At 34.8% G+C, this 57,671-nt stretch carries 46 protein-coding genes (1 of these 46 running past the window's edge); 22 read left to right on the top strand and 24 right to left on the bottom strand.

Going from position 1 to position 57,671, the window contains the following annotated elements:
- From ABID42_RS19040 to ABID42_RS19025, 4 genes are all read left to right on the top strand, one after another.
- A protein-coding gene (locus tag ABID42_RS19040; RefSeq protein ID WP_367285019.1) for a fatty acid desaturase crosses the window boundary here: on the top strand, nucleotides 1-274 show its end. The gene continues 734 nt to the left of window position 1, outside the view; 274 of the gene's 1,008 nt are visible here — the last part of the coding sequence; its start codon lies beyond the left edge, outside the window; the stop codon is at nucleotides 272-274.
- Nucleotides 275-524: 250 nt separating this feature from the next.
- Entirely contained in the window at nucleotides 525-1,310 is a 786-nt protein-coding gene (locus ABID42_RS19035; RefSeq protein WP_367285018.1) for a coiled-coil domain-containing protein, read from the top strand.
- Between the two features lie 82 nt (nucleotides 1,311-1,392).
- Nucleotides 1,393-2,565 (top strand): PQQ-dependent sugar dehydrogenase, encoded by a 1,173-nt coding sequence (locus tag ABID42_RS19030; RefSeq protein ID WP_367285017.1) that lies wholly within the window; start codon nucleotides 1,393-1,395, stop codon nucleotides 2,563-2,565.
- A gap of 195 nt (nucleotides 2,566-2,760) precedes the next feature.
- Nucleotides 2,761-3,159, top strand: a complete 399-nt coding sequence (locus tag ABID42_RS19025) for a c-type cytochrome (RefSeq protein ID WP_367285016.1) — start codon at nucleotides 2,761-2,763, stop codon at nucleotides 3,157-3,159.
- Nucleotides 3,160-3,213: 54 nt separating this feature from the next.
- Here ABID42_RS19025 and ABID42_RS19020 read toward each other — a convergent pair whose 3' ends face one another.
- The 8 genes from ABID42_RS19020 to ABID42_RS18985 all read right to left on the bottom strand — a co-directional run bounded on the left by ABID42_RS19020 (nucleotide 3,214) and on the right by ABID42_RS18985 (nucleotide 17,234).
- On the bottom strand, nucleotides 3,214-4,167 hold the full coding sequence (locus ABID42_RS19020) for an arabinan endo-1,5-alpha-L-arabinosidase (RefSeq protein ID WP_367285015.1): 954 nt from the start codon (nucleotides 4,165-4,167) through the stop codon (nucleotides 3,214-3,216).
- Nucleotides 4,168-4,227: 60 nt separating this feature from the next.
- A complete protein-coding gene (locus ABID42_RS19015) occupies nucleotides 4,228-6,147 on the bottom strand; it encodes a glycoside hydrolase family 97 protein (protein ID WP_367285014.1) in 1,920 nt (639 codons plus the stop codon).
- A gap of 153 nt (nucleotides 6,148-6,300) precedes the next feature.
- Entirely contained in the window at nucleotides 6,301-8,289 is a 1,989-nt protein-coding gene (locus ABID42_RS19010) for an alpha-L-arabinofuranosidase family protein (protein WP_367285013.1), read from the bottom strand.
- Between the two features lie 77 nt (nucleotides 8,290-8,366).
- The gene (locus ABID42_RS19005) at nucleotides 8,367-9,335 is read right to left on the bottom strand and encodes a glycoside hydrolase family 43 protein (protein ID WP_367285012.1); all 969 of its coding nucleotides are present in this window, start codon (nucleotides 9,333-9,335) and stop codon (nucleotides 8,367-8,369) included.
- 27 nt (nucleotides 9,336-9,362) lie between these two features.
- Nucleotides 9,363-10,832 (bottom strand): arabinan endo-1,5-alpha-L-arabinosidase, encoded by a 1,470-nt coding sequence (locus tag ABID42_RS19000; RefSeq protein ID WP_367285011.1) that lies wholly within the window; start codon nucleotides 10,830-10,832, stop codon nucleotides 9,363-9,365.
- Between the two features lie 162 nt (nucleotides 10,833-10,994).
- On the bottom strand, nucleotides 10,995-12,539 hold the full coding sequence (locus tag ABID42_RS18995) for a RagB/SusD family nutrient uptake outer membrane protein (protein ID WP_367285010.1): 1,545 nt from the start codon (nucleotides 12,537-12,539) through the stop codon (nucleotides 10,995-10,997).
- Nucleotides 12,540-12,563: 24 nt separating this feature from the next.
- Nucleotides 12,564-15,920 carry a SusC/RagA family TonB-linked outer membrane protein gene (locus tag ABID42_RS18990; protein ID WP_367285009.1) on the bottom strand — a complete coding sequence of 1,119 codons (3,357 nt, stop codon included), beginning with the start codon at nucleotides 15,918-15,920 and terminating at the stop codon, nucleotides 12,564-12,566.
- Between the two features lie 270 nt (nucleotides 15,921-16,190).
- Nucleotides 16,191-17,234 (bottom strand): FecR family protein, encoded by a 1,044-nt coding sequence (locus tag ABID42_RS18985; protein WP_367285008.1) that lies wholly within the window; start codon nucleotides 17,232-17,234, stop codon nucleotides 16,191-16,193.
- Between the two features lie 294 nt (nucleotides 17,235-17,528).
- On the opposite strand from ABID42_RS18985, the gene ABID42_RS18980 reads away from it, so the two are divergent.
- The 3 genes from ABID42_RS18980 (at nucleotide 17,529) to ABID42_RS18970 (ending at nucleotide 20,890) form a co-directional block, all read left to right on the top strand.
- Complete coding sequence (locus tag ABID42_RS18980; protein ID WP_323689211.1) at nucleotides 17,529-18,119, top strand: RNA polymerase sigma factor; 591 nt, start codon at nucleotides 17,529-17,531, stop codon at nucleotides 18,117-18,119.
- A 317-nt stretch (nucleotides 18,120-18,436) separates the two neighbouring features.
- Nucleotides 18,437-19,894 carry an APC family permease gene (locus tag ABID42_RS18975; RefSeq protein ID WP_367285007.1) on the top strand — a complete coding sequence of 486 codons (1,458 nt, stop codon included), beginning with the start codon at nucleotides 18,437-18,439 and terminating at the stop codon, nucleotides 19,892-19,894.
- A gap of 294 nt (nucleotides 19,895-20,188) precedes the next feature.
- The gene (locus tag ABID42_RS18970) at nucleotides 20,189-20,890 is read left to right on the top strand and encodes an SDR family oxidoreductase (RefSeq protein WP_367285006.1); all 702 of its coding nucleotides are present in this window, start codon (nucleotides 20,189-20,191) and stop codon (nucleotides 20,888-20,890) included.
- 122 nt (nucleotides 20,891-21,012) lie between these two features.
- Here ABID42_RS18970 and ABID42_RS18965 read toward each other — a convergent pair whose 3' ends face one another.
- On the bottom strand, nucleotides 21,013-21,969 hold the full coding sequence (locus ABID42_RS18965) for a hypothetical protein (RefSeq protein WP_367285005.1): 957 nt from the start codon (nucleotides 21,967-21,969) through the stop codon (nucleotides 21,013-21,015).
- A 751-nt stretch (nucleotides 21,970-22,720) separates the two neighbouring features.
- Between ABID42_RS18965 and ABID42_RS18960 the strand changes: the two genes are divergently transcribed.
- Complete coding sequence (locus ABID42_RS18960) at nucleotides 22,721-23,719, top strand: hypothetical protein (RefSeq protein ID WP_367285004.1); 999 nt, start codon at nucleotides 22,721-22,723, stop codon at nucleotides 23,717-23,719.
- A gap of 107 nt (nucleotides 23,720-23,826) precedes the next feature.
- Here ABID42_RS18960 and ABID42_RS18955 read toward each other — a convergent pair whose 3' ends face one another.
- Both ABID42_RS18955 and ABID42_RS18950 read right to left on the bottom strand, forming a co-directional pair.
- Nucleotides 23,827-24,471 (bottom strand): Uma2 family endonuclease, encoded by a 645-nt coding sequence (locus ABID42_RS18955; RefSeq protein ID WP_367285003.1) that lies wholly within the window; start codon nucleotides 24,469-24,471, stop codon nucleotides 23,827-23,829.
- 77 nt (nucleotides 24,472-24,548) lie between these two features.
- On the bottom strand, nucleotides 24,549-26,975 hold the full coding sequence (locus ABID42_RS18950; protein ID WP_367285002.1) for a zinc-dependent metalloprotease: 2,427 nt from the start codon (nucleotides 26,973-26,975) through the stop codon (nucleotides 24,549-24,551).
- Nucleotides 26,976-27,034: 59 nt separating this feature from the next.
- Here ABID42_RS18950 and ABID42_RS18945 point away from each other — a divergent pair, with 59 nt between their 5' ends.
- Together ABID42_RS18945 and ABID42_RS18940 are read left to right on the top strand one after the other, a co-directional pair.
- Nucleotides 27,035-27,985: an EamA family transporter gene (locus tag ABID42_RS18945; protein ID WP_367285001.1), complete on the top strand. Its 951-nt coding sequence runs from the start codon at nucleotides 27,035-27,037 to the stop codon at nucleotides 27,983-27,985.
- Nucleotides 27,986-28,021: 36 nt separating this feature from the next.
- The gene (locus ABID42_RS18940; RefSeq protein WP_367285000.1) at nucleotides 28,022-28,936 is read left to right on the top strand and encodes an alpha/beta hydrolase; all 915 of its coding nucleotides are present in this window, start codon (nucleotides 28,022-28,024) and stop codon (nucleotides 28,934-28,936) included.
- Between the two features lie 149 nt (nucleotides 28,937-29,085).
- Here the strand turns inward: ABID42_RS18940 and ABID42_RS18935 are convergent, their stop codons facing one another.
- The 4 genes from ABID42_RS18935 to ABID42_RS18920 form a co-directional block, all read right to left on the bottom strand.
- The gene (locus ABID42_RS18935; RefSeq protein WP_367284999.1) at nucleotides 29,086-30,081 is read right to left on the bottom strand and encodes a glycosyltransferase family 2 protein; all 996 of its coding nucleotides are present in this window, start codon (nucleotides 30,079-30,081) and stop codon (nucleotides 29,086-29,088) included.
- Nucleotides 30,082-30,484: 403 nt separating this feature from the next.
- The gene (trmD, locus tag ABID42_RS18930; RefSeq protein ID WP_367284998.1) at nucleotides 30,485-31,171 is read right to left on the bottom strand and encodes a tRNA (guanosine(37)-N1)-methyltransferase TrmD; all 687 of its coding nucleotides are present in this window, start codon (nucleotides 31,169-31,171) and stop codon (nucleotides 30,485-30,487) included.
- A gap of 15 nt (nucleotides 31,172-31,186) precedes the next feature.
- Nucleotides 31,187-31,714, bottom strand: coding sequence for a ribosome maturation factor RimM (rimM, locus tag ABID42_RS18925; RefSeq protein ID WP_367284997.1), 528 nt, complete (start codon nucleotides 31,712-31,714; stop codon nucleotides 31,187-31,189).
- Between the two features lie 130 nt (nucleotides 31,715-31,844).
- Entirely contained in the window at nucleotides 31,845-32,381 is a 537-nt protein-coding gene (locus ABID42_RS18920; RefSeq protein WP_323689222.1) for a 30S ribosomal protein S16, read from the bottom strand.
- 328 nt (nucleotides 32,382-32,709) lie between these two features.
- Between ABID42_RS18920 and ABID42_RS18915 the strand changes: the two genes are divergently transcribed.
- From ABID42_RS18915 to ABID42_RS18905, 3 genes are all read left to right on the top strand, one after another.
- Nucleotides 32,710-33,258, top strand: coding sequence for a gluconate 2-dehydrogenase subunit 3 family protein (locus ABID42_RS18915; RefSeq protein ID WP_367284996.1), 549 nt, complete (start codon nucleotides 32,710-32,712; stop codon nucleotides 33,256-33,258).
- Between the two features lie 54 nt (nucleotides 33,259-33,312).
- Entirely contained in the window at nucleotides 33,313-35,037 is a 1,725-nt protein-coding gene (locus ABID42_RS18910) for a GMC family oxidoreductase (RefSeq protein WP_323689224.1), read from the top strand.
- A 326-nt stretch (nucleotides 35,038-35,363) separates the two neighbouring features.
- A complete protein-coding gene (locus ABID42_RS18905; RefSeq protein ID WP_367284995.1) occupies nucleotides 35,364-36,686 on the top strand; it encodes a DEAD/DEAH box helicase in 1,323 nt (440 codons plus the stop codon).
- A 179-nt stretch (nucleotides 36,687-36,865) separates the two neighbouring features.
- Here ABID42_RS18905 and ABID42_RS18900 read toward each other — a convergent pair whose 3' ends face one another.
- Nucleotides 36,866-37,636, bottom strand: a complete 771-nt coding sequence (locus tag ABID42_RS18900) for a TerC family protein (RefSeq protein ID WP_323689226.1) — start codon at nucleotides 37,634-37,636, stop codon at nucleotides 36,866-36,868.
- 858 nt (nucleotides 37,637-38,494) lie between these two features.
- On the opposite strand from ABID42_RS18900, the gene ABID42_RS18895 reads away from it, so the two are divergent.
- The 6 genes from ABID42_RS18895 (at nucleotide 38,495) to ABID42_RS18870 (ending at nucleotide 44,512) form a co-directional block, all read left to right on the top strand.
- Nucleotides 38,495-40,171, top strand: a complete 1,677-nt coding sequence (locus tag ABID42_RS18895; protein ID WP_367284994.1) for an amidohydrolase — start codon at nucleotides 38,495-38,497, stop codon at nucleotides 40,169-40,171.
- Nucleotides 40,172-40,393: 222 nt separating this feature from the next.
- Nucleotides 40,394-41,158 (top strand): SDR family NAD(P)-dependent oxidoreductase, encoded by a 765-nt coding sequence (locus ABID42_RS18890; RefSeq protein ID WP_367284993.1) that lies wholly within the window; start codon nucleotides 40,394-40,396, stop codon nucleotides 41,156-41,158.
- A gap of 16 nt (nucleotides 41,159-41,174) precedes the next feature.
- Nucleotides 41,175-41,843, top strand: coding sequence for an SGNH/GDSL hydrolase family protein (locus ABID42_RS18885; protein WP_435521485.1), 669 nt, complete (start codon nucleotides 41,175-41,177; stop codon nucleotides 41,841-41,843).
- Nucleotides 41,844-41,849: 6 nt separating this feature from the next.
- Nucleotides 41,850-42,704 carry a fumarylacetoacetate hydrolase family protein gene (locus tag ABID42_RS18880; protein WP_367284992.1) on the top strand — a complete coding sequence of 285 codons (855 nt, stop codon included), beginning with the start codon at nucleotides 41,850-41,852 and terminating at the stop codon, nucleotides 42,702-42,704.
- Between the two features lie 155 nt (nucleotides 42,705-42,859).
- Nucleotides 42,860-43,687, top strand: a complete 828-nt coding sequence (locus ABID42_RS18875; protein ID WP_367284991.1) for an amidohydrolase family protein — start codon at nucleotides 42,860-42,862, stop codon at nucleotides 43,685-43,687.
- Between the two features lie 42 nt (nucleotides 43,688-43,729).
- Nucleotides 43,730-44,512, top strand: a complete 783-nt coding sequence (locus tag ABID42_RS18870; RefSeq protein WP_367284990.1) for an L-fucose dehydrogenase — start codon at nucleotides 43,730-43,732, stop codon at nucleotides 44,510-44,512.
- Between the two features lie 262 nt (nucleotides 44,513-44,774).
- Here the strand turns inward: ABID42_RS18870 and ABID42_RS18865 are convergent, their stop codons facing one another.
- On the bottom strand, nucleotides 44,775-45,065 hold the full coding sequence (locus ABID42_RS18865; protein ID WP_367284989.1) for a putative quinol monooxygenase: 291 nt from the start codon (nucleotides 45,063-45,065) through the stop codon (nucleotides 44,775-44,777).
- Between the two features lie 12 nt (nucleotides 45,066-45,077).
- Nucleotides 45,078-45,674 carry an NAD(P)H-dependent oxidoreductase gene (locus tag ABID42_RS18860; protein WP_367284988.1) on the bottom strand — a complete coding sequence of 199 codons (597 nt, stop codon included), beginning with the start codon at nucleotides 45,672-45,674 and terminating at the stop codon, nucleotides 45,078-45,080.
- Between the two features lie 94 nt (nucleotides 45,675-45,768).
- Here ABID42_RS18860 and ABID42_RS18855 point away from each other — a divergent pair, with 94 nt between their 5' ends.
- Together ABID42_RS18855 and ABID42_RS18850 are read left to right on the top strand one after the other, a co-directional pair.
- Nucleotides 45,769-46,674 carry a LysR family transcriptional regulator gene (locus ABID42_RS18855; protein WP_367284987.1) on the top strand — a complete coding sequence of 302 codons (906 nt, stop codon included), beginning with the start codon at nucleotides 45,769-45,771 and terminating at the stop codon, nucleotides 46,672-46,674.
- A 37-nt stretch (nucleotides 46,675-46,711) separates the two neighbouring features.
- Nucleotides 46,712-47,614 (top strand): histone deacetylase family protein, encoded by a 903-nt coding sequence (locus ABID42_RS18850; RefSeq protein ID WP_367284986.1) that lies wholly within the window; start codon nucleotides 46,712-46,714, stop codon nucleotides 47,612-47,614.
- A gap of 253 nt (nucleotides 47,615-47,867) precedes the next feature.
- Here ABID42_RS18850 and ABID42_RS18845 read toward each other — a convergent pair whose 3' ends face one another.
- A complete protein-coding gene (locus tag ABID42_RS18845; protein ID WP_323325171.1) occupies nucleotides 47,868-48,278 on the bottom strand; it encodes a hypothetical protein in 411 nt (136 codons plus the stop codon).
- A gap of 208 nt (nucleotides 48,279-48,486) precedes the next feature.
- Nucleotides 48,487-49,710 (bottom strand): alpha/beta hydrolase family protein, encoded by a 1,224-nt coding sequence (locus tag ABID42_RS18840; RefSeq protein ID WP_323689236.1) that lies wholly within the window; start codon nucleotides 49,708-49,710, stop codon nucleotides 48,487-48,489.
- Nucleotides 49,711-50,009: 299 nt separating this feature from the next.
- Between ABID42_RS18840 and ABID42_RS18835 the strand changes: the two genes are divergently transcribed.
- On the top strand, nucleotides 50,010-52,811 hold the full coding sequence (locus tag ABID42_RS18835) for an outer membrane beta-barrel protein (RefSeq protein ID WP_367284985.1): 2,802 nt from the start codon (nucleotides 50,010-50,012) through the stop codon (nucleotides 52,809-52,811).
- A 153-nt stretch (nucleotides 52,812-52,964) separates the two neighbouring features.
- Here ABID42_RS18835 and ABID42_RS18830 read toward each other — a convergent pair whose 3' ends face one another.
- The 4 genes from ABID42_RS18830 to ABID42_RS18815 all read right to left on the bottom strand — a co-directional run bounded on the left by ABID42_RS18830 (nucleotide 52,965) and on the right by ABID42_RS18815 (nucleotide 57,476).
- Nucleotides 52,965-53,732 (bottom strand): SDR family NAD(P)-dependent oxidoreductase, encoded by a 768-nt coding sequence (locus tag ABID42_RS18830; RefSeq protein WP_367284984.1) that lies wholly within the window; start codon nucleotides 53,730-53,732, stop codon nucleotides 52,965-52,967.
- A gap of 36 nt (nucleotides 53,733-53,768) precedes the next feature.
- Complete coding sequence (locus ABID42_RS18825) at nucleotides 53,769-54,857, bottom strand: carboxypeptidase-like regulatory domain-containing protein (RefSeq protein WP_367284983.1); 1,089 nt, start codon at nucleotides 54,855-54,857, stop codon at nucleotides 53,769-53,771.
- Nucleotides 54,858-54,981: 124 nt separating this feature from the next.
- Nucleotides 54,982-56,967, bottom strand: coding sequence for a S9 family peptidase (locus ABID42_RS18820; RefSeq protein ID WP_367284982.1), 1,986 nt, complete (start codon nucleotides 56,965-56,967; stop codon nucleotides 54,982-54,984).
- 269 nt (nucleotides 56,968-57,236) lie between these two features.
- Nucleotides 57,237-57,476, bottom strand: a complete 240-nt coding sequence (locus ABID42_RS18815; RefSeq protein WP_367284981.1) for a hypothetical protein — start codon at nucleotides 57,474-57,476, stop codon at nucleotides 57,237-57,239.
- Between the last annotated feature and the right edge of the window lie 195 nt (nucleotides 57,477-57,671).

Genomic DNA, 57,671 nt, shown 5'->3' with positions numbered 1-57,671 from the left:
TGGTTTGAATTTAATCAACATGAATGTAGGTTACCACAACGAACACCACGATATGCCTTCAGTACCTTGGAATAATTTGCCAAAATTGAAAGCTGCTGCTCCTGAATTTTATGATGATTTGAAATATCATACTTCGTTTGTGAAATTATTTTTCACATTTTTATTCAGTCAAGAAGTAGGTTTATATTCAAGAATTGTTAGAAAAGAAAGAGGTCGTGTAGGCTTAGACGACACTTCAATTCCTGATATTCAGATGGCTGAACAAAAAATATAATACTATTTTATAATTTTATATAAAAAGAATCGTTCTTAATAGCTCCAATTTTGGAGCTATTTTTTATTTTAAGGAAAATCGAAGTTACCATACAAGACTTATTGCTTTTTTAAGAATAAAGTGCGAAGTTTGTTAAACAAAAACCCTTTGCTAAACATAATACTGAATGTTTTGAGGCTCCTCAAAACATTTTTTCGTTGTTATCCCTAATACATAAAACTGTATTGAAATTCAGTAAGAAACACTAAAAATGGCAAAGAAAAACAAATTAAGAATCATCAACTACGTCAAGGATGGAGTGGTATTAAGAAGCGAAGTAGCACCAGAACCCCCAAAAAGAATTACATCAAAGTGGACTGAGGAGGAAATTAATTTCTTAAAAGAAAACTTTCAACATTTAACATCTAGAGAAATCTCAGACAAACTTGGTAGAAGCTGGGAATCAGTAAGAGGGCAACTCAAAAGGTTTAAACTTACTGTTGGAGAAGAACTCAGAAAAGTACGTCAAGCAAGTAGAAAAGGTGTTCCATCGGGTAGGGAAGGCGTTACAAAATGGTCGGAAGAAGCCATCAATTATCTCAAAGAGCATCATTATACAAAACCTCTTCCTGAAATTTGCGAACATCTAGGTTTTAGATACGGAGTCGTCTATAAAAAGATGCGTTCTTTAGGATTAAAAGTAAATCCTGAAATTGCTTTAAAAGTAAGAAAAGAAGGTATTGGGCGAATCAATGCCGAAAAGAAGGCTTATTTTAGTTCAGAAGATTTTCTTGAAAAACAACGAAACAAGCAAATCAAAAAACGCACAAACTCAATTAAGCAACGTTTAATGAATAGAGAACTTTCTGAAATTCAGAAGATTCAGAATGAGATAAAAGCTGCTACAAAAAAAATTGAAAAGAATGATGCGTTGATTAACAAACTTGTGACTGAAAAACAGAATTTAAGAGCAGAAGTAAAACGTTCGGAATTAAGAATTAAAGCTATTACAGATAAATTAAACTCGTCTGTTCAATATGCTGAAACCAGTGTTTAAGTAATTAAATACATAGAAATCAGTACAGCCGAAAATGTGTTTTTCATTAACTTTATCACAAACAAAGAAAATAAACTCAACAATGAAAAAACAAATTTTCTCTATTGGAGTCCTTCCCTTATTGGCTGGTCTTTTAATATCTACAGATGCGTTAAGCAATGTACATATCAACAAGGACACTCCTGTTTCTAAAAAAGTAGCCAAATCTAGCACAGAAGGTTTAAAAGTAGAAACGGTTGTTACAGGCTTGAATGTGCCTTGGGGAATTGCCTTTTTGCCAAATGGAGATATGTTAGTTACTGAAAGAACTGGTCAATTAAGATTAATTCATGAAGGAAAACTTGTAGCAGAACCTATTCAAGGGCTTCCTCCGATTGTTTCTAAAGGACAAGGTGGACTTTTAGATATTAAACTTCATCCAAATTATGCTAAAAATGGCTGGATTTACTTTACTTATTCTTCGCCAGCGGCAGAAGGAGAAACAGGTAAAGGCTCGAATACTGCTTTGATGCGTGCTAAATTGGTTGGAAATTCATTAACAGAACAAAAAGTAGTTTTCAAGGCTACTCCAAATGTTACTACAAATCACCATTATGGTGGAAGAATTGCTTTTGATAGAGCTGGATTTTTATACTTAACAGTAGGAGAAAGAGGGCAACAAGATGAAGCACAAAAACTTACAACTTTCCAAGGAAAAGTGGTTCGTTTGCATGATGATGGTACTGTGCCAAAAGATAACCCATTTGTAGGAAAAGACGGTGCGAGACCTGAAATCTATTCTTATGGTCATAGAAATCCACAGGGTTTTGTGATTAACCCAACAACTGGTGACTTGTGGGAACATGAACATGGTCCACAAGGCGGGGATGAAGTAAATATTTTGAAAAAAGGTGCAAATTATGGCTGGCCAGCTATTACTTTCGGAATTGGCTATGATAATTCTGTTATCAGTCCAGATACCGCACGTGCTGGGATGGAACAGCCTGTTACTTATTACAGACCATCTATTGCTCCATGTGGAATGACTTTCGTGACAAGCAAGAAATTCCCAGATTGGAAAGGTAATTTATTGATTGGTTCATTGAAGTTTAATTATATCAAACGTTGTGTAATTAAAAACAATAAAGTCGTAAGTCAAGAAACGATTTTTGAAAATATAGGTAGAGTAAGAGACATCAAAGAAGGACCAGATGGAAACATTTATGTAGCTATTGAAAGCACAGGTTCAATCGTGAAAATTAGTCCAGAGAAATAGATTTTAGCAAATGGCTATCGGTCTTCGGTCATCAGCAGTCGGTTTTATCATTTAAAGCGAACTGTTGATGGCTAAAAGCTTACAAAAAAATCTGATAATATAAAGCTGAATATTGATGACCTACATTCGACTGCTGAAATCCGACGACCGAAATCTGATGACCAATATCTGACAGCCAAAATCCCCTAAAGAAAAATGAAAATTATTTTACTGATTGCTTCGATGTTATTTCTTTCTCCATTTTGGCGTCAGAATGAAGATGAATTAGCAGAGAGTATTGCACGTGGCAAAGAAATTTATCTCAATAATTGCATCGTTTGCCACATGGGAAAAGGAGAGGGTGTCGAAAAATTGAATCCACCTTTGGCTGGTTCAGATTATTTGATAAAAACCCCCGAAAAGGCCATTAAAGCTATCAAATTTGGATTAAAAGATTCGATTGAAGTAAAAGGTGTAAAGTATAATGGCATGATGCCTGAACCGGGATTAGAAAATGAAGAAATCGCAGATGTGATGAATTATATTTCAAATTCTTGGGGAAATAAATCAGCTAAAATTATTGATGTTAAAACAGTAGAGGGAATCAAAAAATGATTCCCTCTTTTAGCTTTGAGAACTTTTCAAAAATTGTCAAAGCTAATTTATTTATTACTTCCTCTTAAAATAAGGCCAGCCTTTTTTAAAGCCCATTTCTACTAAATTGATTTTAGATTTTCCTTGGTCTTCTGCATCATAATAATGAATGGAAACAATATTTTTACCTTTTTCTCTCAGTAAACCTACATGTCCTGGTCCTTGGAATTTACCTTCTGTTCTTAGAATAACCGTTCCTCCACCAGCATTCAAATCTTTACCAGTTTGGTCTAGAAAAGGTCCTAATGGATTTTTAGAACGCCCACAAACGATATAATAAGTACTGTTTAATCCTTTGCAACATAAACCATTATTCACAAAGAGGTAATAATATTCGCCTTCTTGAATCAAGCAAGATGCTTCCCAATCCGATTCTCTGCCTCCAGCGACTTTCTTGATACTTTCTCCTGTTTTGATTTTTCCTGAAATAGAATCTAATTCTACCGCAGCAATTCCTCCAAAAAAAGAACCGTAAGTCATCCAAATTTTACCTTGTTTATCTTTTAAAATACTTGGGTCAATAGCATTAAAATCTTTTCTTTCTTTGGATGCTATCACCATTCCTAAATCCGTCCATTTGTATTTTGGCGAATTTGGGTCAAGTGTTTCGTTTGTGGCTAAACCAATTACAGATTGCGTTACGCCAAAAGATGAACAAGAGTAATACAAATAATATTTTCCGTTCATGAAAATACAGTCAGGAGCCCAAAAATGTCCTTGAAATTTAGGAACATATTCTTTAATCCAAGTTGGGAAAGAATCCTTTTTGTAAACCGTTTGTGGCGATACTTTCCAGTTTTCTAAATCACTTGAATAAGTAGCTTTGATACCGTGACCCGTTGAAAAAATCCAATAATAATTTCCATCTTTTTGTATCGTGGAAGGGTCGTGAGATTCAATTTCTCCCGTTTGTGCTTCGATGCTGTAACTGAAGAGTAAAGAAAATAAAGCAAAAATGATGTGTTTCATATTTTTTGGGAAAAATAAAGCCCATAAAGTCTTGATAAATAAAACTTTATGGGCAAAAAGCTATTCAAAAACTGCTACAAAACCACCGTTGGCTTTTAAGGAGATTTTTGTTTGATTATTTGAAATGTTCATTGGAGATTCTTTCAAGAGTACTTGTTCATCATCTGTAATCAATTGTGCTTTTTTGTTTTTCAAGAAAGATAAATCAAGGCTCAAATCTTTAGCAATACCTTCGCCATTGATGCCAGCTACATACCATTTATTCCCTGACTTTCGAGCAACGACAAATAATTTACCCGGAAAACCATCAATAAAACGAGTTTCATCCCAAGTACTTGGTAAGGTTTGCAAGAATTTTTGAGCGAATTCAGGTACATGTGTCATGCCTTCTGGTGCTTCCGCAAAATGTTGAATACCAGAAATAAACACAACCGATAAAGCTAATTCAAAAGCTGAAGTGGTACGTCTTTTAATATTTGGTACTTTATATAAATTCATCGGCGTAAAATCCATAGGGTCGAAAGCATTACGAGTAAAAGGCAAAGTGGTACAATGGGCAGGCTGTTCGTCGGCAGCAGCTTGGTCGAAAGTAACCATTTCAAAACCTTTTACTGCTTCAGCAGTTATTAAATTCGGATAAGTTCTATGCCAGCCTCTTGGTAAAGTTGCTCCATGAAAATTCACTAAAAGTTTTGCTTTTGCTGCATCTTCCAAAATATCCAAATAATACTTAATCATTGATTGTCCATCGCCACCAAAGAAATCAATTTTTACCCCAGCAATACCCATTTCTTTGATTTTGTTGAATTCTTTAACTCTGCCTTCGTGTGTCAATAACAAACCTTTAGGATGATACTTCACGGTATTCCATTCTCCTGCTGAATTATACCAAAGTAACAACTTTACATTTTTGGTTTTAGCATAATCTGCCAACCATTTTGTTTTATCATAGCCAATTCTAGTATCCCAATCGGCATCAATCAAACAATATTCCCAGTGCATTTTAGCGGCAAAGTCGATATAATCCTTCGTTGTTTCAAAGTTGACCGATTCATCTTTTTTAATAATCCAACTCCAGGAAGCTTTTCCAGTTTGGATAAATGAAGTATCCATTTTAACAGCAGGTTTAGCTAAATCTGTTCCTAAAGTAGATTCTGTGATGGTTTTCAATGAACCCAAAGCAATTACTCTCCACGGCGAAAGCCAAGGTAAAGTAGATTGCGGATTAAGTTCACCGCCTGTAAATACTTCTGGTGTTTGCGGAAAGCCGATTTTATATTCATTATTGGGCGATTCTGCTCTTAAACGTGTAGCACAATAAGTGCCATCTAAACCAGCTTCTGTCAACAAAACCCAAGTGCCATTACTTTGAAAAAGTGCAGGATACACCCAACCTGCTTTGATAGGAGAAATAATGCCAGCTAAAATGTTTTTCTGATAAAACTCTTCATAAGAAGGATGGCAATGTTCCCAACCTGTTTGGGCATCACTCATGGGTTGAAGCCAAGCTTTTGTCGCTGCTGGAAATTTAAAAGAAGTAATTTCTTCACTAATTTTTTTAATATCCGTTGAATTCTCAGGGAAGAAATATCTAAAAGCTACACCATCGTTTGAAACTTGAAAAATAATGTCAAGCTTTTTGCCTTGTGCATTTTTCAATTTAAAAATCTGACGGTTAGCTGTATAGGTAATATTACTTTTTTTGGTTGTACGAATTGTGTATTGGTCTTTTACCAAAGTCGGTTTACTTGATCCCAATAATGCAAGCCCTTTTGTGAAATCTCCGTCTTCACGAATAAGTCCTAAACTGGAAGATGCTAAAACAGTTTTGCCTTGGAAGGTTACTGAATACTTTGCTTGCTGATTTTTGATGGAGAAATCAACAACAATTTGACGATTTGGACTGAATACTTTTTGTGAAAAAGCACCAAAAGAAAGCAATAAAAGAAGGAATACTTGTAATGATAATTTTAGGTTCATTGTAAGGAAAGATGGTTTGATGAGTAATATATAAACTAAATCAATAAAACTCTTTACAGAATTTAATGATTGTAAAGTTCAAAAAAAATCGCCTTATCGGATAGATTTTTGATGGATAATCTACTCGACAAGACGATTTTAATGGCTATTTTATTATAATAATTTAATTCTTAGTACTGTAAATGAATTTGGTGCTAAAGTCAAAGAGATTTTTTTCTTTGGATTTAGGGTGATAGTCTCTTCTACTGGACTGATGTTTGTTGCATTTTCAAAAGTATTTAAGGCTTCTGGATTAGCATTTTTCAAGACAATCAATTTAGCTTTTGCATCGAATTTTTTAATGCCTTCCAAATTTATTTCACGTACTTGTTCTTTGTCTGAAATGTTAGCTACTTTTAAAATTACTTCGTTGGTAGCTTTGTCCAAAATACCTGAAGCATATAAATCACCTTGTCCAATCAATGGTTTTCCAGCTTCGGTAGTAGTCAATACATGGGTACCTTTATTAGTAGAATACAATTTTTGTACATGATAGTTTGGAGTACCATACGAACGAAGGTTATCTACCCAAATCATATCGGGTGTCCATTGCCAGCCTTCAGCATGAGCAAAAAGTGGTGCATACGATGCCATGTTAACTACTTGTGCATTACGTTCTAAACCTGTCATGAAAGCAGCTTCAGACAATGCACATTTCCAGTTGTTTACATTTTTTACACTAACAGTTTTATCACTTTGAGCAGCATATTCACCTGCAAATACTTTGGAAGCATTGCGGTCGTATGAATCATAACGACCAGCATTTTTTAAGAACCAGTCTGGAGTACGGTAATAATGTTCGTCAATAATATCAGCATTCATTGCACGTAATTCTTTGTTCAAATAATCAAATCTATCTCCGTTAGGATCAGTACCTGAACTGTTTACCAATTTGATATTAGGATATTTTGCTTTGATAGCCTTCGTAAACACTTTTAAACGTTCTACATATTGTGGACCCCAGTTTTCATTACCAATTCCTAAGAATTTCAAATCAAAAGGTGCTGGATGACCCATGTCTGCACGTACTTTACCCCATTTAGTATTGGGTTCGGCATTGGCAAATTCAATCAAATCTAGGGCATCTTGCACATACGAATCTAGTTCATTGACAGGCACAACTTCAGCGGTATTGAATTGACAAGCCATTCCGCAATTTAAGATTGGAAGCGGTTCAGCACCAATGTCTTCTGCCAATTGGAAATATTCAAAAAAGCCTAAACCAAAGGTTTGAAAATAGTCTGGTGCTGGGCGATGTGCAAATTCTACGTTCCAACGGTTAATAATTAACTGACGTTCTTCAACTGGACCAAGTGTTTTTTTCCATTGATAACGGTTGGCTAAATCTATACCTTCTACAATACAGCCACCCGGAAAACGAATAAAGCCTGGTTTCATATCTGCCAATAATTGAATCATATCAGCACGCATTCCGCCTGGTCTTTTTTTCCAAGTATCTTCTGGAAATAATGAAACCATATCAAGGTCAATTTCGCCATTTCCTTCAAACCAAATTCTAAATTTTCCTTTTGCTTCAGTTTCTGTTGCACTGAAACTGATGGCTTCTTTTTTCCACTCATGTCCGTTACCAGTAGGAACAAGGGTTGTTCCGCCGATAATATTACCTTTTGAATCAAGTAATTCCAAGTGGAATTTTACTGAACCTTTTTGATGACGATACAGTACTGAAAAATCATATCTTAGACCCTTTTTAATCCCCATTCCTTTGAAGCCTTCGTTGGTAATTCCTAGTTCTCCTTTAGTAATGTTATTCGCTTTTACACTGATAAATCTTGGATTAACAGTATTACCTTGGCGATTCTGAATGATAATATCGCCTTCTTCTGCCTTTTTGCGTTCAATTTTCCAACCCATCCAAGGCTTAGAAAATTCAAAAGAGCGGTTTTTAACTAATTCTGCATAGATACCACCATCAGCACCCATGTTAATATCTTCAAAAAATACTCCCCACATGGTAGGCTGAATTTCAGCAACGGGCTGTGTGGCTTTGATATTAATGACTGGGGTTTGAGCTTTCGTTGATACTGGCAAGGTAATTGCCGAAGCGAGTAATGAAAAGACCGTTAATTGTTTGAAATTCATGAGATATATTTAATTAAAAGAAAAATTTGTCGTTAGCCAATGTATTTAAGTAAATGCAGGGTAAAAGTACTAAAGATTTATTTAACTGCTTTTACTCCTTCAGAAGTCATGACGATTCTTTTAATCGTTCCATCTGAATTATATTTTAAATCATCAATACAAACCGAACGGTGGAAACTTCCAGCATCTGGGACTAAGGCTCCATTGTGATAAACAAAGTAAGATTTTCCTTTGAAATCAATAATAGCATGATGATTGGTATTACAATTTCCCGCAATTTCGTTGATAGTTCCTTTAAATTCCCAAGGACCATTAATGCTTTTACTCATGGCATAAACTGTTTTTTCTGGAAATTCAATCGAGTAAGAAAGATAGTACCAGTTTTTACGTTTGTGCACCCAAGGTGCTTCAGTAAACTTTGTAGGAAGATTCACTTTCATGATTGGTCCATCCAACTCTGTCATATTATCCTTTAATTTGGCATAATAACAAAAAGTATTACCCCAGAAAAGATAAGCCTGTCCATCGTCATCAATAAAAACAGATGGGTCGATATCATCCCAACTGATTTTTGTATCTCTGGTCATGTCATTAGTAATAATTGCTGAACCACGAGCATCTGTAAATGGTCCAGTTGGACTATCAGAAACTGCCACACCAATGGCTTTTCCATGAATTGTTCCATGTTCTACAGCTACGTACCAGTAATATTTATTTCCTTTTTTTATTACTTGCGAAGCCCAAGCATCGCCTTTTGCCCACGTGAAATTTTTAGTATTTAATGGGCTTGGATGTTCTTTCCAATTAACCATATCTGTAGATGAGTAACAAAGCCATTCGTTCATTACATAGCGTTGTTCACGAGTTGGCGCCTCATCATGACCAGCATAAATATAGACAGTTCCATTGTCAACCAAAGCTGCTGGGTCGGCAGTGAACTTGTCTTTAACAATGGGGTTGCCAGATATTTTTACTTGAGCATTTCCTGAAAAGCTGAACAATACTTGTCCCGCAAATAATAGTTTTAAAAGGTTTTTACGATTCATGATTTAATTTTAATTGATATATAAATACTATTTTTTCTTTCCCCAAATACTTGTCCCTTTGTTATTTAATCCTGTAAAAATGATGGTTTCTTTTTTATTTTCCCAGTCACGTCCTCTATCTACATACACTTGGTCTGTAAAACCATTACTCCATTTTAATTCTAACCAAGGGGCAATATACGTCCATTTGTTCGCTGCATCGCCATTAATAGCACCACTGGCATTCAATGTTAAATTGGTAGCATACTGAAAATCTGGCTGACTTTGTTCCTTATCATAACCCGGAACAATTTTGTAACCAAGAATAATTTGCTCCCAATCTCCCACTAAATCATTACTTGTGATAACCGTAGTAAATTCACCTGCATAACGTTCAGGCGAGGCTACAGGCCAGCCGTCTTTTGTCCAATATAGCTTTCTGCTATGAAGAATCATGAAATTTGAATCATTTCCCGGGCGTCCCTGATGACTAATATAAAATTGACCATTATTTTCAAAAACCGCACAGTGCGAAACTCCTTGCCAGCCAGCATGACCATTGAATTGATATGGCGCAATAATCATAGGACCGTGGTCTTGATTGGTATTTACATCTTTTCCATCATAATCATAAAAAGGTCCTTGTGGTGAATCCGATTTTGCTACACGAACATTGTATTTAGTTGCCAACCAATCGTAAGCGATAAACAAATAATATTTCTTTTGTTCTTTATTATAGATGATTTCTGGCCCTTCGATATTACCATTATATACGCCACCTGTAAAACCACGATTGGCAATTCTTTTACCTTTATCACCTGGACTCAAAGCCAAACCTGTGGCTGGGTCGAGTTGTAATATATAAATTCCATCCCAGGCAGAACCGTAGTACATCCAATGTTTACCTTGTTGGTCAATGAGTACAGTTGGGTCTATTGCGTTGGTTTGTATCGTATTGTCGTCTTTAGAAACTACTGTTAGTCCTTGTTCTTTCCAAGGGCCAGTAGGAGAGGAGGAAGTTGCCAAACCAATGGCACTTAAACGAGGTTTAGCTGATGAAAGCGAATAATATAATCTGTATTCGTTCCCAACTTTGATAACATAAGGAGCCCATAGTGAGTTAAAAGGTGTTCCTCCACCTTGTTTAATATAATCAGCTCCTTTTGCTGGAAGTCCTTCGAAAACCCAACCGTAAAATTTCCATTCAATTAAATCTTTAGAAGAACGAATTTGAATACCGGGACGAATATCCGTTCCGTAAGCAACGTCAGTATTGTAACAGTAATAAGTATCACCGTCTTTAATGATTGAAGGGTCGTGAACATTGTAGCAACCCCACTTCAAATAATTTGAAGCTGGTGCAATATCGGCATAATTATCTTTGATAGAATTAATATCAAAAGTTGTGGGTGTAGTTGTGGGCAAAGGTTGGATGACAGTATCAACTTTATCGCTACTACAAGCGGCCAAAAATAAAGTATAAGTAATAAAATATATTGATTTTTTGAATTGTAACATGAGTAGGATAGGTTGGGTTGATGAATAGAAATTCAGTGATTATTTAAATGTTTTTTCATTAGGGGGCGACTTAAGTCGCCCCCTAATGATGAAAAATACTTTAGTTAAAAGTGGTTTAATGAAAAGCAAAATTACCATTCACTAAACCACTTATTCACTCAATTAATAACTCAAATTTTGTTTTACACCCGGGTTATTATCTATTTCATTTTGTGGAATTGGGAAGAATTCACGACCAGCTTTGAAAGTATTAAATTCAGGGTCCCTTGATTTCAACCAAGCTAATTTAGTTGGGTCATTCAACCAACCCCAACGACGAATATCATCGAATCGGTGACCTTCTAAACTAAATTCCAATAAACGTTCATGACCAATTTGTTCACGCATTTGTGCTTGTGTCATATTTGGTTTTACAGTTGCTAAATTTGGTAAACCAACACGGTTTCTCACTTTTTGAATGAATGGATAAGCGGCAGCAGTTTGTCCTGTTTCGTTCAAACATTCAGCATACATCATCAATACATCAGCATAACGCATCAATCTTTCGTTGATACCTGAACGCCAGTCAAATTCATCTGCTTTGGTATCATCATTAGCATATTTACGGCAATACAATGAATTCAGAGCTCCAGCATTTCCAGCATATCTTACCGAGAATTCTTTTCCATAAACCATCAAACCCGGTTTGTTGTAAAACATAGTGGCAACTAAACGTGGGTCATCTTTGCCATCCGTTGTTTTTTCCTCCAAGAAATCATTAAAGATGGCTCTTGTTGGTTGAACGTCCGTCCAGCCCAATCCATTTGCACCATAAGTAATTGCTCTTGCAGAAACTCTACCCCACGAAGCAATTGGCTCGCCACCCCAGTTTAAGTCTGTTCCACCTGCAGTACGTTCGAATTGTACTTCAAACAATGATTCTTTATTGTTTTCGTTCGCTTCAGTAAAATTGTCACGATAGTTTGGTACTAAATCATAAATACCTAAATCAATTACTGCTTTGAATTGAGTCGCCGCTTCTGTGTATTTATGGTTTGTCAAATATGCTTTTCCTAAATAAGCTAACGCTGCACCTTTTGTAGCACGACCTAAATCTGTGCCAGCATAAGTAGTAGGAAGCATATCTGCTGCTTTCTTGAAATCTTCCATTACTTGTGCCCAACCTTCTGCTTCTGTAGATTGTTTTACAAAGAAATCTTTGGTTGATTGTACTGAATTGGTTGGTAACATTACATTTCCAAACATATTCACTAAGTGATAAAAGTATAAACCACGCAAGAAGTAAGCTTCGCCCAAAATACGTTTTTTAAGATTGGCATCCATCGTAATTCCTGGAACGTAATCTAATACTTGATTCGCTTTAGAAATACCTTCATAATATGCTCCAAAAGCCCAGCCATAAATTGCCCAGTTACCAGCATTCATGGCAAATTTACCAGAGTTATACATTTGATCCCAAGGACTATTACTCATTGCATCATCGCCACGGTTATCTAATAACAATGGTGTTGAACGCATATAACTGCCATCAATTGCTAAACTTAAGTAAACTGAATTAATCCCTTTTAAAGCGTCCTCATCATTTTTCCAGAAAGTAGAAGATGTTTGAGAGTTTGGGTTTACTTGATCTAATTTATCTTCGCAAGAAGTAGTTATCAATAAAGTTGCTGATAAGGCAATGATAACTTTTTTGTTAAATATTTTCATTGTAATAAATTCGTTTGAGTGAAATTAAAAACCAACTTGAACGCCCAATAATACTGCTCTTGGGTTAGGATATGAACCATTATAATAACCTCTGCTGAACAATCCATCGCTTTCGCCCATAAAGTCTGGATCGAAGCCTTTGAAGCCAGAAACTAAGAATAGGTTTTGTCCTGAAACATAAAATCTCACTTTGCTTACTTTTAATTTATTTACGATTGAAGTCGGTAAAGTATAACCTAACTGAGCATTCTGTAGTCTTAAATAAGTACCGTTTTCAACAAATCTATCAGAATCTCTACCGTTTGAATTTGGGTCACCAATGATTGGTCTTGGAACGTTGGTATTAGTATTTGATGGAGTCCAGTAGTTCAAAGCATCTGTTGAACCATTACTGTATTGCAAGCCCATCAAATCACGATACATCCCATTGTATATTTTGTTACCACCACTACCTTGAATGAAAGCAGAGAAATCAAAGTTTTTGTAAGAAGCATTGAAGTTAGTTCCGAAGTAAAAAGTTGGAATCGTATTTCCTAAATAAGTACGATCATCAGAAGTAATAACTTTATCGCCATTCAAATCTTTGAATTTTACATCACCAGGGGCTGCATTGGTTTGTGTTGCATGGTTTTTTACATCATCAGCGTTTTGGAAAATACCCTCAGAAACGTATCCGAAAATCTGACCAATTGGTTGACCAACCTCTGTTTTACTTGCCGCTCCATAAATTGGATTATTCGTTCCACCCAAAGCCAATACTTTATTTGAAAGCGTATGGAAGTTTGCTGAAACTGCATATTTGAAATCACCAGTTTGTTGGCGGTAGCTAGCCGTAAATTCAAGTCCTGAGTTACTCAAAGATGCAGCATTCGTTAAGATTGAACCATTTGTTGCTCCCACTGAAGTAGGGATTGGAATATTTGCCAATACATCATAAGAACGGTTATCGTAATATTCAACAGAAAAAGAAACACGGTCTCTGAATAAACCTAATTCCATTGCAGCGTTTGTAGTACGTTTACTTTCCCATCTTATTGAAGGGTCAACAACTTGAGTTCTGATAGCACCCGGCGCTAAAACCCCACCAAATACATAACCTGTGTTGGTATTGATATAAGTATCTGTCAAATAATCACCCACATTTTGGTTACCTAAAGCACCGTAACCTCCTCTTAATTTTAAAGAACTGATTGCTTCTGGAAGTTCAATGTCATTGTGAACATTCCAAGCTACCCCAACAGAAGCAAAGTTTCCATAGCGATTTTCTGCTCTGAATTTAGAAGAACCATCACGCCGATAATTTACAGTCAATAAGTATTTATCTGCATAATTATAGTTCAAACGAGCCAACACTGATGATAAAGTAGCTTTAGAATCCCAACCTGTTACACTTTTACCGTTAGCTGTATTTACAGCAGTATTCATGTTCAATACATAAGGTTCAACTAAGCCTTTTGCACTTGCTTCAGTTCTTGAATAAACACCTTGTTGGAAAGTATAACCCGCCAATGCTTCGATTTTATGTTTACCAAATTCATGCGAATAGTTCAAAGTGTTTTCAGCCAAAGTCGTCAAGTTATTTTCTCTTTTCTCGAATAAATAGGCATTAGGTGTTAAGTAATAAAAACCTAAATCATATTTTGGTTCGAAGAATAAGTATCTTGTATCAATGCGGTCAGCACTTAATTGAAGTTTGTATTTCAAGTTTTTCAATAATTCTAGTTCTCCAAAAACTGAACCTAGAAATCTATTACGAGTATCAGTTCCTTTCAATAAAGAGTTCATCCCGATTACGTTTAAAGTAATGGCTCTTTGTGTGTTTTTATCAGCACCACCAAAACCACCTAAACGATTTTCGTCATACACTGACATTGTTGGAATGGCTGTCAATAAACTAGTGATAGCGCCTCCGAAAACAGCATGTTCACGAGTATTTTCTGCGCCAATTTTCTCTGAATTGGTATAGCCAATTTTTGCTCCGAACGAGAAAATGCCCTTTTTACCAGAAATGTTTCCGTTGAAAGTATAACGCTTGTAGTTCTGTGGACCAGTTACCGTTGAGCTATTGTTGAAGAAGCCTAATGAAGCACTTGCTTTGATGGTTTCTGAACCGCCTGAAAAACTTAAGTTATGGTCTTGAATATAACCTGTTTTCAAACCTTCTTTTTGCCAGTTTGTATTTACTTTACTGATATAAGCTGGATTGGTAGGGTCATTGGCAGGCGCAATTGTTAAGCCAGCATTTAATTCCGCTGCACTAACAACATTTTGATAGCCCACTCTGTCCATTACTGAAATCGTTTTTGCAATATTTTGAACACCAGCATAAGCATTATAATCAACTTTTAAAGGACCCGCTTTGCCTTTTTTAGTCGTGATAATTACTACACCGTTCATCCCTCTCGAACCATAAATAGCACCTGCCGAAGCATCTTTCAATACTGAAATAGATTCAATGTCATTGGTAGAAAAATCAAAAGGACTATCTACTAAAACTCCATCAATCACAAAAAGAGGGTTATTGTTTGTCAATGAACCAATACCACGAATTTTGATATTAACAAAACCGCCCGGCTCTCCTGAACTTTGTACAGTTACACCCGGGACTTGTCCTTGTAAAAGTTTAGCAACATCATAAGAAGCGGTTTTCTTAGCATCATCAACTTTTACAATACCTACTGAACCTGTTAAATCTTTCGCTTTCTGAGTACCGTAACCTACCACAACTACTTCATCTAAAGCTTTAACATCTGATAATAAATTGACATTGATTAATTTACGACCAGCTACAGCAATTTCTTTAGAAACATAACCGATTGAACTGAAAACTAAAACGGTAGCTTCATTATCAACCTCCATCGAAAATTCACCCAATGCGTTGGTAACAGTACCTTTGTTTGTTCCTTTAATTAATACGCTTGCTCCGGGAATGCCGTCACCACTTTCGCCACTTGTTACTTTCCCTTTAACTGGGAATCCCGCCACTTTGATAGATTGAACGGATTCACCGCCTAAAAAACTGGTTTTTCTATCATTAGAAGCAATTACGTGAATATGTTTTTTTACTTGTTTGAACTCCAAATTCACTTCTTTCGATAAAAATGCAAGAATTTCAGTCAACGAACGGTTTTCCATGCTCATCGTTACTCTCATTTTATCATTCAAAAAAGCATCATTGTAAGTAAACTTATAAGCAGTTTTCTTTTCAATTTCTTTAAAAACTTGCAAAATGTTCATTTTATCGACTCTAAGAGTCAATCTCGTTTCATCAAAGCTATTAGCTTGAGCGTGAATAGACCCGATTACGTTCAAAATGAGCAAAAAAATTGCTACAAAAAGATATTTTGAACATCGCATACTTGGTAGTAAATGAATTTTCATAAATTTGTTATTGTATTTTAAATACTTATACTTTTTTAATGCTTATCCTCCAAACGCCAATTTTTAGGATAATTTTATTAAAGGTCTTTTGCTTTGTATATTGGTTGTGTTGCTATTTTCTTGCAGAAAAACAATTGACACAACCATATACAATTCAATAACCCTTAACTAGTGTTGTTTGAATTTCTTAGTTTCATGAAATTTAGAAGGGTTTTTTGTTGTAAAAATTGATTAATTTGAGAATGTATTTTTAGTGGTTTGGTAATCTAATCAATTGTGAATGAGAATTGTTTTGCCAGCTATTTCGTATTGAAAGCCAGAAGTAAAAGCAATTCCTTGCATAATATTTTCAAGCGTTTCTTGCTGAAATTCTCCACTATAATGTCCTTTTAGCTCAACATTAGGAAGGACGATGATGTTTACTCCGTACCAAATCTCCAACTTTGTAAAAACATCAGTGAAGTTATCGCCATCAAATACCAATACTCCTTTTTTCCAGCCCGTTGCTTTTTCAAGATTCACTTTTGTTTTTAGGATATTAGCAGTATTATCTAAAGTCCCCATTTCATTAGGAGTAAGGAATTGAGACTTTCCAGATGCTTTGTCTTCCATTTTTACTTTTCCAGTTGCTACGGCTACTTGTACTATTTTTTCATTAGCGTAAGCTCTAACATTAAATGATGTTCCTAATACTTGCGTTTTTACTTTGCCTGTTTCCACAATAAAAGGTTTTTTCTTATTTTTAACAACTTCGAAAAATCCTTCACCAACAAGCGTAACTACTCGGTTGGTTTTGCTAAAAGCTACTGGATAATTGATACTACTTCCAGCGTTGAGATGTACAATACTGCCATCTGGTAATATTACTTTGGTGCGTTGTCCTTTATAAGTAGTGGCTACTTCTATGGAATTGCTTGAGCGAACAATGCTGAAAGGAGCAGGATTTTCTTTACTTGTCCAATAAACACTTCCAATAAATGCCATAATGACAGAAGCTGCTGCTGAAAGTCCGAACAATGTTTTTCGGAAATTGATTTTGCGAATTAACTTTCTATCAGCTTCATCTTTATTTTGTTTAAATGCTTTGATTTGTTCAAACATTTTATCTTGTTCTACTTCGTCAAGCATAAATTCATTTTTATAATGCAGAGATTTCACGAATCGTTTTGCCAACAACAAATCGCTTCTTCTTTCTGGATGCTTTTCTGACCATTCTTGCCAATGTTCATCCAACTCAGCGTTTGGTTGATTAACCCAATTCACAAAATTTGGGTCTTCGAGTAAATCTTTTATTTGTTCAATGTTAGAGTACATATTTGTAGGTTTTCAATTAATAAAGACAAACAATGCTAGGATGACCATAGTAAAATCAATAAAAAATGAATTTATAGTGAATAAATTGAATAATTCATTGAAAATTAAGGTATTAGCTTCTGTTTTATTTTTAATTATTCTATGATATTCTGTAACTAAAAGTATTTATGCGTAGAAAAGTAAAAGTTTTTATTTTTTTTATACAATTTGTTGGTTTTGTAAATATTTTATTATCTTTGTGTATGATTGTGTCAACTTGACACAAGTTTTCAAAAGCTCAACGAACATAATTAGATGGATAAAGTATCTGACAGCCAGCTTTGGAATGAGTTTCTAAAAGGAAGTGATTCTGCCTTGGAGACGATTTATCGCCAATACGTGAATGTATTGTACAATTATGGTCGTCAATTTTCAAGTGATACGGATTTGGTGAGAGATGCTGTTCAAGAGTTATTTTGTGAATTGATACAAAGTCGTGAACGTTTGGGTGCGACAACCTCAATTAAGTTTTATTTATTGGCAAGTTTGAGAAATAAGTTAGTTCGTAAAGTAAAACATGAAGATAGATTTTCTAGTTTGAATGATTTTGGCGGAGATTTTCAGATTGATTTTGCCGCAGATTCAGATATTTTACGTGAACTTTGTTTAGATCAGTCGGGCGAACTTTTACAAGAAGCATTCAATAAATTACCGATAAAGCAAAGAGAAGCAATTTTATTATATTTTTACGAAGATGTGAGTTATGAAGAGATTGCTCAAATCATGGAAATGACGAAAGTGAAATCTGCAAGAGCCTTAATTTATAGAGCCTTAGATTCTTTGCAAGAGATTTTTAATGTTGGTTCAAAATACTCTTACCCTTGGGAATATCCTTTGGTTGGGTAGATTTACTCTCTGGACAAATATTCATAAAAAATCCCCGTTTGAAATTCAATTCAAACGGGGATTTTTCATTTTAAAACTTATAGTAATTAGTTTTAGTAGTAAAACTCTTTCAAAACTAAGTTTGTTACATTTTTTAATTTGCTTTAAAATGGGACTAAGGTTTTGTAGTAGGTTACATAATAATATTATAATGAAAATGGATGTTGGAGTTAAGGAAGTAATCTCTAATCATTTAACCCTAATAAATCCCCAAATTTTGAAATCAAGCCGTCTTTCGTTAAGTTTGTTAATCAACCAAACTAACCAATAAATCCTTGATGGAAAAAAATACTTCTCCCACTACTTCACAAGAACTAAAAAAAGAACTAAGCCTAACTGATGCCACTATGATTGTGATTGGCTCGATGATTGGCTCTGGTATTTTCATCGTTTCAGCAGATGTTACTCGTAACTTAGGTTCTCCCGGTTATCTATTACTGGCTTGGATTATCACTGGGATAATCACTTTGATTTCAGCACTTTCTTATGGCGAATTGGCGGGTATGATGCCAAATGCTGGCGGTCAATACGTTTATCTCAGAGAAGCTTATAATTCTTTAACGGGTTTCCTTTTTGGCTGGACTACCTTTTTGGTTATCGAAACTGGAACGATTGCTGCCGTTGCCGTCGCTTTTGCCAAATATACTGGTGTTCTGCTTCCTAATTATATCGGTACTGAACATAAATTCCTTCTTTTTGATACACAACAACTTTTAGCGATTGCTCTTATTCTACTCCTGACTTTCGTAAATGTTCAGGGTGTGAAGAATGCTAAATTGGTTCAATTAATCTTTACTGTTACCAAAATTGGAGCTTTATTGGGCTTGGCTGTTATTGGAATAATTGTTGGCTCAGACCCTAAAAAAGGTATGTGGGCAATCAATTCAATTGATTTTTGGAGTCCAGTGAAAATTATATGGGAAAATGGTAAAATCATGGATTACGAGTACTTGTCGGGTGTAGGTTTATGGTCGGCAATGGGTTTAGCCTTAATTGGTCCATTGTTTTCGTCTTCGGCTTGGAACAACGTTACTTATACCGCTGGAGAAATGAAAAACCCTAAACGTGATATTCCATTAAGTTTATTGTACGGAACGCTAACGGTAAGTGCTTTGTATATTTTGGCTAACATTGCGTACTTGATGCTTTTGCCTGTACAAGGTCATCCCAATGCAGAAGACACGCTCTCAAGAGGAATAATGTTTGCAACGAATGATAGAGTAGGGACAGCTGCCGCTGAAATGATTTTCGGAAATCCTGCTACTATCATCATGGCGATTTTTATCATGATTTCTACTTTTGGCTGTAATAATGGTATCATTTTATCGGGAGCGAGAGTCTATTATGCGATGGCAAAAGACGGACTTTTCTTCAAAAAGGCTGGCGAATTAAACAGTAAAGGTGTACCTGCTTTTTCATTATGGATTCAATGCGGATGGGCTTGTTTATTGTGTTTAACAGGTACTTATGGTGATTTATTAGATTATACCGTTTTTGCCATTTTGGTATTTTATATATTGACAATCGTTGGAGTATTCGTTTTGCGTAAAAAACAACCCAATACTCCACGTCCATACAAAGCTTTTGGCTATCCCGTTATTCCTGCGATTTATCTTTTATTTGCTACGGGTCTCTGCGTGAATTTGTTGATTTACAAACCCATTCCATCTTGGGCAGGTGTTGGCATTGTAGCTCTAGGAATTCCTGTTTTCTATTTATGGAAAAAGAAATCATAAAAATAGTACTACGGATTTCCAATCCGTAGAAAACAATAGAACAGGTCAAAAGCAAAACTTATGACCTGTTTTTTTTTATTAATTTAATCGTATCAATGTGGAATTGAAATCTTGAGGCAACACCCGGTCGAATAATTGAACTGGCTCTTCTAATCGTACCAATGTGGAATTGAAATTGTTTATAAGTATCGATAACCCAATACCGAAACTTTTTTGCATTAACAGAAGTTGAACAAGAACAGCATTGACGGATTGAAAATCCGTGATACAAAACTTATTTCAAAATCAATCAACATGACAAAAATTGCTATTATTACTGGAGGTTCAAAAGGAATCGGATACGGCATTGCCGAAGTATTAATCAAAGAAGGAATTAAAGTGGCTATCACAAGTCGTTCGCAAAGTAGTGCAGACGAAGCGGCCACAGAATTGAATAAAATCAAAGAAGGTTTTGCCATTGGGATTGAATCGGATGTAAGAAATTTGGCTTCTCAACAAAATGCTGTTGATACGATTCTTGCTACATGGGGAAGATTAGATTACGTGATTGCTAATGCAGGAGTAGGACATTTTGCACCGATTCAAGACTTAACTGCTGAACAATGGCAAGAAACGATTGATATTAACTTAACTGGTACTTTCAATAGCATTAAGGCTTCTTACTTGGCTTTGAAAGAAACTCAGGGATATTTCATCACGATTTCAAGTTTGGCGGGCACTAACTTTTTCGCTAATGGCGGAGCGTATAATGCGAGTAAATTTGGTGTGGTAGGTTTCTCTCAAGCCATCATGATGGATTTAAGAAAAGATGGAATCAAAGTAACAACGGTTATGCCGGGTTCTGTCGCTACCCATTTCAATGGACATTCTCCATCTGAAAAAGATGCTTGGAAGATTCAGCCAGAAGATATTGGTCAGATAGTAGCAGATTTAATCAAAATGCCTGCAAGAACTTTACCAAGTAAAATAGAAGTTCGCCCAACGATGCCAGCTTAATTAATTGTGATTGAGCGAATTGTGATTCTTCTGAATTTATTACAATTGTAGAATATTTTCCTTTTTTCTTAGCAGGTGAATTTGTTCACCTGCTAAGAAAGTCTTTAGCTCCAGTATGCTACTTAATTATAAACAAACTCAAGTTGAAAAAGAGGCTTCTGCTTTTTCTTAACAGGAGGAATCGAATTGATTTTCAACGTAATAAAATCTGTATCTGTCGAAGAACTATAGTTGGTATCGGTATTACTTTGTTCCGTCCAATTTCTAGTCAATACCTGTAATTGCTTTTTCAATTGTTCGAAATTAGCTTTTACTTCTTCTTCGTTTTCGCTTTCAAATAATATACTTTTATAATTAGCCGTTTGCCCATTATTATCTTTAAAAATAAGAGAAGGCTTACCGCTTACTAATTCAAGATTGGTTTTAAAGCTTTCTAAACCAGCCGTTTTATCTTTCTTTTCTTCTTTTTTGTCTTTCTTAATTTTCTCGCCAGTGATATTTTTAAAGTTCTCCTTTTTCGATTTCTCCAAAGCCTTAAACTGATTCGCAAAAGTTTGATCAAGTCCAGATTCTATTGCCGAAGCCGTAGTAATGGTTTTCGCAATTTTATATTTTCCTAATTGTCCAGCATCCATCGAAGTCGCCAACAAAGTATAAGTACCCGTTACAGGAGCAACATAATGAAATTTATTAATGCTATTTCCTTGAAAAGGCTGAGAATCGTAGCTAAGTTCTTGCTTATCTTTAGCAGGTGTTTTTAAGCTCAACATCACTCTGAAATTAGCAGAAGAATGTTCTAAAAAAAGTTCTTCGCCAGCATGTAATAGCAATTTGTAAGAATCATAATAGCGTTTTTCACCGTTTTGATTAGCCGTTAAATCTTTTTGGGTAAGACTTGCTTCCACAAAATCTTTAGCTTGTTGCAAACCAGCTTTCAGCACATTTTTATTGAGTAATTCAGTCGAATCAATTTTTGAAACTTTAACAGCAGGAGCTTTTTTTGCAGGCTTTTTCTTTTGAGCAAAAGTATTAAAACAGAAAGTAAGAGGAAGTAAAATAAATAACAACTTAGTTTTCATTGTATGGGAAATTTTGGGATTTCACGCAAGAAGGCACAGAAAAATAAAACATGCAAATTTTAAGCAGATTTTGAGAGAAATTAATATTGAATAAATAGGAAGAAAGCTAACCTTGGTGGATAGCATTTCAGTATGTCGATTTACTCCTGCACGATGCAGGAAGAAATTTCAATGTGCCGATTAGCTCCTGCACGTTGCAGGGAGGAATTTCAGCGTGTCGATTGTCTCCTGCACGTTGCAGGGAGGAATTTCAGCGTGTCGATTGTCTCCTGCACGTTGCAGGAAGGAATTTCAACGTGTCAATTGTCTCCTGCACGTTGCAGGAAGGAATTTCAGCGTGTCGATTGTCTCCTGCACGTTGCAGGGAGGAGTCTCAGCGTGTCGATTTGTTGCTCCGAGTTGGAGGAATGAATTTCAGTGTGCCGATTTGTTGCTCCGAGTTGGAGGGAGTAATTTCAGTGTGCCGATTTGTTGCTCCGAGTTGGAGGGAGTAATTTCAGTGTGCCGATTTGTTGCTCCGAGTTGGAGGGAAGAATTTCAGTGTGCCGATTTGTTACTCCGAATTGGAGGGAGTAATTTCAGTATGCCGATTTGTTGCTCCGAATTGGAGGAAAAATTCTACTAATTTTAAATGCTTCTTATTTATGAAGATTTTAAATATAATGTCTATTTTACAGGCAAATTCATAAGTAGTAAATTTATTGACTATGAAGTCTTCTTTATTTTTTTTTATTCAAACCATCTTCACTTTATGCGTAAACTTATCACTAATTATTGGAGCCAAATTATTACATTTTGTGTCGTAATACTCGGACTATATCTATTCACTTTTTATCTATACCCATCTTTAATACATGGCTATTTGATTAAAAATGTAAAAGGATATAATATCTCAAATGACTTATTAGGGAGAGGTACTTATGGGGATATGTATGGTGCTTTAAATACATTTTTCTCTGGACTAGCTTTTATTGGTTTGATTGTAACTATTGGGATTCAAATTTATTTACATGAAGAGGAGAAAAACAGCGATAAGCTTGAAAAAGTACAGAATGATTCAGATAAGCTAACTTATTTGAAGGCTTTGTTTGAAAAAACTATTAAGGACATAAGTATAATACAAAATAGTTTGAAAGAGAAAATTGAAACTTTGAAGTCTGAAAGTCTCAATTCAAAGTCTGTCAATATTGACAGCAAAATGAATTTTTGGGGTATAAATAAAATCATCGCTGAGATTAATCAAGAAGAGTATTTTTTATCATATAAGAGAGTTTTCAAAAAGGATGATATTATTAATGCTTTTAAAAGTTTTGAAGAGATGGATATTAGAATTAAGAATATGTTTCAAGATTCATTGAATAATAATTCTAATTTTAATTCAGATAGGCAAAATTTATTATTAATTGTGAATGAACTATTTAATTCACTTTATCAACTTAAGCAAGATGATGAATATACTGATGCTTTATCAAAGCAAGAGTACATTCTCATTCAGCATATATTAACAATTATTTTAAATCGTGATTTGGATAGTTTAAAAAGAACAGAATTGATTATAAATAAATTAGAAACTATTGATAAAGAATTGTTCGAAGGTAATTGTTTTAGCTTTGATTATGATAATACATTATTGAAATTCAAACGAACCTTGAATCAATATAATTATAGTCAGACAAATGCAATTCAATATTTAGAAGGTGAACTTAAATATCTGAAAGAGCAAATATATACCATAGAACTAATATTTTAATTTCAATAGACTTTCCAAAATGTCAAATTTGACGAAAAGGATAAAGCCCAATCATTCAAAAAAGAACAATTGGGCTTTGAAAATCATTACGCATTACTAACTACGCATTAATCATCAAACTTAATTTTATGATAAATATCTGCTAAAGAAATACTGCTGTTTTCTACGCTAAGTGCATCTTCAAGGCTATAAAAATCTTGATTAATCCAAGTATTTGGGTTTTCAGAACGAATAAAAGTTGAAACACTTACTTTTTCTGGATTAATATAAATCACTTGTTGAAGACTACTCAGTAATTTGTATTCAGACAGTTTTTCTGATAAATCAAAGGCTTTGGTGGCTGGCGAAAGTACTTCTACGATGATATAAGGATTGGTGATGATAGCACGAGACTTTTCTTTGAAAACAGGATTGCCTTTTACCACCATTACATCGGGCATATAATAACCACCTTCAAATTTGGGAATTTGCACACCAGAGTTACTTCCTAAAACAAGAATATCATCGTTGTTGAAAAAAAGCATATTGAATATTCTACCCAGATTCATAACAATGGCTTCATGCCATAATGATGCTAATCCCATAGTAACAATTTCGTTTTCATGATATTCTATTTTAAAAGGCAATTCCTTTGTCACAGAAAAGAAGTCTTCTTCTGAGGCAGGAATGCGTACCAATTGCTGAGTATTCAACTCAGTTAAAATGGTTTCTTTTAAGTTTTTAGCAATAACCATAGCCTTGTTTTTTATCAAATTTAAACAATTTTGTTTTAGATTAGACAAATTTTGAAATTTGTCTAATCTCATCAAAGCTGTTAATATCAGTCAAACTAAAATTCATCTTCGCAACCAATTGGCGCACCTGGAGGCAATTCTTTATGAACTGCTACTTTGGCTGCTGAAGGATTTTTCATTCTTTCTAAAGCATAATCTAAATGTGCTTGGTAGCTGACATCTTTTACGCTTTTCTTGGTTTCTTCAATGTATGCTTTTAAGTCTTTCAAGCTTTTTCCCATCAATGCTTTTACTTGGTAACTCGCTTTTTCGTTAACACTTAATGCTAATAAATGAGTCAGCAAAATTTGTTCAGTTTGTAATTGTACTTCTAAAGCCAAACCAGTTTTGCGTGATGCTTTCCAAGTACTTTCAATTAATTGAGTATTGAGTTCGTCTAAAGTGATGCCTTCGCCACGAGCCGCATATTCTATCATTCTTGATGCACGTTCTGGTTGTAATAAAAATTGTAAAGGAAAATCTGCCGCTGATTCTGCTGCTGCCAAAGCATCAAATGCTAAACCTGTTCTTTTCTTAAACAATTCTCTTGAAGCATTATAACCAGCAGGACGAGGAGGAATTAATTTAATAATATTCTCTGGAAGCGTTAAAACCTCAGGACTCAAACATTGAATCGCCGTTTTTAAAGCTTTTTGTTGTGTTTCTTTTGAAACTAAAATCGTTGGAATTTGTCCGTCGCCACGCACTGCATAGCGATAATCAACGCTACCGACAATTTTGGCAACGGCTTCAATTTGATAACGATGTAAATTATAAATCGGTACTAAAGCATCTTCCAAAAATGCCATTGGTACGCCTTCACGAATGGTTTTTTCACCAAAGTTGGCTAATGCTTTTTCTCTTACTTTTAATAAAGCGTTTAGGTTTTCGATTGGATCTTTTCCTTCATCCCAAAGATGTGCATTTGGACTTGCTGAACCAGCAGGACGAGCATCTTGGTCGGTCAAAAACAATAAACCTTTGTTGCGTGCTTCCTGTAAAATTTTATTCAACCCTGCTTTTTCATCCGTTCCTTTCGGAAAATCTTGGTAACCAAAAGTAATAGAAGCTTTATCCCATTCGCCAATGCCCACAGCATAAGCATCTGATAAATCAATTTCACCTTTTGCATTCAGACTTACTCTTGGATGCGGATAATCCATCACCGAAGCACGGTTATTGGTACTTGCCGAATAGTTGTGCATAATGCCTAAAGTATGTCCAACTTCGTGAGCAGCTAATTGTCTTAGACGTGCCAAAGCCATTTTTAGCATAGGGTCTTTTTCCGGGTCTAATTTCTTGCCATTTTCAAAAGGAGAAAGTAAGCCTTGTGCAATCAGATAATCCTGACGAACACGTAAAGAACCTAAAGTAACATGGCCTTTCAAGATTTCGCCAGTACGAGGGTCAATCACCGAAGCGCCATACGACCAACCACGAGTGGAACGATGCACCCAGTTGATAACATTGTAGCGAACATCCATCGGGTCGGCATCATCGGGCAATAATTTTACTTGGAAAGCATTTTTATAACCAGCAGCCTCAAAAGCCTGATTCCACCAAGAAGTTCCTTCCATCAAAGCAGAACGAATGGGTTCTGGCGTGCCATTATCTAAATAATAAATGATTGGTTTTACGGCTTCCGAAACTTTAGCGTTAGGGTCTTTTTTCTTCAAACGATGTCTAACTGTATAATACTTCTCAACGGGTTCGCTTACTGGTGTTGAATAATCGAAATATGAAATCGCATTGAAACTTGAACGGGGGTCAAATTCTCTTTTTTCATATTGATTATCGGGCAATTGCACAAAACTGTGGTGCATTCTCAATGTAATGGCATCTGCACTTGGCGTAACAGACTTTACAAATCTACCCGCATCGCTTCCGCCTGTAAAAGTTAGGCTTACTTCAAATTCTGAATTTAAAGGAAAGTTTTTGGTGCGTTCAAAATACATTGCCGAACGAGATTTATCCAAAGAGTACGAACCTTCGCCCATGCCTTTGATGCGGTCGGTAACACCCATGGCATCTTGCATTAATAAATCAGTGATTTCTACCAAATACTTGCCATTTTCTTCGGCTTCAATGGTAAAACCTGCTAAAGTAGATTGAGCGAAAGATTGCGTTACGGCACGCTTTTCGTTGGTATCGTTAGTGATGGCACGATACTTTAAATTAGGTTGAATCAATAAAATTTTTCTACCTACTTTGTTGAAAAATACTACTTTTTCATCACCCAATAAGCCACGGTCTAACCCAATATCATTTGAACCCAACCCAGCAGGCAATGAAGTAATGTATAGGAATTCTTTGTTGAGGTTAGATACTTCCAACCATACTTTTCCATTGTCTTCGTCCCACCAATAATTCATAAAACCTTCGTATTTTTTGAAGGAAGCAGTCTTTTCGGAAATACTTGGGAGTTTGTCAGCAAAGGTTTGAAAGCAAAAAAAGAGTAGGATTAATAAAGGTAATTTTTTCATGTTGGATGAATTAATTATTGTTTGTTGAAAATATACAGGCAGAAGCCTTCTTAAATTTCGTGAAAAAATCTCAAATTTGGGGTATGAATCAGCAAAATCATCAATTAAAAATCTGGGCGGGCTTAATTACACTATACTTAGTTTGGGGTTCAACCTATTTAGCTTTACGTTTTGTCGTAGAAACAGTTCCATCCATGATGGCATCTGGCTTTCGGAATTTTATCGCAGGAACTATCCTTTTTATTTTTTCTATCATTAGTAAAAAGTACCAAAAACCTACTCGTAAAATGCTGTTTACTACCATTTTTACGGGATTTTTGATGCTTACTTTTGGCAATGGATTATTTACAATTGCAGCGAAATGGATACCCTCAAGTTTTTCAGCATTGTTCTCAGCCATAGGACCAGTACTGTTAGTTTCTTTACTTTGGTTGATTAATCATGAGAAACCAAATCTTAGAGTAATTGCAGGGGCTTTTCTTGGAATTGTCGGTGTTGGTATTTTAATGACATTGAAGTCATTGGCTTTAAAAGGCTATGAGCAATATTATATGCTTGGTGTATTATTCTTGTTTTTAGCAATTTTGGCTTGGAATTTTGGCGTTGTCATTGTAAAACGAGCCATGATTTTTGATTTCCATGCTTCGCAAATTTCTGGAATGCAAATGATGACAGGCGGAATATTTTCGTTGATGATTAGCTTAGGTTTAGGAGAATTCAATCACTTCGATTTTTCAATAATTCCGCCTAAAGCATATTTATCTTTTATTTATTTAGTAGTTTTTGGCTCTAGTTTGGCTTTTCTAGTTTTTAACTGGCTATCTAAAGTAACTTCGTCAACTTTGGTGGCTACTTATACTTATGTGAATCCATTAGTGGCAATGATTTTAGGTTCGTTGTTTGCTGGTGAACGTCTTCATCCAATAATGCTTTTAGCTGGGGCTATCATTATTACAGCCGTAATTTTAATTACAACTGCAAAAAATAAAACAACCGTAGAAAATACTTAACAAGCATATTAATTTTTACCTTTCAAAACCAATCTTATGAAAAAAATCATTTTAACATTTACTTTTTTATTAAGCATGAAGTACGCACAGGCGCAACAAGAAATGCCATTGTATCCAAATGGCGTTCCGAATGCTAAACAAGTACCAAATACACAAAAGTCTGTTACTGATAAAAATGGTGTAGTTCGAATTTCGGAAGTGACAGTGCCAACATTAACAGTTTATCCAGCCGATGCTGATAAAGCTAACGGAACAGCTGTAATTATTTGTCCGGGTGGAGGTTATGCTATTTTGGCAGCTAGTCACGAAGGTTCGGATGTGGCGAGTGTTTTTAATAAAATGGGTGTTACTGCTTTTGTATTGAAGTACCGTTTACCTAACGACAATGCTCAGATTGATAAATCAATTGCACCTTTGCAAGATGCACAACAAGCATTAAGAACAGTGCGTAAAGAGGCAAGTAAGTACGGAATTAATCCGAATAAAATTGGCATTATGGGCTTTTCAGCGGGAGGACATTTGGCTTCAACGGCAGGAACGCATTTTGATAAACAAGTAGGAGAGGTAACAAGCGAAGTTTCTGTTCGTCCAGATTTTATGATTTTGGGTTATCCAGTAATTACTTTCAAAGACTTTGGTCATGCCGGTTCAAGAATTAATTTAGTGGGTAAAACAGCAGACCAAACTCTAATTGATGAGTATTCAAATGAATTGCATGTTACGAAAGAAACTCCACCAACATTTTTAGTTCATGCTGGCGACGATATGGCTGTGCCTGTAAAAAATTCATTGGTTTTTTATGAAGGATTACAAAAGAATGGAGTGTTGGCTGAATTGGTGATTTATCCAAAAGGCGGACATGGTTTTGGTTTAAATAATAAAACCACGAATGAAAAATGGATGGATAATGTGAAGAATTGGATGGATTCTTTAGGATTATTGAGTAAATAGCTTTGAGTATTGAGCCGTGAGCTTTGAGATTTTTCTCAAACTCACGGCTTTTTGTTTTACGTATTTTTAAATTTCTAAAATATCTATTGCATAAAACTTTATACTAGTCAGGCGACAGCCTTTAATGAATTTATGACCGATAATGGCAACTAACGGAATCTTAAATCAATATTATCATTCACTTCAATTTTGTAAAACCCTTTTATTTTGAAAACCGTTTTCCAGAAGAATTTTAAGAAAACTAATGTTTTTAAGGCAAATATTTTCTGACTTCTTAGTTCAAAGAATGGATTTCGGAGTTTCGAAATATTCACAGAAATTTTCCACAAGTAAAAGAAAGTCGCTAATGAAGTGTAATGAAAAATGAGTAAAAGATAGAATCCCAAACCATATTCTTTACGAATCCAAAGTAAGTTTGATACTTGCATTTGCGTACCAAATCGGTTGATAGGAGAGATATTCGTTCTTCTGAACGGAGAATCTTTTTCTAAGTGGATAAATTTTATTTCTTCAAAACAGCAGATTTTTCCAACCTTTCTGAGTCTGCCAGTCCATTCAAAATCTTCGGCATACATAAAAAAGTCTTCATCCATTTTGCCCGCTTTTTCGATGGTTTTTCGAGCAACCAACATAAAAGCACCACAACATAATTCTGATTGATTGGGGTCTTCAAATTGTGGTTCAGGGAAAATCTTTTCTAAATACTTGTTCAAAGAATTTGGCGCAATGATTAAGAATTTTAGAAACTCATTCCTATTTCTGAAATAAGGCATTTTTACCAAATCAGCCGTTACTTGTATTCCCCCAATTGCCGAAATACCTGAATTTGTTTTAAGTTTTTGCCAAGCTTTAAAAATGGAATTCTCGAAAAGTAATGTATCGGCATTCAACAATAAAAAATAATCTCCTTTGGCAATTGCCATTCCTTGATTATTTCCTCTTGAAAAACCAGAATTATAAGTACTTGCCACCCAAACGATTTCTGGATGAACTGATTTAATGATATTTTCGGAAGTATCTTGTGAATCATTGTCAACCACAATTACTTCATAACTAACATCTTGCGTAAATTTTTTGATAGAACTAATACAATTAACTGTTAACGTTGCTGATTTATAATTGATAATGATAATCGAAACATCCATACCAAACTGATTATTTGAAAATTCTAAGGACTAATTTTCTATAAAATTACAATTAATTCAATTGGTGCTTAGGTTTATTGATAGAGTAATTTATGAATAGCCTGTTATTTCCTTAAAAAACTCTTGATTAATTGTTCTGGAAAAGTAAGCACACAAAAAAGCCCGATGCCACAGACATCAGGCTTTCTAAATATAATCCTTACTTTATTTAATGTTATTGTCTTTGAATCGCTATTAAATTGTATCCCTCTCACATATTCTCTTCGTTACAAAAATAATAAAAAATCCAAATAAATAAACATATAATACAATTATTTGTAAGAATTATTTATTTTTTTTGATTTCGCCTTTACTTTTTATGAAAAATGGCTTAATCAATATCTTAAATCATCCAAAATGATGCTTACAAACCACTTTTTTGGTACAAATCTGGTCTTCTCGCTTTAGTGCGTTCGATTGATTGTTCGAATCTCCATTCATTAATTTTGGCTTCATGCCCAGATAAAAGTACTGGTGGTACACCAATTCCTTCAAATTCGGCTGGGCGAGTATAAACTGGAGGTGCCAAAAGATTATCTTGAAAAGAATCTGTCAATGCCGAAGTTTCATCATTTAATACGCCTGGAATCAATCGAATAATGGCATCTGCACAAACTGCCGCTGCCAATTCTCCTCCAGAAAGTACATAATCACCAATTGAAATTTCTTTGGTGATAAACATATCACGTACTCTTTGATCAACTCCTTTGTAATGTCCACAAAGAAATAAAAGATTTCCTTGCAGTGACAATTGATTGGCTGTTTGTTGATTGAAAGTTTCGCCGTCGGGCGTCATGTAAATGATTTCGTCGTAATGTCTTTCACTTTGTAAATGGCGAATACAACGAGCAATTGGCTCTACACTCAACACCATGCCTGCACCACCACCAAAAGCATAATCATCTACTTGGCGTTGTTTTGAAAGAGAGTAATCTCTTAAATCATGCAGTACTACTTCTACATGACCAGCCTCTTGTCCACGTTTTAAAATTGAATGAGCAAAAAAGCTTTCCATCAATTTTGGCACTACCGAAATAATATCTATTCGCATGGTCGGAATCTGGAATTAGTCTTCTAAATACACTTCTAACAAACCTTCTGGTAAATTTACATGAAGTATTTTTTGTTCTTTTTCTGCTTGAAGTATAATTTCATCAATCACAGGAATCAATACTTCTTTGCCTTTATAATCCATCACCAACAAGTCCTGCGCTTGCATAGAATGCACAGTTTGTACAGTTCCTAAATTACCTAAATTTTTGTCAACTATTTGGAAACCAATAATTTCGTGATAATAGAATTGGTCATTATCAAGTTCTGGAAGTTCATCTAATGGCAAAAAAGCTTGAAGATTAATCATTGCTTCCGCTTTTTCAAAAGTATCAATATCTTCAAAATGTACAATCGCACGATTGCCCGAAAGGCGGTAGCTTTCAATAAAATAAGGAACTAATTCCCCTTTTACTTCCAGAAAAAGGCTTTCTAAATCTTCATAATCTTCAGGAAAATCTACATCTAACCAAAGAATTACTTCGCCTTTTAGTCCATGTGTTTTGGTGATTTTTCCTAGTTCAAAACAATCCTCTTTAGTCATTGCTATATTTTTAGTATCAACGATACTTATTGTCTTTGTTGGAATGAACGAATGTATACAAATAAAAAATGATACAAAACAGCTTATTAAAAGAGTTTTGTATCATTTTAAAGAAATTTCTTTGAGAAAATTACTCAGCAGATTCTGTAGTAGCTTCTTCACCTTCAGCTGCTGGAGCTTCAGTTTCTTCTGCAACAACTTCTTCTTCTACAGTGTTTTTCTTAGCAATTGCAGCAGCACGAGCAGCATTGATTTCTACTTCTCTTGCTAAACGAGCAGCTTTATCAGCAGCTTTGCTTGCATCAAGACCATCAGCTTTACCAGAGATTTTTAAATCTTTGCTAGTTTTCCAGTCATTGAATTTAGAATCAGCAATATCTTGAGAGATAGCACCTTTGTTAACACCCACTTGCAAGTGTTTTTTCAACAATATACCTTTATATGACAAAATTGCACGAGTAGTATCTGTTGGTTGAGCACCGTTTAAAACCCATTTCAAAGCACTTTCTTCATTCAAATTGATTGAAGCAGGGTTTGTGTTTGGATTGTACGTTCCGATTTTCTCAATGAATTTACCGTCACGTGGAGCTCTTGCGTCAGCAATAACGATGTCATACATCGCTAATTTTTTACGTCCACGACGTGCTAATCTAATTTTAACAGCCATTTTTTATTTACGTTTTAGTGAAGGAACCCGTCCTTCGGTTATGGTATTTGTAAATTGGAGTGCAAAGATAGTTAAAATTAAGGATTTAACAATGCTAGAATGATAAAATATTTTACAATAACATAAAAAGAATACAATTTGAGGTTAACTAACATGATTAATATTTACTCAGTTGAAAAACATTCTAGCATTAAACAATTGCTTTGAATTATTCCTGCACTGATTTACATGGTTAACAAAAAGTACTTTAGCGAAAAATAATGCAAATTTTTGCAATATAAATGTAATTTTACGTTCAGATGAATATAAACAAAACTTAAATAAATACATGAAAAGAAGAGACGCAATTGCCAGAATGGCCTTAACGATGGGAGGGATTCTATCTGCTGGTACTTTGGCAACAGTTTTAGAAGGCTGTAAATCAGGCAGTTCATCGGTGGCTACAGGTGTTAGTTTTTCTCCTGAACAAAGTGCAATGATTGCTGAAATTGCTGAAATTATTTTACCTCGCACTCAAACGCCTGGTGCAATTGATGCAAAAGTGCCAGAATTTATCCAGATGATGTTGAAAGATTGCTACAAAGAAGACCAACAAAAGGCTTTCTTTGAAGGCTTAACTAAATTGGATGAAGATGCTAAAAAGGCTAATAATACAGAATTTTCTAAATCGACACCAGCGCAAAAACTGGCTTTGATTAAAGCAGAAGATTCGGCGAAGGAGCGCTCTGAATTCTGGAAAACAATGAAAGATTTGACAATTTTGGGATACTTTACCTCTGAACCTGGAGCTACCAAAGCTTTAGCGTTTTTAGAAGTGCCGGGTAAGTATGAACCAATCAAATTACAAAAAGGACAAAAAGCTTGGGCTATGAGCTAATTGTTTTCGAAAGAAGTCAAATATTTATTCATTCAATTTCAAATCAATACGAAAGTGGAAATTACAGGAACAGGAAATAAAGCAAATACCTACGATGCCATTGTTGTTGGCTCAGGAATATCAGGCGGTTGGGCTGCCAAAGAATTATGTGAAAGAGGTTTAAAAGTAATCATGCTTGAAAGAGGGCGTGATATTAAACATATCCAAGATTACCCGAATGCTACTAAAGCTCCTTGGGAATTTGAACATCGTGGTCGTGTAGATAACAAATCTGCTGAGGAACATTATATCGGTGTCCGTACTGGTTATACCGTAAATGAACCTTGGAGAGATATGTTTGAAAACGATAAGGAAAACCCAATCGTTGAGAAAAAACCAATCGACTGGATTCGTGGATACCATGTTGGTGGTCGCTCTTTGATGTGGGGACGTCAATCATATCGTTTGAACGAAATTGACTTTGAAGCAAATGCCAAAGAAGGTATTGGTACAGACTGGCCAATTCGTTACAAAGATCTAGCTCCTTGGTATGACCACGTTGAGAAATTTGCTGGTATCAGTGGTAATAAAGATGGTATTGATGTTTTACCGCATGGCGACCATTATTTGCCAGCAATGAACATGAATGCTTTGGAAAAAGAATTGAAGAAAAGAATTGAAAAGGAATTTTCTTCACGTCATTTCATCATGGGGCGTACTGCTCATTTAACGGGTGAATCTAAAATTGCTTATGATTTAGGACGTTCGCAATGCCAGTTCCGTAACCGTTGTATGATGGGTTGTCCTTACGGTGGTTATTTCTCTACTCAATCTTCAACTTTACCAGCAGCAGTAAAAACTGGAAATTTAACACTTCGTCCTGATGCTATTGTTCAAGAAGTAATTTATGATGATAAATTGGGTAAAGCTGTTGGTGTAAGAATTGTTGATCAAAATACTTTACAATCAATTGAATATTTTGCAAAAATCATTTTCTTGAATGCTTCTGCTTTTGGAAGTACAGGAATTATGTTGAACTCAAAATCTCAACGTCATCCAAATGGTTTAGGTAATGAATCTGATCAATTAGGTCGTAACATTATGGATCACCATTTAGCGGTTGGTGCAAGAGGTGAATTTGAAGGTTTGGAGGATGACTATTACTATGGTCGTCGTGCAAATGGTATTTATATTCCAAGATATCGTAACTGGGGAACTGACAAACGTGATTATTTACGTGGATTCGGTTATCAAGGTGGTGGTTCTCGTGAAGACTTTGGTCGTGGTGCTGGACAAGAAGGCGTTGGGGCAGACTTTAAAGATGCTTTAAGTTATCCGGGTAAATGGACATTCAATATCGGTGGTTTTGGTGAAGTAATTCCAAATCCTGAAAACAGAATGACACTTGACCCAACTCAAAAAGATAAGTGGGGAATGCCATTATTAGTGTTTGATGCAGCTTATGGCGACAACGAACTAAAAATGCGTGTCGATATGAAAAACGATGCCGCAGAAATGTTAGAAAAAGCAGGTTTGAAAAACATTGTTGCTTATGACGACCAATCTAAACACCTAGGAATTGGTATTCACGAAATGGGAACTGCTCGTATGGGTACTGATGCTAAAAACTCTGTGTTGAACAAAAATAATCAAGTTTGGGGTGCTGACAATGTATTTGTAACAGATGGCGCAGCGATGACATCGGCTTCATGTGTAAACCCTTCACTTACTTATATGGCTTTAACAGCTAGAGCAGCCGCTTATGCAGTTGATGCTTTGAAAAAAGGTGATTTAAAATAGATGTTGGATTTCTGATGTCTAATTTTGGATTTCAGAAAGTACATAACAGTAAACAGAAAGTCCTCAATTTTAATTAATTGGGGACTTTCTGTTTAATAAGTAAGAGTTGTGAGTGATGAGTTGTGAATTGAAAATTTTAATTCACATAGAATACCCTTTGTTTCATGAATGCTTCTTGGAATAATATAAAATTGTTTTATGAATTATTTACTGTAAAAGCATAAAGCCTAATGCCTAAAGCGGGCAACAATCCAACGATAATTGCCTATTAATTTATCTTTCAGAAAGTTTAAGCCTACCTTTGTGATAATAATCAAATTACGGTCATGACTTTCGAAGAATTAAATCTTAATAAACAATTACTTAACGCCCTCAACGATTTGGGCTTTACTTCCCCAACAGCTATCCAAGAAAAAGTTTTTTCGGTAGTGATGTCTGGTAAAGATGTCTGTGGAATTGCACAAACTGGAACAGGAAAAACGTATGCTTATTTATTACCTTGTCTTCGTCAGTTGAAATTTTCAAAAGAAAAAGACCCACAATTAGTTATTATCGTTCCAACTCGTGAATTGGTAGTGCAAATTGTAGAAGAAGCCCAAAAACTTCTTACTTATATGAGCTACAAAGTTCTGGGTGTATATGGTGGCGTAAATACGAAATTACAAGTTGCAGAATTATTGGAAGGTGCTGATATTTTAGTAGCAACACCCGGAAGATTGGTCGATTTAATATCAGTAGGAGCATTTACTGGAAAATCTGTCAAAAAATTAGTTATTGATGAATTTGATGAAATGTTAAACCTTGGTTTCAGAGCGCAATTGAAAGTTGTTTTTGGAAGATTACCTCAAAGAAGACAAAATTTACTTTTCTCTGCTACGCTTAATGAAGAAGTAGAACAACTAATTGAAGATTATTTCAATAGTCCAGTAAGAGTAGAGGCAACTCCCGTTGGCACGCCTTTGGAAAACATCAGTCAGTCTTATTATGAAGTACCCAACTTTTATTCAAAAGTTAATTTCTTGAATTTATTATTAGAGAAAGATGAAACGATGAGTAAAGTATTGGTTTTTGTTTCTACCAAACATTTAGCAGATGTATTGTATGAGCAGATGAATCCAGAACAAAGTGAATCAATAGGCGTGATTCACTCGAATAAAGCACAAAAACATCGTTTTGATAGTGTAATCAAATTCCAATCTGGCGAATGCAGAGTCTTAATTGCTACTGATATTATTGCTAGAGGATTAGATGTAGCAGAAGTAACCCACGTTATCAATTTTGATTTACCAGAAACACCACAAAACTATATTCATAGAATTGGTAGAACAGGTAGAAAAGAAAGAAAAGGAATTGCAATTTCATTTGTGGTAGAAAAAGAGAAAGAATATCTTTCTGAAATTGAGAATTTGATGAATTACCAAATTCCAATGCTTGATTTACCAGAAGATTTAACGCTTTCAACTAAGATTTTACCTGAGGAAATAGAAAGAGTAGCTATGAAAACGATTCAAGTGAAAGCAACCAAACGTGAAGATGTAGGTCCAGCTTTTCATGAGAAATCTGAAAAGAATAAAAAGGTAAATGTAAGAAGAAACCATGCCGAAGAAATGAAAAAGAAGTACGGAAGAGCTTACAAAAAGAGAGAGTAAGTAAGAGTGATGAATTGTGAGCGAAAAATTATAAGCTGTCTATCGGATATAGTTTAACTGATTGAGTATAAAAACAAAAAAGCGGTCGAAATTAGTTTTTCGACCGCTTTTTTTGTTTGACTGTAGTTCCGTTAGGAACGTAATGTCGGTAGTAAAAGCACCTTTTTTTATGAATAAAACTATTTCTTCTTGCTATGATGCGGATAATTAAAGAAATAAGAAGTAAGCAACGGAATAGCAAAAATCCCAACGGTTAGCATAGATACATAAGCATCAGCTTCTTCGCTTTCCATGAATTTAGCAATTGGATTTTCTGGTAGAAAATGCGTGAGTAAAGATAAAGTCAGCTTTAAACCCAATACACCAATTACTAAAAAAGCGGCTGTTTCCAAAAAAGGATACTTTTCCATTAATTTCACAAAAGCTTGTGCTACGAATCGCATCGCTAAAATACCGATAAACACCCCAATGCAAATCAAATAAATATTATCTGTGAAAGCTACTGCCGCAAAAACGTTATCAATCGAAAAAGCCAAATCCATTACTTCCACTAAAAAAACCGTAGCCCAGAATGGTCCTAATGCTCCTAATGTAACACGGTAAAGCCAATTACTTTTCTTGTCTAATAAGTCATCATCTTGTTGTGGTGTTGCTTCTTTTTTGAAGTAATCATAAGTAAGGAATAATAAATATAAACCACCAATTGGTTTCAACCACCAAACTTGTACTAAGTACGAAGCAAATAAAAGACAAAGACCTCTAAAAAAATATGCACCAATAATACCATATTTCAGCGCTTTCTTTCTTTTTTCTGGAGACAAATCCATGACCATTGTTGCCAAAACTGCTGCATTATCAACGGAAAGAAGACTTTCAATCAGAATTAAATTCCCCACTACCAAGGCCGCTGCGCCTAAATCATTACCAAAAATTTGATGCAAAAAATCCATAAATATTGTTTTGTGTTCAAAAGATTCCCAAAGTTACAAACTTTGATGCCTAAAAGATAAGGCAAGCAAGAATATTAATTTGATTGGTTTAATAGGATTGTAAATGGATTTTAAAAGCTTTTGATAATCAAATATTGTCAGTTAAGAAACAGCCAATTACAATTATGAAACAAATGCTGACATTTGAGAAACAACATCTTACAATGAAGAAATAGATACTTACATTTGAGAAACAGCATCTTACAATAAAGAAATAGATACTTGCATTTGAGAAACAGCATCTTACAATGAAGAAATAGATACTTGCATTTGAGAAACAACATCTTACAATGAAGAAATAGATACTTGCACTAGAGAAACAGCATCTTACAATGAAGAAATGATTGCTGACAGTTGAGAAACAACACATTACAATGAAGAAACGGGTATTGAGAATTAAGAAACAGCCAACTACAATTAAGAAACAGGTGCTGACAATTGAGAAATAGCTAACTGTAATAAAGAAATGAGAGCTGATAGTTTAGAAATAGCCAACAACAATGAAGAAAACCCTAACAGCAATAAAGAAATGAAGATAAGTATTAAAGAATCAAGAATTGACAGCTAAGCAATAGGAAATTAAAAGAGTATTCAACTTAATTGATGTCGTGATTTTACAGAGACTTTCTTAAAATGAAATATACTGAAAACTAGAATAGGTAAAACCTACTAAAAGTAAAATAATGCTAAGCAAAAACCCTCTAATGATAGCATTTTTAACATTTCTATATCAAAATAATCATTGAAAATTATTAAATTTAGTAAAGCTGTCTGTAAACATTCATCTTCAAACCAAACTATCTTTAATTATTCATCAACATGAAAAAAAACGTTTACGCATTATTCAACCTAATGCTTCTTTTTTGGCTATGTCAACCAATCATTTTTGCTCAATCTAAAAAAGCATCGACTGTCAGTACTGAAATTACTTTAATTGATGCCAAGAAATTAGAAAAGCTCCGTAAAGAAATTTTAGAAGAAATAGACAAAAAACAAGTCTTTTCTCAGCAAATGGTCGATATGATTTTTAGTTTTGGCGAACTAGGTTTCCAAGAATATGAAACTTCTAATTATATCACCAACATTCTCGAAAAAGAAGGTTTTACCATTGAAAAAGGTGTTTCAGGTATTCCAACAGCATGGATTGCTAAATGGGGAAGTGGTAAGCCTGTTATTGCTTTAGGGTCTGATATTGATTGTATCCCGAAAGCATCACAAAAACCGGGTGTAGCCTACCATGATCCAATTATTGAAGGCGCACCGGGACATGGAGAAGGACATAATTCTGGACAAGCCCTTAATATTACTGCGGCTTTAGTGATTAAAAAAATCATGGAGCGTGAGAAGATAGCTGGGACACTTGTTCTTTGGCCGGGTGTAGCGGAGGAATTAGTGGGAACTAAAGCCATTTTTGTGCGTGATGGACATTTTAAAAATATTGATGCTTGCATTTTTACCCATGTTGCCAATAATTTGGGAGTACAATGGGGCGATAATGGAGGAAATGGTTTGGTCTCTGTAAAATTCAGCTTCGAAGGAGAAGCTGCTCATGCGGCGGGCGCACCTTGGAGAGGGAAAAGTGCTTTGGATGCCGTTGAATTAATGAATATTGGCTGGAATTTTAAAAGAGAACATTTGTATCCTTCGCAACGCTCGCATTATGTGATTGTTGATGGTGGCGACCAGCCTAATGTTGTGCCATCTAAAGCATCTGTTTGGTATTATTTCCGTGAAAGAACCTATCCGAAAATCAAAGAATTGTATGATGCAGGTGTTGCCATAGCAAAAGGGGCAACGATGATGACGGGAACGACGATGTCTTACGAAGTACTAGGAAGCGCTTGGCCCGGACATTTCAATAAACCCATTGCAGAGAATGTTTTTGAACATATTAAAAGAGTAGGTTTACCAAAATGGTCGGAAGAAGACCAACTGTTAGCAACTTCATTGCAAGCAGAATTGAAATCGCCAGAGAAAAAGGGTTTGGCAATGAAAATAGATACAACCATCGAACCCGTTTTAGTAAGTATGGGTGGAGGTTCAGATGACATCGCTGATATTTCTTGGAATCTTCCTACGGTGGTGTTGCGCTATCCTTCTAATATTCCGGGTTTACCGGGGCATCACTGGGCTAATGCTATTTCAATGGCAACACCTATTGCACACAAAGGAGTAACCGCAGGAGCAAAGGTAGAAGCACTTACTTTATTAGATATGTTGGTGAAACCAGATTTGATTACAAAAGCTTGGGATTATTATAAAAACGAACAAACCAAGGATGTAAAATACGAATCTTTGATTTCGCCGACGGATAAGCCAGCTATCAATCTGAATCAGCAAATTATGGCGAAGTTTAGACCAGAAATGAAGAAAGTATATTATGACCCCACTAAATATAAAAGCTATATGGAACAATTAGGAATTGCCTATCCAACTGTTCGAAAGATAACTCCAACAGAAGGAAGTACAACTACTGGAAAGAGTGGAGGTAATTAAAAGCAAAACAAATAGCGTATTATCATCACAAAGAATTTAGATTGCGTAAACAATAGAAATTGCTTGATTCGATAAAAAGACGACTGATATAGTCGTCTTTTTTTGTGTTTATCAATAATTATTAGAAAAATTTAGGGTATGTTTCCGTAATAAACTACTTATACATTCTGATTACTTTTTTTCATTAGAAGAAGCCAAACAATCAAGAAAAAATCATAAACAATGTTTTCATTAACTAACAAGTCAGTCGTAATAACAGGTGGAGGTTCGGGAATTGGTCGTGCAATCTCATTATTATTTGCCAAACAAGGAGCAGAAGTAAATATTCTTGAACTCAATGAAGCTGCTGCACAAGATACTGTAGCAGAGATTCGTTCAGAAGGAGGCAAAGCCAATGCTTATGCTTGTAATGTAACCAATCAAGATGCTGTAAAAACAGTATTTGCAACTATTGGTCGTGTAGATATTCTGATTAATAATGCAGGAATTGCTCACGTTGGTAATCTTGAAAAAACTTCAGAAGAAGATTTTGATAGAATTTTCAGCGTAAATGTTAAAGGTGCTTACAATTGTTTATACACAGTCGTTCCGATGATGAAAGAAGTAAAAGGAGGCGTTATTTTAAACATGGCTTCGGTAGCTTCATCAGTTGGCATTGCAGACCGTTTTGCCTATTCAATGTCGAAAGGAGCAATTTTAACCATGACATTATCTATCGCCAAAGATTACTTAAAAGATAACATTCGTTGTAATTGTATTTCACCAGCCAGAGTACATACACCTTTTGTAGATGGCTTTTTAGCGAAGAATTATCCGAATAATATCGAAGAAATGTTTGAAAAACTTTCGGCTTCACAACCAATTGGTAGAATGGCTAAACCAGAAGAAATCGCTTTTTTAGCATTATACTTATGTTCAGACGAAGCAGGTTTTGTAACAGGTTGTGATTATCCGATTGATGGAGGATTTATTAGATTGAATAACTAAATTTTAAACAATACTCATGAAAAAACTATTGCTATTATCGGTATTATTCTGGTCGATGACCTCTTTTATTCAACAAGAAAAGCCTAAAAGAATCATTTTCTTTGGAGATTCTATCACGCAAGCAGGCGTACAGCCCAATGGTTATATAACTAAACTGCAAGAAATGATAGACAAAAAAGGAGACAAAGCCAATTATGAATTGATTGGTGCAGGTATCGGAGGCAATAAAGTTTATGATTTATACTTACGTTTAGAAGATGACGTATTAAGCAAAAAGCCAGATTTAGTAGTAATTTACGTGGGTGTAAACGATGTTTGGCATAAAGCCACTTCAGGAACGGGAACAGACCCCGATAAATTTATCAGATTTTATCAAGCATTAATCAATAAGATTCAAGCAAGTGGAGCTAAATTGATTTTATGTACGCCTGCAACGATTGGCGAAAAAACTGATTTCAGTAATCAACAGGATGGGGATATGAATCAATACAGTAATTTTATCAGAAATTTGGCAACGAAGAATAATCTTCCACTTTGTGATTTAAGAAAAGAATTTCTTGGACACAATTTGAATAATAATCCTGAAAACAAAGATAAAGGCATTTTAACAACTGATAGAGTTCATTTAAACGAGCTTGGAAATCAATTTGTTGCCGATAAATTATTCCCTTTAATTACAAAATAAATTGTTATGAAATTATTTAGATTTGGAGAAGTAGGTAATGAAAAACCTGGTGTAATCTTAGAAGAGAAATGGTTAGATGTTTCGGCATACATTCAAGATTATAACGAAGCTTTTTTTGAAAATGATGGCTTAGATAAACTAAGTTTATTGTTAGTAGAAAAACAAAATGAATTAGAAGAAATTCCAGCAGGAGTACGCATTGCTTCTTGTGTGCCTCGTCCTTCAAAAATTGTTTGTATTGGTTTGAACTTCGCAGATCACGCTCGTGAAACTGGTGCAGCCATTCCAGCAGAACCAATTATTTTCTTTAAGGCGACGACTGCACTTTCTGGTCCAAATGATGATATCATCATTCCTAAGAATTCTGTAAAAACTGACTGGGAAGTAGAATTAGCCTTAGTAATTGGCAAAAAAGCACAATATGTTGACGAAGCTGATGCAATGAATTATGTAGCAGGGTATTGTTTACACAATGACGTTTCTGAAAGAGAATTCCAAATTGAAAGAGGAGGGAACTGGAGTAAAGGAAAAGGTTGTGATTCATTCGCTCCACTTGGTCCATTCTTGGCAACTACAGAAGAAATTGAAGATGAGAATGATTTAAAAATGTGGTTGAGTGTAAACGGTAAAACAGTTCAAAACAGTAATACCGATCAATTGATTTTTAAAGTACCAGCTTTAGTTTCATACTTGAGTCAATTCATGACTTTATTGCCGGGTGATGTGATTTCAACAGGAACACCTCCGGGAGTAGGTTTAGGGTTTAATCCTCCAGTATTTTTGAAAGAAGGCGATGTTGTGGAATTAGGAATCGAAGGTTTAGGAACACAAAAACAAACCGCTAAAAACTGGAAAGCATAATTTTTTATTTAAAAATAAGTTATGTAGTTTGAAAATTTGAAAATGGAGAGAATGCAAAGGAGTTTCGAGCTTTGTGTTTTATCTTTAGGTAATGTAAAGCTTACCTCTTTTCAAGTTTTCAAACTATTTTAATTTTTAAATAAAAGACAAATCTTATGACGATAGATTCACATCAACATTTTTGGCAGTATGACGCACAAAGACATGATTGGATTTCGGATGAAATGAAAGTTATTCAACGAGACTTTTTACCAAATGATCTTGCGCCAATTTTAGCCAAAAATAATATTTCAGGTTGTGTAGCAGTACAAGCAGACCAAACATTGGCTGAAACAGATTTTTTGATTGATTTAGCTAATAAAAACGATTTTATCAAAGCAGTAGTGGGTTGGGTAGATTTACGTGCTGACGATGTTGACGATATTTTAGAACAATATGCTGAACATAAAGTGGTAAAAGGGTTTAGGCATGTCGTTCAGGGTGAGGCAGATACTGAGTTTATGTTGAGACCAAAATTTAAAGCCGGAATCACGGCTTTAGGCGCTTTTGATTTTACTTATGATATTCTAATTTATCATTACCAATTAGAGCAAGCCATTCAATTAGCTAAATTCTTTCCCAATCAAAAGTTTGTGTTAGACCATATTGCTAAGCCAGATATTAAGTCTGGTGAATACGCTGAATGGCAAACCAATATCAAGAAATTAGCTTTGCATCAAAATGTGTATTGCAAATTATCAGGCATGGTTACCGAAGGCGAATGGAAAGATTGGAAAGTCTCAGATTTCAAAATTTATTTAGATACTGTCGTAAAAGCCTTTGGTACAGAGCGCATCATGTATGGCTCTGATTGGCCAGTTTGTTTAGTCGCTGCAAAATATGAAGAACAATTAGGGATTGTTAATGAGTATTTTTCTGCTTTTTCTAGTTTAGAAAAGAAAAAGGTCATGGGTGCTAATGCGCTCAAATTTTATAATATTTAAACCTTACCAGAGCCTCATTAAGCTTTTTGGTAAATCTTTAACATGAACTTAGGACTTAAAGAAAAAGTAATTATCGTTTCGGGCGGTGCAAAAGGAATTGGCGAAGGCATTTCTGGAGTATTAGCTACTGAAGGAGCTTATGTGGCGATTGTAGGCAGAAATGACGCTGATAATCAAAAAGCAATTGAGAAAATTCAGGCAGCGGGCGGACAAGCGTGGTCGTTCGTAGCAGAATTATCTCAACCAGAAGAATGTAAAAAAGCCATTGATGAAGTAGTGGCTAAATTTGGCAGAATTGACGGAATCGTAAATAATGCTGGTGTAAACGATGGCGTAGGTTTAGAAAGCGGAAATTATGAACGTTTTGTTGCATCATTACACAGTAATTTGATTCACTATTACTTATTGGTGCATCATGCTTTGCCTTATTTGAAAGAATCAAAAGGAGCGATTGTAAACATTGGTTCTAAAACCGCTGAAACAGGTCAGGGCGGAACTTCTGCTTATGCGGCATCAAACGGTGGAAGAAATGCACTTACTCGTGAATGGGCAGTTGAATTATTACCTTATGGCATTCGTGTAAATGCAGTAATTGTAGCTGAATGTTACACGCCATTGTACGACCGTTGGATTAAAACTTTACCAAATCCAGAAGAAACGCTAGCAAAAATTACAGAGAAGATTCCATTAGGAAAACGCATGACTACTTCAGAAGAGATTGCCAATATGGTAGTGTTTTTAATGTCAAAACGTTCAAGCCACACAACTGGACAATTAATTTATGTAGATGGTGGTTACACGCATTTGGATAGAGCTTTGTTGTAGGATTTTAACTTTTCTTGTTGGTCAATATGAGTAAACCTAAATTTTTCCTCTAAAAAGAGAAATTTAGATGTTCTTGGATTTGTTCTCGTCCTTACTTTTCTTTCCTTGATGAAAGAAAAGTAACAAAAGAAAATCAAGAATTCCTAAACTCGCTTCGCTCAAACAGTAGGAATTCATTGCTCATCAATCACAAAAAAGCGGTCGAAATTAGTTTTTCGACCGCTTTTTGATTTTTTAATACTGGATGATTCTTGTTTATTCTCTAAGCTATTTTCTCAGCTTGATAAACCGTTACGGGTTCTTCCAATAATTCATCAAATTGAGTAACGAAACTACCAATATAAGGTTGCTGATTGTGGTTTTCTAAACCTTCCATATTTTCCCAAATTTCATGAAAAGTAAATAGATTTGATTCATTGATAGATTGGTGCAAATCATATTGAATACAAGCTGTTTCTTTTCTGGATTCAGTTACTAAGTCTGTTAAAATAGCTTTTACTTTTTCAACATGTTCAGGTTTGCTTTTTACGATAGCCGTCAGGTAAATATTCATTTTGAAAGGATGTTAGTTTAAAAACGTTTTACGGAGATGTTCTTGATACAGATTCATATCTCTTGCAATATTACTATTTTTCTCCACATCGTGAAAATGAAAACTCTCAAGTGGCTTCATTCCTGTAAAAGCATTCATTCTGTGAAAACCAAATAATGGACCATCATCTACACTTCTTTCCATAAAGAATTCATTCGGTAAAGTAAACGCTTCTTTAGGTGCATTCCACGAAGTCGTCAGCATATACTTTGTGTTTTTTAACATTCCTCCTGTACCATAATTGATAGCAGGGTTTGCCGATGAACGTCCATCACTATGATAAATACCCTTGTTATAACCTTCAGTAAATACAACGTCAATATACTTTTTCAAATCGTGTGGTAATTGAAACCACCAAATGGGCGTATGATAAATAATTACATCTGCCCAAACATATTTTTCAACTTCTTCTTTAGGGTTATATTCTTCGTTGATGTTCGTAGTTTTTACTTCGAAATCAGCATGTTGATTGAAAAAACTGATACTTTCTTGGAAAATTGTTTCATTGAATCTTCCGCCAGAATGACCGAACTTTTGTCCGCCATTAATGATAAAAACTTTTGTTGTCATGATTTCTTTGTTATTGATGGAACAAAAGTAGAAGGCGAATATGTATTATAAAAATAAGATGATTTATAGGAAAGTATCATTAAAATAATAGCAAATGGTAAACTTAGAATGGTATCGAACTTTCAAAGTAGTGTATCAAACAGGAACTTTGACCAAAGCAGCAGAGCAATTATTTATTTCTCAACCCGGAGTTAGTTTACATTTAAGTTCTTTAGAACATTATGTAGGCTATAAATTATTTGATAGAACGGGACGAAAAATGATTCCGACTGAAAGAGGCAAAGTACTCTATAATTTTACGATTGAAGCTTTGAGTAAATTAGAAGAAGCCGAGAAGAATTTCCAGAAAAGTACCGAGAAACATACACCAACTATTAGCTTAGGAATGTGTTTTGAAACCTTTCAGAATGCTTTAGAAGAATTTATTCCAAGTTTTGATTTTAATATCATTCTACAATTTGGTGAATATCCTTTGATGATTGAAAACCTAGAAAAAGGTATTATTGATTTGATTATCACACCACAAATATTAGAAAAAGAAGGCATTGAATATTTTCCTTTTTCTTCTGAAAAAATCATTATGGTTGGCGGTAACGAAACAGATTTAGAAGCCTTTAATAAAGTATTAGCGATGAACGATGACGAAATGCTTGAAAAATTGCTTAAAAGTCAAAAATGGTACGGAACAACGGGCGACATGGAACATCTGAGACATTTCTGGCAATTGAATTTCAATAAATATCCAGATTTTCGCCCCAATTATATTGTTCCAAATTTGAATTCTATCATTCGATGTTTAGCACAAGGACAAGGTTTGGCAATTATTCCAGATTTTTTATGTCAGAAAGAAATTGATAAAGGAAATATTCAGTTAATCTGGGAAGGGAAAAGTATTTTAAAAAACACCATCCATTTTGCTCATCGCAAAAAGACAATTTATGATAAGGAAATAGCTTTGATTAAAGAAAATATAGCGAGTAAAATGAAGGGAATAAACTAAGTAATTAGAATCTATAGAAACATCTGAAAGTTATTTTATGCTAAAAATTGCTTATTCTCCAATATATCAACATCCATTGCCAGAAGGCCATCGTTTCCCGATGTTAAAATATGAGCTTATTCCTGAACAACTTTTGTATGAAGGTACTTGCAATAAGGATAATTTCTTTACGCCTGAACCTGTTGATGAACAATGGATTTTAAAAACACATACAAAAGCATATTGGGAAGATTTGAAGTACTTGAGACTTGAGCCTAAAATGATTCGTAAAATTGGCTTTCCGTTATCAGAGCAATTGATTTTAAGAGAAACGATTATTACTCAGGGAACGATAGATTGTTGTCATTTTGCTTTAGAAAATGGTATTTCCATGAATGTAGCTGGCGGAACACATCATGCTTATTCTGATAAAGGAGAAGGTTTTTGTTTATTGAATGACGTAGCGGTAGCGGCAAATTATTTATTGGAAAATCATTTAGCAACAAAAGTACTCGTCATTGATTTGGATGTTCATCAGGGAAATGGAACGGCAGAAATTTTTCAAAACAATTCAGCTGTTTTTACTTTTTCAATGCACGGAAAAGAGAATTATCCATTGCATAAAGAACAATCTGATTTGGATATTGAGCTGAAAACTTATACCAAAGACGAAGAGTATTTGAATATTCTTTTCGAAACATTACCTAAATTAATCAAAGAGCAGAAACCTGATTTTCTCTTTTATATTTCGGGTGTTGACATTCTGGAAACCGATAAATTAGGGAAATTGAGTGTGTCAAAAGAAGGATGTTTTAGAAGAGATGAATTTGTATTTGAACAAGCTATCAAAAATAAATTATCAATAGTTGTATCAATGGGAGGAGGATATTCTCCAAAAATAATTGATATTGTAGAAGCTCACTGTAATACTTTTAGGTTGGCTCAGAAGATGTTTTTCTAAATGATAAATATGATTCATACTTAATTTTTTCTTAAATAAGTAAGTATGAAGAGATTTCAATGTTTTTGGGATTTATTCTCGTCCTTACTTTTTGTCTTGATACAAAAAGTAACAAAAAAATCAAGAATTCCTAAACTCGCTCCGCTCAAACAGTAGGAATTCGCTGTCCATCAATCACAAAAAAGCGGTCAAAATTAGTTTTTTGACCGCTTTTTTGTGATTTTAAAATTAGGGATAATACATGTTTTTATCATTAAAAAATAGAAATATCGTCTTTGAAAGTATCTGCTTTTTTGTCTTTTTTAACTTTTTCGAAAGTTACTTTCTTGGTTTTACATTCTGTTTTTAAGCCTTTTTGAATCTGTAAATTATGTTCAAAAAACTCTATGGCTCGCTGTACTTTCTTTTTGTTGATGGTCAGGAAATACGGTTGACGACCATTTTTTTGTATCAAACGAGCGTCTAATTTATAAATAGTTCCTTCTGGAAAATCAGCGATAATTTTTGTTGGGCAACCAATTTTTAGGTCGCAGGGAATAGCTTGTCCATCAATGGTTTTTAATCTCGGACGGTTACGACGAGTATCAAAGTACACCTTAGCGTAAATGTCCAAGAAGATTTTCTTCTCTAATTCGGGCATTTCAGAAATTAGCGAAAGTTGCATTGATTTTTAAGGGATTTTAATGGTTTTGATAAAATTATAAACAATAATTCAAATTTTCAATAGCCTAGCAAGAGTTATGAATTATTATTTATGAATTATGAATTTTAAGTATTGATATTTAGCACTTCAATTCAAGTAATAACGACGTTAGCTTACTGATGCTATCTAATCATTTTACTTAGATTTTCAAAACCGTTATAACGTTTGTTTATTTTTTACCATTGAAAAAATTGAAAGTTCCGATGGCATAATCTTGTAAAGTTGAGCCATGTGTTCCACCAGCCTTTGTAATTAAAGTAACATTGCCACCTTTTGCTTTCATGGCAGTAACGGCTGTAGATGAATTCAGATAAAATACTTGTTGATCAGCATTACCATGATACAATTGTGTCTCAGTTTTTGGAGCCCAGTCAAAAACGTCGTTGTCTTTCACGGCGTTTAAAAATTGAGTATCTGTTCCATCATTGATATTCTTTTTGAAAGCATCAGCAAAAGCAAGATTGAAACTTACGGGTACATTTGCATTATTGCCATTGTTTTGAATATCCGTAGCATAAGGTTCCTTGAAATAAGTATTCATCGCTCTGTTGAGTCCGTAAATACGGTTATAAGTTTGTACTACCCAAATATAAAGTTGATTGTACTCTGGAATCGCATGAGTAGTTTCGTTAATCAAATACTTCATGAAAGCCGTTTTATTATAAGCGCCAGCGCCACAAGAAGAAGCCACTAAATTGAATTCAGTTGGGAATTGTTCTTCAATTTTCTTTTGTAAAGACATCGTAGCGAAACCGCCTTGAGAGTAGCCCGTAATCATCAATTTTTTACTCCAGTTTAGTTTTTCAGTCGTAATAAATTCTTTAGAAGCACGAATCATATCCAAACTTGCTTGTGCTAAACTTTCACGATGTTCATAAGGATGAACAATACTTTTTGAAGCTCCATAACCAATATAATCTGGGCAGGCAATGATATAACCATTTGAAGCGAAAAGTGAAGCAATCGTGTAAGACTCGCTACTTGTTCCATAGTTTGATGGAGCATCGTTATCAGAACGAATCGTTCCGTGTTGTTGGCTGATTAACGGTATCGCCTCAGTAGTTTGTGGTACAATTAAAGCACCCGAAGCTTGAATTTCAGTGCCGTCTGTATTCTTGGTTTTGTAAATAATTTTATAGGCTTTGATGTCATATTTCAACAAACCGCTAATGAATATTGCTACAAGTGGGTCGTTGATTCCGCCCGTTAGCACATCAGTTCTGGTTTTTAGTACATCTTTTGAATAAGTACCAATCAGCGTGCTACTTACTAAGTACTGATTACTTGGGATTGGGTCTGGGTCACTGATTTTATTCTTACAACTTGCAAACCAAATGCCTAGACAAGTCATTAAGAAATATAATACTATTTTGTGTTGTTGAGGTTTATTCATTTTGTTGTTTTTGGTTTACTAACGATGAAGACAATTAATTATTTAAGAAATGAGGTCCAAAATTTGGTATTTGTTTAAGGGATTCAAAAAAAATAAATTTTATCATTAAACCATTATCATTGGACAGAATCTAAGGCATTTATATGAATTATCAAAGATAAACAATCCTTACAAATTCAAATTTACCATAAAAGAAATTAATTAGAGATAAGTCGCACAATTATTCGTGCTTGTCTCAAATCTGAGTGCTTCGACTACGTTTTTTTAAATTTGTGTTAAAATAAAAACAAACTTTCGCTATGAAAAAATTATTTATCCTCTTAGCCCTAATCCTATCTTGTACGAAATTCTATGCTCAAACAGTAATTAGCGGAGAAATTAGAGAGATGGCTACCCAAAAAACTTTGAAAAGTGCTTATGTATCACTTGTTAATCTTGCAGATTCTACCCGTAAAAGAACCATTCCTACCAACGATTTAGGAAAATTTCAATTTGCTCAAGTAAGAAAAGGAAATTATTCTATCCGTGTAAGCTTTTTAGGATATAAAGAACTCAGACAAAATATTACTGTTGCAGACGAGCCAACCATTGCTTTAGGTACAATGCTATTGATTGAAGATAGTCAGACCCTCAACGAAGTAAAAGTAGTTGGGCAAGTAGCTGGGGTAATTCAGAAAAAAGATACTTTGCAATTCAACGCAAGAGCTTATAAAGTAAATCCTGACGCTAATGCTGATGAATTAATTGAAAAATTGCCGGGTGCTGTTGTTGAAAATGGCAAAATGCAAATTCAAGGGGAAGAAGTAAAACAAGTAATGATTGATGGAAAGCTTTTCTTCGGAAAAGACGCAACCGCAGCCATGAAAAATATTCCAGCTGAAGTAATTGATAAAATTCAGGTATTTGACCAATTGAGCGAACAATCACAACTAACGGGATTGGATGATGGTAATACGACTAAAACCGTAAATATTACAACTCGTCCTGATATGAGAAATGGTATTTTCGGTAGAAATTCAGCGGGTATTGGTACAAACGATTCTTATAGAGTAGGTTCAAGTATTAATCGTTTTAAAGGAAGTAGCCGTTTAACGGTTTTGTTTCAATCGAATAATATTAATCAACAAAACTTTTCTTCTGAAGACCTTACAGGAGTAGCAAGTGGAAGTGCGCAGTCACGTAGAGGTGGTGGCGGAGGTGGAAACCGTGGTGGCGGTGCTGGTGGCGGAGGAGACAACTCTAGCAACTTTTTGGTGAATAATCAACCGGGTTATAATACCACTAATGCTTTTGGCTTAAATTACTCGAATGAATGGGGAACAAAATTGAAATTGCAAGGAAGTTATTTCTTGAATCAATCAAGTAATTCTATCGTAGAAAACAGTTTTCAACAATATATTCAAAGCTCAAATGCTGGACAAACCTATGCTGAAAATAGTAATTCAAGTACAAAAAGCTTGAATCATCGTGCGTATTTTAGGTTAGAATACAAAATTGATGATAACAATTCATTAGTAATGACACCAAATTTAAGTTTTCAAACCACTGATGCGAACTCTGGTTATGACGGTGTTACTAGCTTGAAAGGAAGTAGCTTGAATGATGTTTTAAATAAAAATGCTAGTAATAATAACGCCATTAATTTTTCAAATAATCTCCTTTTCAGACACCGATTTGCTAAAATGGGTCGTTCGTTGACGTTCAATGTAACGACTACTTATAACGACAGAAATGCTGAAGGTTCGTTGAAATCTGTTAATAATTTTTACGGAACAAATCCATCTGCTAGAATTTTAAATCAGCGTTCAAATACTGATGCCAATGGTTTAGGGCTTTCTACAAGTTTATATTATTCAGAACCTGTCAGTAAACAAAGTGCGGTTTTCTTGAGTACAAGTTTTGGTTATAATGAAAACCAGTCGGAAAAATATGCTTATAATTTTTCTGATTCAGAACAAACTTACAACCGTTTGGATACTTTGTTGAGTAACGTTTTCAATAGCGATTATTATAATTATAGAATTGGTACAGGTTTTCGTCAGTTTTCAAGAAATATGAATATTTCTGCCGAAGTGCGTTATCAAAATGCACATTTGATGAACGAACAAATTTTCCCTAAAACTTATAATTTAGATAAGAGCTTCAATAATATTTTGCCTTCTTTTTCAATGCGTTATAATATTAATGGTAATGCTAAATCTGTGCGTTTCAATTATCAAACCCAAACCCAGCAACCAAGTATTAGCCAATTGCAAGAAGTAGTTAATAATAACAATCCATTAAGATTATCAACTGGTAATTCTTCGTTGACTCAGGAGTATCAGCATCAACTTTCATTACGTTATACGGCTACAAGTCCAACTACTTTTTCAAATTTTGTTACTTTGATGAGTGCCAATTTTGTAGTAGGAAATATTACTAACAGCAGTTTTATTGCTACAAGAGATACTGTAATCAGTAAAGACATTACTTTGAAGGCTGGTTCTCAACTTTCTCGTCCTGTTAATTTAGATGGACAGTATTCGGTGAGAGGTTTTATGTCTTATGGTTTCCCTGTGAAAGCTATCAAGTCAAACATCAATACCAATCTTACAGCAAGTTTTTCAAGAACGCCTGGTTTAATTAACACAGCTTTGAACTACAGCGATTCTCAACGTTATGCTTTTGGTTTAGTGTTGAGTAGTAATATTAGCCAAAATGTTGACTTCACGATTTCGTCAAATTCAAATATTAGCTTTGTTCAAAATACCATCTCAAATAGTTTGAACAATAATTACTTCAACCAAAATGTAAAGTTGCGTTTGAACATTATTTTCTGGAAAGGAATTGTGTTTAATACAGATGCTACTTATTATTCAAACTCTGGACTTTCGTCTTCGTTCAATCAATCTTACACATTGTGGAACATGGCTGTAGCGAAGAAATTGTTTGAAAAACAACAAGGAGAAATTCGCCTGTCTGTATTCGATTTATTGAAATTAAACACAAGTATTCAAAGAAACGTAACAACAACTTATATCGAAGACAATCAATCGAATGTACTTCAACAATATTTTATGTTAACGTTTAGCTACAATTTGAAGAAATATTGGAAAAGCTAGAAATAATTATGAGTTGTGAATTATGAGTGATGAATTGTGAATTTTATTCGCTACAACTGTTGAAAAAAGATAGTATTGATGAACTTGTTTGAAAGAAGAGCAATTTTTTAACTCACAACTCACAACTCACAACTCACAACTCACAACTCACAACTAATAAGGCGAAGGCCCAACAGAAGTCCAACCACCATCTACTACGATACATTGACCAGTGATTTGTCTGGAAAGTGGAGAAACTAAGAAAAGTGCGGCATTGGCAATGTCTTGAACAGTAGCTGGGCGACCAGTAGGAGTAATCCTCGACCAAGTTTCAAGATAATTTGCATCACTTAAAGTCCGTTCTGTAAGTGTTGCACCAGGAGCAACAGTATTGATATTTATTTGATGCGGGGATAGATCAACCACTAAATTTTTAGCCAGTTGTTCTATCCCCGCTTTTGTCATTCCATAAGCCGCCAAATATTTATGTGCTTGATGCCCCGTCACTGAAGAAGTTAATAAAATACTTCCACCATGTCCTTGTTTTAACATTTGTTTACTTGCCGCTTGTGTCAAGAAGAAAGTACCGAATAAGTTTACTTGTAAAATTTTCTGCATTGATTCTGGTTGATATTCCCAGAAATCTCCAAAAGTAGTAATGCCAGCATTGGCAATTAAAATATCTAATTTCCCAAAACTTATTATTGTTTTCTGAATCAAGAGTTGGATACTTTCTAAATCGGCAACATCTCCACCAAAAGCTTCACAAATTCTTCCATTTTCACGAATTGTTTTTGCTGAAGATTCCGCCAAATCCTCATCAATATCGTTTAGGATTACTTTCGCACCTTGTTCAGCTAGTTGTTTTGCAATTTCAAAACCAATGCCAATACCTGCACCAGTGACAATCGCTACTTGGTTTTGGAAACGTTGTTCAAGCATATTCTTATGTTTTGTTTCGTACTGTTTTAATAATTCTTATTCAGGTTCATAATCGGAAGGTAAAGCCGTTCCGATACGATAATTACCCATGCTTCCCGAAAATTTTAAGGACTGTGGAGGATACAATTCTCCTTGTGAAGTTAGGTATTTTACTTCATTTTTGTTGGAAAGCTCTATACTGGTATGTTCATAGCGCATGTAGCGATAACGATAATTGGCTTGTTTGTTATTTTTACCTTCATAAACAATTTCGATAGGAGTGTTAAGTTTGAGAAAGTACTGATGATTGACAGAATCTGGCTCTATCATTTTATCTAAATCTATCTGAAAAGCTTTGTTTGTTAACTTTAGATAGAAATCATTCATGTTGTAATTAACCAAAGTATCTTTAATCACTAAAAACTTATTTTCTTTCAATTGATGCCTTATCAAAGATTTAAAGAAATGGTTTGGTGAACCCCAATAAGCTTCTTTTCGGTTTTGTTCCCAAGTATTTTGTTCTGTTTGGTTTTGTGCTTTCAAGGGTTCAAAACGAGTAATACCTAAATAGGAAACATCACCATTGGTTTTGTATTGAAATTCTTTCAAAGTACTAAATACTTTATAGCCAAGTTTGTGATTGATGATTACGAGTGGTTCATCACAACTGGCAAAGAGTTTGTTTTCTTCCCAAAACAGTCGGATTTTATTTCGATTTTCAATTTCATAATCTTCATTTTTTTCACTTTCTCCGAGAAATTCTCTTTTAAAAACTTTATAATCTCTAAGCCATTGCTTGCTTACTTTGCCTTCAATTTTTACTTCAAGTAATTCTTTGCTGACTGGCATTAATTTGAAAGTAAGTGTTTTATCAATCAATTGTTTACTCTCAAAAACAGAACTAATCGTACTATAACCAATAAATGAAGCACCAATTTGTATGGTTCCGAAAGGTACTTTTAGCGTGAATTCTCCATTTTCATTGGTAATCGTGCCAATGGACGAGCCTACTACAAAAACCGTTGAAAAAGGTAAAGGTTTATTGTTCTCTTCGTCAATTACTTTGCCTTTAATCGTTGCTTGACTGAACGATGAGTAGGAGCAAAGGAGCAGTAAAAAAACAGATTGATAAAATATTTTTTTCATAAAGTATTCTATCGTTTAGGGTTGTTTTGATGTGTGTGTGTGAAAAAATAGACATAAAAAAATCTGAGAATGAATGTATAAAATAATACAGACATTCCCAGATATGGTTTATTTGTTTTGTTAATTATTTCTTCAAATACTTTCCAAACCATTTCAAATAACGCTCAAAGCGGTCGATTTGAAAACTTGGGTTTGTAATGCCATGAAATTGCCCCGGATAAATAATCAACTCCGTTGGAATTCCTACTGATTTGAACGCTTGATACATTTGTTCACTACCGATGGCTGGCACGTTAAAATCACTTTCCCCTACCATAAATTGTGTTGGCGTTTTGATTTTTTCTACTTTCAAGAATGGATACGAAAGTGCAATATATTTATCAAAATTCTTCCAAGGCGCTCCTAATTCGTGTTCATATTGTAAAATATACTGGTCTGCTCCATACATTGACGAAATCATTGCTACACCTGCGCCACTTGATGCTACTTTAAAACGAGTATCCGTTGCAATGGTATAATCTGTCAGGATTCCGCCATAACTCCAACCGCCAATACCCAATTTTTCTGGGTCAGCAATGCCATTATTTACTACATAATCGGTTGCCCCCAAAATATCCATTACTTCTTTATTGCCCCAATCGCCAGAAATTACTTTGCAATAAGCTAAACCTCTACCGTTTGAACCACGATAATTTACCGCCACCACATTATAACCAGCGGCAGCTAACATTTGGCGACTTAAATCAAAACTGTACTCATCCTGAGCTACTGGACCGCCATGAATAAAGAAAATCGTTGGAAGTTTCACAGTTTTTGAAGCATTCGCTGGGCGATACAAAAGGTTTGAAACCAAAGTGCCATCTTTACTTTTTGACGTAAAACCTTCAACACTTGCTAATGATAAAGGTGCTAAGAAATCTTCATGATGTTTGGTCAATCGTCTTATCGCATTATTTTCAAAAACATACAATTCGGCAGGAGTTTGCGGGTTACTCATCGTCGTTAAGAAAGTACCAGCAGGATGTCTCTCTAACGTAGTAAAACTTCTTTCACCATCAAGGAGTTTGGTGATTTTTCCGTCAGTAGCGTTGAATTGTGCAATGTATCTTGTACGGTCGTCGGCTACTAAAGCCAGAATGGAAGCACCATCTTTTGTCCATTTATGTGAAGAAACAGGTCTGTCTAAAGATTTTGTTAAGAGCTTTGGCTCGTCTCCATCTTTGGAAATTGTACATAAAATAGATTGGTCGTACATGATGTAAGCTTCTGAAGAAGTAGTTCTCAAGTACGCAATTTGTTTGCCATCGGGGCTCCAAACAGGTGAATAATCTCTTCCCGTCCAAGTTGTCAATTGTTTTGCAGGAGCATTGGCTTTGGCATCCATCACAAAAATATCTGAATTAGCATTTTTGTCTGGGTCATCTGTATGATTACTCAAAAAAGCAATCTGTGAACCATCGGGCGACCAAACGGGTGATTCTTCTTCAAAATTTCCTTTCGTTAAAGTATCAATCTTTTTGGTTTCAATGTCAAATAAATATAAATGCGTTGAGCTTCTGGTGATATAACCTTCAACATCTTTTTTAAACTGAAAGCGGTCGATAACGATTGGTTTGGGTGCTTTTGATTTAGAAGTATCTGCTGAAACTTTAATGACCAAAGCAATTTTTTTACCGTCTGGCGACCAAGCGTATTCTTCTAAATCACCTTTTTTCAGGTCGGTCAATTGTTTGGCTTCGCCACCTCTTCTGTCCATCAACCAGATTTGACCACTGGTTAAACCATTTCTTGAAGAAACGAATGATAAATATTTTCCGTCTGGACTCCAACGAGCTTGAGATTCTCCATCAGGTGTGTGCGTTAATTGAACGGTTTCTTTCCCATCCCAAGAAACCATGTAAACATCGGCATTTCTTTTGTTTTTGGCTGAGTCGATTGTTGAAAGTGTGTAACTGACCCAATTGCCTTCAGGAGAAATCTTGGCATCAGTAACAGTTTTTAAACGATAAACATCAGAAGGTTTTAAAGGACGTTTGACAGGAGGGGTTTGAGCGGATAAATTGAAACTCGCCCAAAGACAAAGCGAGAGTAATAATAAATGTTTTTTCATGTTGTTGAAGATTTTTGAATGAAATCGAAGATAAGAAAATTCCCCAAAGGATTTGTTAATCTTTTGGGGAATTTTAGGAATGATGAATTAGGTCAGTACATTACGAGAGATTCAATTTTGGAAAAAAAAATTTCATAATTAAATTTTTTGTAGCGGCAAACCCTTGCGGTTGCCGTGTTGAGTGCGGCAACCGCAAGGGTTTGCCGCTACAAAATCTGTTTTAAAAACAAATCTAAACCTCGTACAGTATTAATGATGAATGATTAGTTTCAATACACTTGAGTATTGTTTATATGCTCTTGAGCATTGTTTTGATACTCTTGAATATTGTTTAGATATACTTGAGTATTGTTTATATGCTCTTGAGTATTGTTTTGATACTCTTGAATATTGTTTATATGCTCTTGAGTATTGTTTTGATGCTCAAGAGTATTGTTTATATACACTTGAGCATTGTTTTGATACTCTTGAGTATTGTTTATATACTCTTGAATATTGTTTATATACACTTGAGCATTGTTTATATGCTCTTGAGCATTGTTTATATGCTCTTGAGTATTGTTTATATGCTCTTGAGTATTGTTTATATACTCTTGAGCATTGTTTATATGTGTCTCACCCTAAAAAAGCTTGACAGTATTTTGGGTTAAAACTGAATTAATTGTCAAGTTTTTTTTATTGTATTACCAAGATTACGACATTTA

Origin of the sequence: Arcicella rosea (assembly GCF_040543805.1) — a bacterium.
Lineage (GTDB): Bacteria > Bacteroidota > Bacteroidia > Cytophagales > Spirosomataceae > Arcicella > Arcicella rosea.
The sequence above is the reverse complement of the archived record's forward strand: the minus strand, read 5'-3'. Positions and strand labels throughout refer to the sequence as shown.

Coding starts and splice junctions, on each gene's coding strand:
- ABID42_RS19035 (WP_367285018.1), top strand. CDS start 525: ATGGCAAAGAAAAACAAATTAAGAATCATCAACTACGTCAAGGATGGA.
- ABID42_RS19030 (WP_367285017.1), top strand. CDS start 1,393: ATGAAAAAACAAATTTTCTCTATTGGAGTCCTTCCCTTATTGGCTGGT.
- ABID42_RS19025 (WP_367285016.1), top strand. CDS start 2,761: ATGAAAATTATTTTACTGATTGCTTCGATGTTATTTCTTTCTCCATTT.
- ABID42_RS19020 (WP_367285015.1), bottom strand. CDS start 4,167: ATGAAACACATCATTTTTGCTTTATTTTCTTTACTCTTCAGTTACAGC.
- ABID42_RS19015 (WP_367285014.1), bottom strand. CDS start 6,147: ATGAACCTAAAATTATCATTACAAGTATTCCTTCTTTTATTGCTTTCT.
- ABID42_RS19010 (WP_367285013.1), bottom strand. CDS start 8,289: ATGAATTTCAAACAATTAACGGTCTTTTCATTACTCGCTTCGGCAATT.
- ABID42_RS19005 (WP_367285012.1), bottom strand. CDS start 9,335: ATGAATCGTAAAAACCTTTTAAAACTATTATTTGCGGGACAAGTATTG.
- ABID42_RS19000 (WP_367285011.1), bottom strand. CDS start 10,832: ATGTTACAATTCAAAAAATCAATATATTTTATTACTTATACTTTATTT.
- ABID42_RS18995 (WP_367285010.1), bottom strand. CDS start 12,539: ATGAAAATATTTAACAAAAAAGTTATCATTGCCTTATCAGCAACTTTA.
- ABID42_RS18990 (WP_367285009.1), bottom strand. CDS start 15,920: ATGAAAATTCATTTACTACCAAGTATGCGATGTTCAAAATATCTTTTT.
- ABID42_RS18985 (WP_367285008.1), bottom strand. CDS start 17,234: ATGTACTCTAACATTGAACAAATAAAAGATTTACTCGAAGACCCAAAT.
- ABID42_RS18980 (WP_323689211.1), top strand. CDS start 17,529: ATGGATAAAGTATCTGACAGCCAGCTTTGGAATGAGTTTCTAAAAGGA.
- ABID42_RS18975 (WP_367285007.1), top strand. CDS start 18,437: ATGGAAAAAAATACTTCTCCCACTACTTCACAAGAACTAAAAAAAGAA.
- ABID42_RS18970 (WP_367285006.1), top strand. CDS start 20,189: ATGACAAAAATTGCTATTATTACTGGAGGTTCAAAAGGAATCGGATAC.
- ABID42_RS18965 (WP_367285005.1), bottom strand. CDS start 21,969: ATGAAAACTAAGTTGTTATTTATTTTACTTCCTCTTACTTTCTGTTTT.
- ABID42_RS18960 (WP_367285004.1), top strand. CDS start 22,721: ATGCGTAAACTTATCACTAATTATTGGAGCCAAATTATTACATTTTGT.
- ABID42_RS18950 (WP_367285002.1), bottom strand. CDS start 26,975: ATGAAAAAATTACCTTTATTAATCCTACTCTTTTTTTGCTTTCAAACC.
- ABID42_RS18940 (WP_367285000.1), top strand. CDS start 28,022: ATGAAAAAAATCATTTTAACATTTACTTTTTTATTAAGCATGAAGTAC.
- ABID42_RS18935 (WP_367284999.1), bottom strand. CDS start 30,081: ATGGATGTTTCGATTATCATTATCAATTATAAATCAGCAACGTTAACA.
- trmD (WP_367284998.1), bottom strand. CDS start 31,171: ATGCGAATAGATATTATTTCGGTAGTGCCAAAATTGATGGAAAGCTTT.
- rimM (WP_367284997.1), bottom strand. CDS start 31,714: ATGACTAAAGAGGATTGTTTTGAACTAGGAAAAATCACCAAAACACAT.
- ABID42_RS18920 (WP_323689222.1), bottom strand. CDS start 32,381: ATGGCTGTTAAAATTAGATTAGCACGTCGTGGACGTAAAAAATTAGCG.
- ABID42_RS18915 (WP_367284996.1), top strand. CDS start 32,710: ATGAAAAGAAGAGACGCAATTGCCAGAATGGCCTTAACGATGGGAGGG.
- ABID42_RS18905 (WP_367284995.1), top strand. CDS start 35,364: ATGACTTTCGAAGAATTAAATCTTAATAAACAATTACTTAACGCCCTC.
- ABID42_RS18900 (WP_323689226.1), bottom strand. CDS start 37,636: ATGGATTTTTTGCATCAAATTTTTGGTAATGATTTAGGCGCAGCGGCC.
- ABID42_RS18895 (WP_367284994.1), top strand. CDS start 38,495: ATGAAAAAAAACGTTTACGCATTATTCAACCTAATGCTTCTTTTTTGG.
- ABID42_RS18890 (WP_367284993.1), top strand. CDS start 40,394: ATGTTTTCATTAACTAACAAGTCAGTCGTAATAACAGGTGGAGGTTCG.
- ABID42_RS18885 (WP_435521485.1), top strand. CDS start 41,175: ATGAAAAAACTATTGCTATTATCGGTATTATTCTGGTCGATGACCTCT.
- ABID42_RS18880 (WP_367284992.1), top strand. CDS start 41,850: ATGAAATTATTTAGATTTGGAGAAGTAGGTAATGAAAAACCTGGTGTA.
- ABID42_RS18875 (WP_367284991.1), top strand. CDS start 42,860: ATGACGATAGATTCACATCAACATTTTTGGCAGTATGACGCACAAAGA.
- ABID42_RS18870 (WP_367284990.1), top strand. CDS start 43,730: ATGAACTTAGGACTTAAAGAAAAAGTAATTATCGTTTCGGGCGGTGCA.
- ABID42_RS18865 (WP_367284989.1), bottom strand. CDS start 45,065: ATGAATATTTACCTGACGGCTATCGTAAAAAGCAAACCTGAACATGTT.
- ABID42_RS18860 (WP_367284988.1), bottom strand. CDS start 45,674: ATGACAACAAAAGTTTTTATCATTAATGGCGGACAAAAGTTCGGTCAT.
- ABID42_RS18855 (WP_367284987.1), top strand. CDS start 45,769: ATGGTAAACTTAGAATGGTATCGAACTTTCAAAGTAGTGTATCAAACA.
- ABID42_RS18850 (WP_367284986.1), top strand. CDS start 46,712: ATGCTAAAAATTGCTTATTCTCCAATATATCAACATCCATTGCCAGAA.
- ABID42_RS18845 (WP_323325171.1), bottom strand. CDS start 48,278: ATGCAACTTTCGCTAATTTCTGAAATGCCCGAATTAGAGAAGAAAATC.
- ABID42_RS18840 (WP_323689236.1), bottom strand. CDS start 49,710: ATGAATAAACCTCAACAACACAAAATAGTATTATATTTCTTAATGACT.
- ABID42_RS18835 (WP_367284985.1), top strand. CDS start 50,010: ATGAAAAAATTATTTATCCTCTTAGCCCTAATCCTATCTTGTACGAAA.
- ABID42_RS18830 (WP_367284984.1), bottom strand. CDS start 53,732: ATGCTTGAACAACGTTTCCAAAACCAAGTAGCGATTGTCACTGGTGCA.
- ABID42_RS18825 (WP_367284983.1), bottom strand. CDS start 54,857: ATGAAAAAAATATTTTATCAATCTGTTTTTTTACTGCTCCTTTGCTCC.
- ABID42_RS18820 (WP_367284982.1), bottom strand. CDS start 56,967: ATGAAAAAACATTTATTATTACTCTCGCTTTGTCTTTGGGCGAGTTTC.